The sequence below is a fragment of the Blastochloris viridis genome (assembly GCF_001402875.1).
Lineage (GTDB): Bacteria > Pseudomonadota > Alphaproteobacteria > Rhizobiales > Xanthobacteraceae > Blastochloris > Blastochloris viridis.
In genome coordinates this window covers 1,030,381-1,088,051 of sequence record NZ_CP012946.1, presented here as the reverse complement: position 1 = coordinate 1,088,051, position 57,671 = coordinate 1,030,381, and the positions used below count along the sequence as shown (strand labels likewise).

At 68.6% G+C, this 57,671-nt stretch carries 45 protein-coding genes (2 of these 45 only partly in view); 23 read left to right on the top strand and 22 right to left on the bottom strand.

Going from position 1 to position 57,671, the window contains the following annotated elements; genetic code table 11:
- The 3 genes from BVIR_RS04835 to BVIR_RS04825 form a co-directional block, all read left to right on the top strand.
- On the top strand, positions 1-225 hold the 3' portion of the coding sequence (locus tag BVIR_RS04835; RefSeq protein WP_082416714.1) for a hypothetical protein. It extends 198 nt beyond the left edge of the window; only the last 225 of its 423 coding nucleotides appear in the window; the start codon falls outside the window, past its left edge; it ends in the stop codon at positions 223-225.
- A gap of 338 nt (positions 226-563) precedes the next feature.
- Positions 564-971: a hypothetical protein gene (locus BVIR_RS04830; protein ID WP_145911859.1), complete on the top strand. Its 408-nt coding sequence runs from the start codon at positions 564-566 to the stop codon at positions 969-971.
- Between the two features lie 304 nt (positions 972-1,275).
- Positions 1,276-2,121, top strand: a complete 846-nt coding sequence (locus tag BVIR_RS04825) for an AAA family ATPase (protein ID WP_055036676.1) — start codon at positions 1,276-1,278, stop codon at positions 2,119-2,121.
- 50 nt (positions 2,122-2,171) lie between these two features.
- On the opposite strand, the gene BVIR_RS04820 is transcribed toward BVIR_RS04825, so the two are convergent.
- The gene (locus BVIR_RS04820) at positions 2,172-2,762 is read right to left on the bottom strand and encodes a hypothetical protein (RefSeq protein WP_145911860.1); all 591 of its coding nucleotides are present in this window, start codon (positions 2,760-2,762) and stop codon (positions 2,172-2,174) included.
- Positions 2,763-2,847: 85 nt separating this feature from the next.
- Between BVIR_RS04820 and BVIR_RS04815 the strand changes: the two genes are divergently transcribed.
- Together BVIR_RS04815 and BVIR_RS04810 are read left to right on the top strand one after the other, a co-directional pair.
- Positions 2,848-3,390, top strand: coding sequence for a DUF2975 domain-containing protein (locus BVIR_RS04815; RefSeq protein WP_055036674.1), 543 nt, complete (start codon positions 2,848-2,850; stop codon positions 3,388-3,390).
- Positions 3,391-3,398: 8 nt separating this feature from the next.
- Complete coding sequence (locus BVIR_RS04810; protein WP_055036673.1) at positions 3,399-3,641, top strand: helix-turn-helix domain-containing protein; 243 nt, start codon at positions 3,399-3,401, stop codon at positions 3,639-3,641.
- 9 nt (positions 3,642-3,650) lie between these two features.
- Here BVIR_RS04810 and BVIR_RS04805 read toward each other — a convergent pair whose 3' ends face one another.
- Complete coding sequence (locus tag BVIR_RS04805) at positions 3,651-5,012, bottom strand: NAD(P)/FAD-dependent oxidoreductase (RefSeq protein WP_055036672.1); 1,362 nt, start codon at positions 5,010-5,012, stop codon at positions 3,651-3,653.
- Between the two features lie 76 nt (positions 5,013-5,088).
- On the opposite strand from BVIR_RS04805, the gene BVIR_RS04800 reads away from it, so the two are divergent.
- The 5 genes from BVIR_RS04800 (at position 5,089) to BVIR_RS04780 (ending at position 11,534) form a co-directional block, all read left to right on the top strand.
- Positions 5,089-5,613, top strand: a complete 525-nt coding sequence (locus BVIR_RS04800; RefSeq protein ID WP_055036671.1) for a SixA phosphatase family protein — start codon at positions 5,089-5,091, stop codon at positions 5,611-5,613.
- Entirely contained in the window at positions 5,613-7,088 is a 1,476-nt protein-coding gene (locus BVIR_RS04795; RefSeq protein ID WP_055036670.1) for a YcjX family GTP-binding protein, read from the top strand. The genes BVIR_RS04800 and BVIR_RS04795 overlap by 1 nt, the downstream gene beginning before the upstream one ends.
- A 2-nt stretch (positions 7,089-7,090) precedes the next feature.
- Positions 7,091-8,335, top strand: a complete 1,245-nt coding sequence (locus BVIR_RS04790) for a YcjF family protein (protein ID WP_055036669.1) — start codon at positions 7,091-7,093, stop codon at positions 8,333-8,335.
- Between the two features lie 55 nt (positions 8,336-8,390).
- Positions 8,391-8,831, top strand: coding sequence for a universal stress protein (locus BVIR_RS04785; protein WP_055036668.1), 441 nt, complete (start codon positions 8,391-8,393; stop codon positions 8,829-8,831).
- A gap of 543 nt (positions 8,832-9,374) precedes the next feature.
- Positions 9,375-11,534 carry a TonB-dependent receptor family protein gene (locus tag BVIR_RS04780; protein WP_055038685.1) on the top strand — a complete coding sequence of 720 codons (2,160 nt, stop codon included), beginning with the start codon at positions 9,375-9,377 and terminating at the stop codon, positions 11,532-11,534.
- A 27-nt stretch (positions 11,535-11,561) separates the two neighbouring features.
- Here the strand turns inward: BVIR_RS04780 and BVIR_RS04775 are convergent, their stop codons facing one another.
- On the bottom strand, positions 11,562-11,903 hold the full coding sequence (locus tag BVIR_RS04775) for a DUF423 domain-containing protein (protein ID WP_055036667.1): 342 nt from the start codon (positions 11,901-11,903) through the stop codon (positions 11,562-11,564).
- A gap of 172 nt (positions 11,904-12,075) precedes the next feature.
- On the opposite strand from BVIR_RS04775, the gene BVIR_RS04770 reads away from it, so the two are divergent.
- Positions 12,076-12,327, top strand: a complete 252-nt coding sequence (locus BVIR_RS04770) for a hypothetical protein (RefSeq protein WP_055036666.1) — start codon at positions 12,076-12,078, stop codon at positions 12,325-12,327.
- 106 nt (positions 12,328-12,433) lie between these two features.
- Positions 12,434-13,789, top strand: a complete 1,356-nt coding sequence (locus BVIR_RS04765) for an outer membrane protein (protein ID WP_060832920.1) — start codon at positions 12,434-12,436, stop codon at positions 13,787-13,789.
- Between the two features lie 204 nt (positions 13,790-13,993).
- Here the strand turns inward: BVIR_RS04765 and BVIR_RS04760 are convergent, their stop codons facing one another.
- Positions 13,994-15,169, bottom strand: a complete 1,176-nt coding sequence (locus tag BVIR_RS04760; protein WP_055036664.1) for a vWA domain-containing protein — start codon at positions 15,167-15,169, stop codon at positions 13,994-13,996.
- Between the two features lie 332 nt (positions 15,170-15,501).
- Here BVIR_RS04760 and BVIR_RS04755 point away from each other — a divergent pair, with 332 nt between their 5' ends.
- Entirely contained in the window at positions 15,502-16,071 is a 570-nt protein-coding gene (locus BVIR_RS04755) for a hypothetical protein (RefSeq protein ID WP_055036663.1), read from the top strand.
- A gap of 168 nt (positions 16,072-16,239) precedes the next feature.
- Here the strand turns inward: BVIR_RS04755 and BVIR_RS04750 are convergent, their stop codons facing one another.
- Together BVIR_RS04750 and BVIR_RS04745 are read right to left on the bottom strand one after the other, a co-directional pair.
- On the bottom strand, positions 16,240-18,189 hold the full coding sequence (locus BVIR_RS04750) for a methyl-accepting chemotaxis protein (protein WP_145911861.1): 1,950 nt from the start codon (positions 18,187-18,189) through the stop codon (positions 16,240-16,242).
- Between the two features lie 611 nt (positions 18,190-18,800).
- Positions 18,801-20,453: a methyl-accepting chemotaxis protein gene (locus BVIR_RS04745; protein ID WP_236823710.1), complete on the bottom strand. Its 1,653-nt coding sequence runs from the start codon at positions 20,451-20,453 to the stop codon at positions 18,801-18,803.
- A 446-nt stretch (positions 20,454-20,899) separates the two neighbouring features.
- On the opposite strand from BVIR_RS04745, the gene BVIR_RS04740 reads away from it, so the two are divergent.
- A complete protein-coding gene (locus tag BVIR_RS04740) occupies positions 20,900-22,942 on the top strand; it encodes an SGNH/GDSL hydrolase family protein (protein WP_055036660.1) in 2,043 nt (680 codons plus the stop codon).
- Here BVIR_RS04740 and BVIR_RS04735 read toward each other — a convergent pair.
- The 3 genes from BVIR_RS04735 to BVIR_RS04725 form a co-directional block, all read right to left on the bottom strand.
- Positions 22,890-24,020, bottom strand: coding sequence for a YihY/virulence factor BrkB family protein (locus BVIR_RS04735; protein WP_082416708.1), 1,131 nt, complete (start codon positions 24,018-24,020; stop codon positions 22,890-22,892). The two genes, BVIR_RS04740 and BVIR_RS04735, sit on opposite strands and share 53 nt — an antisense overlap.
- Before the next feature lie 48 nt (positions 24,021-24,068).
- Complete coding sequence (locus BVIR_RS04730) at positions 24,069-24,710, bottom strand: class I SAM-dependent methyltransferase (protein ID WP_055036658.1); 642 nt, start codon at positions 24,708-24,710, stop codon at positions 24,069-24,071.
- Positions 24,711-25,102: 392 nt separating this feature from the next.
- Positions 25,103-26,155: an NAD(P)/FAD-dependent oxidoreductase gene (locus tag BVIR_RS04725; RefSeq protein ID WP_055036657.1), complete on the bottom strand. Its 1,053-nt coding sequence runs from the start codon at positions 26,153-26,155 to the stop codon at positions 25,103-25,105.
- Between the two features lie 206 nt (positions 26,156-26,361).
- On the opposite strand from BVIR_RS04725, the gene BVIR_RS04720 reads away from it, so the two are divergent.
- Entirely contained in the window at positions 26,362-27,468 is a 1,107-nt protein-coding gene (locus BVIR_RS04720) for an efflux RND transporter periplasmic adaptor subunit (RefSeq protein WP_055036656.1), read from the top strand.
- Between the two features lie 10 nt (positions 27,469-27,478).
- The gene (locus BVIR_RS04715) at positions 27,479-30,640 is read left to right on the top strand and encodes an efflux RND transporter permease subunit (protein ID WP_082416706.1); all 3,162 of its coding nucleotides are present in this window, start codon (positions 27,479-27,481) and stop codon (positions 30,638-30,640) included.
- 327 nt (positions 30,641-30,967) lie between these two features.
- Here the strand turns inward: BVIR_RS04715 and BVIR_RS04710 are convergent, their stop codons facing one another.
- Positions 30,968-31,288 carry a 2Fe-2S iron-sulfur cluster-binding protein gene (locus BVIR_RS04710; RefSeq protein ID WP_055036655.1) on the bottom strand — a complete coding sequence of 107 codons (321 nt, stop codon included), beginning with the start codon at positions 31,286-31,288 and terminating at the stop codon, positions 30,968-30,970.
- A 261-nt stretch (positions 31,289-31,549) separates the two neighbouring features.
- On the opposite strand from BVIR_RS04710, the gene BVIR_RS04705 reads away from it, so the two are divergent.
- The gene (locus BVIR_RS04705) at positions 31,550-32,008 is read left to right on the top strand and encodes a hypothetical protein (protein ID WP_055036654.1); all 459 of its coding nucleotides are present in this window, start codon (positions 31,550-31,552) and stop codon (positions 32,006-32,008) included.
- Between the two features lie 112 nt (positions 32,009-32,120).
- Here the strand turns inward: BVIR_RS04705 and BVIR_RS04700 are convergent, their stop codons facing one another.
- On the bottom strand, positions 32,121-32,501 hold the full coding sequence (locus BVIR_RS04700; protein WP_055036653.1) for an Hpt domain-containing protein: 381 nt from the start codon (positions 32,499-32,501) through the stop codon (positions 32,121-32,123).
- A 64-nt stretch (positions 32,502-32,565) separates the two neighbouring features.
- Positions 32,566-32,901, bottom strand: a complete 336-nt coding sequence (locus tag BVIR_RS04695) for a hypothetical protein (RefSeq protein ID WP_197604401.1) — start codon at positions 32,899-32,901, stop codon at positions 32,566-32,568.
- Positions 32,902-33,144: 243 nt separating this feature from the next.
- Between BVIR_RS04695 and BVIR_RS04690 the strand changes: the two genes are divergently transcribed.
- On the top strand, positions 33,145-38,790 hold the full coding sequence (locus tag BVIR_RS04690; protein WP_055036652.1) for an apolipoprotein A-IV repeat region-like domain-containing protein: 5,646 nt from the start codon (positions 33,145-33,147) through the stop codon (positions 38,788-38,790).
- A 436-nt stretch (positions 38,791-39,226) separates the two neighbouring features.
- Here BVIR_RS04690 and BVIR_RS04685 read toward each other — a convergent pair whose 3' ends face one another.
- Genes BVIR_RS04685 through BVIR_RS04670 form a run of 4 tightly spaced genes read right to left on the bottom strand, consistent with a single transcriptional unit; the run spans position 39,227 to position 42,787 of the window.
- Complete coding sequence (locus tag BVIR_RS04685) at positions 39,227-39,832, bottom strand: ABC-type transport auxiliary lipoprotein family protein (protein WP_055036651.1); 606 nt, start codon at positions 39,830-39,832, stop codon at positions 39,227-39,229.
- A gap of 43 nt (positions 39,833-39,875) precedes the next feature.
- Positions 39,876-40,799, bottom strand: coding sequence for an MlaD family protein (locus BVIR_RS04680; protein ID WP_055036650.1), 924 nt, complete (start codon positions 40,797-40,799; stop codon positions 39,876-39,878).
- Between the two features lie 52 nt (positions 40,800-40,851).
- On the bottom strand, positions 40,852-41,640 hold the full coding sequence (locus tag BVIR_RS04675; RefSeq protein WP_236823708.1) for an ABC transporter ATP-binding protein: 789 nt from the start codon (positions 41,638-41,640) through the stop codon (positions 40,852-40,854).
- A gap of 10 nt (positions 41,641-41,650) precedes the next feature.
- Positions 41,651-42,787, bottom strand: a complete 1,137-nt coding sequence (locus BVIR_RS04670) for an MlaE family ABC transporter permease (RefSeq protein ID WP_055036648.1) — start codon at positions 42,785-42,787, stop codon at positions 41,651-41,653.
- Between the two features lie 95 nt (positions 42,788-42,882).
- On the opposite strand from BVIR_RS04670, the gene dgcN reads away from it, so the two are divergent.
- On the top strand, positions 42,883-43,896 hold the full coding sequence (dgcN, locus tag BVIR_RS04665) for an N-acetyltransferase DgcN (protein ID WP_055036647.1): 1,014 nt from the start codon (positions 42,883-42,885) through the stop codon (positions 43,894-43,896).
- Positions 43,893-44,888, top strand: coding sequence for an N-acetyl-D-Glu racemase DgcA (dgcA, locus tag BVIR_RS04660; RefSeq protein ID WP_055036646.1), 996 nt, complete (start codon positions 43,893-43,895; stop codon positions 44,886-44,888). Before dgcN ends, dgcA begins: the two co-directional genes overlap by 4 nt.
- Positions 44,889-44,919: 31 nt before the next feature.
- Here the strand turns inward: dgcA and BVIR_RS04655 are convergent, their stop codons facing one another.
- On the bottom strand, positions 44,920-46,077 hold the full coding sequence (locus BVIR_RS04655) for an MFS transporter (RefSeq protein WP_169788582.1): 1,158 nt from the start codon (positions 46,075-46,077) through the stop codon (positions 44,920-44,922).
- 98 nt (positions 46,078-46,175) lie between these two features.
- Between BVIR_RS04655 and BVIR_RS04650 the strand changes: the two genes are divergently transcribed.
- A complete protein-coding gene (locus BVIR_RS04650; protein ID WP_055036644.1) occupies positions 46,176-47,795 on the top strand; it encodes a hypothetical protein in 1,620 nt (539 codons plus the stop codon).
- A gap of 12 nt (positions 47,796-47,807) precedes the next feature.
- Here the strand turns inward: BVIR_RS04650 and BVIR_RS04645 are convergent, their stop codons facing one another.
- Positions 47,808-48,803, bottom strand: coding sequence for a threonine ammonia-lyase (locus BVIR_RS04645; protein ID WP_055038683.1), 996 nt, complete (start codon positions 48,801-48,803; stop codon positions 47,808-47,810).
- 135 nt (positions 48,804-48,938) lie between these two features.
- On the opposite strand from BVIR_RS04645, the gene BVIR_RS16665 reads away from it, so the two are divergent.
- Positions 48,939-50,090 carry an MGDG synthase family glycosyltransferase gene (locus BVIR_RS16665; RefSeq protein ID WP_055036643.1) on the top strand — a complete coding sequence of 384 codons (1,152 nt, stop codon included), beginning with the start codon at positions 48,939-48,941 and terminating at the stop codon, positions 50,088-50,090.
- 220 nt (positions 50,091-50,310) lie between these two features.
- On the opposite strand, the gene BVIR_RS04635 is transcribed toward BVIR_RS16665, so the two are convergent.
- Together BVIR_RS04635 and BVIR_RS04630 are read right to left on the bottom strand one after the other, a co-directional pair.
- Positions 50,311-51,321, bottom strand: coding sequence for a glycosyltransferase family 4 protein (locus tag BVIR_RS04635; RefSeq protein ID WP_055036642.1), 1,011 nt, complete (start codon positions 51,319-51,321; stop codon positions 50,311-50,313).
- Positions 51,322-51,569: 248 nt separating this feature from the next.
- On the bottom strand, positions 51,570-52,382 hold the full coding sequence (locus BVIR_RS04630; protein WP_055036641.1) for a UDP-2,3-diacylglucosamine diphosphatase: 813 nt from the start codon (positions 52,380-52,382) through the stop codon (positions 51,570-51,572).
- A 256-nt stretch (positions 52,383-52,638) separates the two neighbouring features.
- Between BVIR_RS04630 and BVIR_RS04625 the strand changes: the two genes are divergently transcribed.
- Complete coding sequence (locus BVIR_RS04625; protein ID WP_055036640.1) at positions 52,639-53,502, top strand: fumarylacetoacetate hydrolase family protein; 864 nt, start codon at positions 52,639-52,641, stop codon at positions 53,500-53,502.
- A 78-nt stretch (positions 53,503-53,580) separates the two neighbouring features.
- Here BVIR_RS04625 and BVIR_RS04620 read toward each other — a convergent pair whose 3' ends face one another.
- Both BVIR_RS04620 and BVIR_RS04615 read right to left on the bottom strand, forming a co-directional pair.
- Entirely contained in the window at positions 53,581-56,730 is a 3,150-nt protein-coding gene (locus BVIR_RS04620) for an efflux RND transporter permease subunit (protein WP_082416702.1), read from the bottom strand.
- A gap of 96 nt (positions 56,731-56,826) precedes the next feature.
- Positions 56,827-57,671: the 3' portion of an efflux RND transporter periplasmic adaptor subunit gene (locus BVIR_RS04615; protein WP_055036639.1), read on the bottom strand. 247 nt of this gene lie beyond the right edge of the window; only the last 845 of its 1,092 coding nucleotides appear in the window; its start codon lies off the right edge, out of view — the gene reads right to left on this strand; its stop codon occupies positions 56,827-56,829.

The window sequence follows — 57,671 nt, the reverse complement described above, 5'->3', positions numbered from 1 at the left end:
CTGGCACGCCGCTACATCCGCGACATCGAGTGCCTCAAGGCGAATGCTTCCTTCATCGGCCGGGCGATCCCCGAACTGGTCGAGGAGTTCCGCCAGGGCTACATTCAGTTTCGCGCGGCGCTCGAGGCCAACATGACGGTTCTGGCAACGGCGCCCTCAGTGTCCGAGGGCATCGCCCGCGGCGCCACCGAGATGGCCACGCAGGAACGCGCGCAAACCTACTGAGAGGCCGGCCGCGCCGGCAGCGAGAGGTTCCAGGACGCCCGGCCCCCGGCCGATCGCGGCAAGCCGCGCGCTGTGAGCCGAGCGCACCTTCATCGCCGCGCCGTCGCCGCCCCCTCCCGCGGTGCGGCCGACGACGAGCTCGGACGGGGACGGATCCGCTTGATGCCGACAGGCACCGCCCCCGGTGAAGCGACTGAAATTACACGCCATTTCCGCACACGTTTACCACATTTCCTAACAGGGGCTTAAGACCTTGCTGCCACCGTCAAAGCTGACGCCTTCATAAGGCTGTGCTGGAAACCCCGGGACATTCCGTTCCGGCCGGCAGGGAGGCCAGGATGGAAACGGGCTTGACGATCCGACCGGCAGCGGGAACGACCCTGTTCGGGGCTGCGCGTGAAGAGTCGGTTCCTTTGCCGAAAGCCGTGCCAACCGAGCTTGAGCCCGAAAAGGCCGTCATCGCCACCGGTGAAAGCGGAAAGATCGAAGCGCTTCCCGGCAGCCCGCGCCGACGTGGCGACAACGCGACCTCGGCCAGCAACGGAACCGAGTCCGACATCGAGACCCTGGTCATTTTCGATACCGAATCCCGCGATATCATTTTTCGTATGATCGACGTACGGAGCAAGCAGATCATCGATCAGATTCCGGACCACGCGCTGTTGCGCCTGCGGGCCTATTCGCGGGCGATCGAGAACGGCGAGTCGGTCATCGTCGCATTGGCGCGAACCGACACCGCCGCCTGATCCGGCCCCGACGCCAATCTGCCCGCCTGCCCGGACAACAGGTCGCGGCCGCCGATCTGGCCGTTGAGCAGATCGAACGCCTCATCAAGAGATCGAACATGTCCGTGGCCGCCGTCAGCACACGGCCGTTGGCGTCAGAGGCGGTCTGCCGTCGCAGCCGCGGCCCCGTCGCGATGTCGATATTGCCGCGCACCTCGGGCCGAACCCCTGCAAAATCTCCTCCCCCGCGGAAAATGCCGGTAACCGCTTGCCCGATGCCCGCTGCGTTCCCTAGTGTTCGATCGCGTTAGGCAAAGGATCGGACATGCGCTTCCAGGGCACCACCGACTACGTCGCTACCGATGACCTCAAGGTCGCCGTCAACGCCGCCATCGTGCTGGAGCGCCCGCTGCTGGTGAAAGGCGAGCCCGGCACCGGAAAGACCGTGCTGGCGCTCGAAATCGCCAAGGCGCTGTCGGCCCCCCTGATCGAATGGCACGTCAAGTCGACCACCAAGGCGCATCAGGGCCTGTACGAGTACGATGCCGTTTCCCGGCTCCGCGACAGCCAGCTCGGCGATGAGCGCGTCAAGGACATTCGCAACTACATCAAGCGCGGCAAGCTGTGGGACGCATTCACCTCGGCCGAGCGCCCCGTTCTTCTGATCGACGAAATCGACAAGGCGGATATCGAGTTTCCGAACGACCTTCTGCTGGAACTCGACCGGATGGAGTTCTTCGTCTACGAGACCGGCGAGACCGTGAAAGCGCGGCGCCGGCCGATCGTGATCATCACCTCCAACAACGAGAAGGAGCTGCCGGACGCCTTCCTGCGCCGCTGCTTTTTCCACTACATCCGGTTTCCCGACACCGAGACGATGCGAGCCATCGTCGAGGTGCATTTCCCCGGCATCAAGCACCGGCTGGTGGCCGAGGCCCTGCGCACCTTTTACGAAGTGCGCGACGTTGCCGGGCTCAAGAAAAAGCCCTCGACCTCGGAATTGCTCGATTGGCTCAAGCTGCTGCTGGTGGAGGACATCGCCCCCGAGCAACTGCGCGAGCGCGACCCCAAGAAGCTGATCCCGCCGCTTCATGGCGCGCTGCTCAAGAACGAGCAGGACATCCATTTGTTCGAGCGGCTGGCGTTCCTGTCGCGCCGCGAGGGGCGGTGAGGCGCCTCCCATACGGTTTCCAGCAGATCACGTCGTGATGCCGGAAACGATTATGCCCCGTCGCACAAGGGGATCTCGGCGATCTTGTCAGCGCCGATCAGCGCGATGAGATCGGCATCGCGGGTGAGCGCGACATAGCCCCCGGTTTCCGCGGTGCGCAGATAGGTCGACACCGGAAGCGGTCCCGCCGGCAGTGGCGCGGTGCGGCACGCCCCCGGCTCCACCGACAGCGTGACCGAGCCGCGCCGGCCTTCGGCCTTGCGCTGCTTGATCTCGGTGCGCGCCTCGGCGAGCTTGGCGGCATCGGCCGGGTCGAGCCTGAAGGCGGTGGTGCCCGCCCCCAACCGCGCCACCTGGGCGCGCTCGGCCGGATCGGTCACCTCGCGCAGCACGAACACGCGCTCCTCGCGCTCCCCGTCCTTGAACGCCACCATCAGCTTGAGCCGGGTCTGGTCGCGCCGTGGCGCCAGCGGCGGCGGCAGCGTCGCCGCCGCCCGCAACTCGGCAAAATCGGTGGTGGCGAAGTCGATTTTCGCCAGCTCGATCATCGAGGCCACCGGCACATGGCCGCAGCCTCCCAGCGCGGTGAGCAGGACACACCGCGACAGCCAGCGCCCGCACGTCCTTCCCGCTGCAAGCATGCACCCCACCATGACCACCTCCATTGACATGATATTTTTAATGTAGCACATTAATTTTATCACGTGTCAACGAAGGGTCCCCACCATGATGGACACCCCGCTCAACCGTGTGCGCCGGCTGTCGCGCACGTTCGAGATCGTCGCGATCGCCGGAATCGTGCTCATCGCCGCCGGCGCCGTGCTGGCCTTGGTCATCCCCGACTGGACGCGAAACCTGCTGCTCGCCCGGCTGGGCCAGACCGGCATCGCCTTGCCTTTGACGCCGACGACAAAGCTGGGGGTCGCCGCGGTGGTCGCGGTGCCGATCGGAGTGATGCTCTACGGGCTATGGGCGGTGCGCGGCCTATTCGGAGAGTTCGCGCGCGGCGACGTGTTCAGCGCAGCCGCCTGCCGCCGGCTGGAGGTGTTCGGCATCACGGTGCTGGCGCAGGCCCCGCTCGGCCCGTTGACCGCGACGGCGCTGGCGCTCGTCACCTCCTACGCCAATCCGCCCGGCCAGCGCCTCTTGGTGCTGACGCTCAGCATCAACGACTATTTCGCGCTGATCGTCGGCGGCGTCTTGGTGGCAGTGGCGCGGGTGATGCGGGAAGCCGCGCGCCTTGCCGAAGAGAACGCCAGCTTCGTGTGAGGGCGGCCGTGCCGATTATCGTCAATCTCGACGTCATGCTGGCGCGGCGCAAGATGCGCTCGAAGGAACTCGCGCAACGCATCGGCATCGCCGAGCCCAACGTCTCGCTGCTGAAATCCGGCAAGGTGAAGGGCATCCGCTTCGATACCCTCGCCCGCATCTGCGAGGCGCTGGACTGCCAGCCCGGCGACATCCTGGAATATCGCCCAGACCATGGCCCAGATGCCGAGGACGGCAGCGGGGAGGGTTGATCCCCGCGCTCAAGCCATCGGCGGCGGTGCAACCAGATCGCTGGCCGAGGCCGGCGGCAAGATCGCAGGCGGCGCCTCGGCTTTCTCCCGCTGCTCTGCCCGCCGCAGCAGCATCTCGTCGCGGCGGTCGCGCAATTGCATCGACCAATAGCCGAGCTGAACGGTAATGCGGCCGAGCACGCCGGCCGGCACCAGGCCGAACGGGATGAACAACCGCCAGCGGTCGTCGCCGTCCAGGATGGCTGAGGCGATCAGCCAGCCGGTGCTGGCGGTGGCGGCGAGGCCGTGGTCGCCGAACGCCGAGGCGAGCCACAGGCCGGGGCCGAGCCGGCCGACCTGCGGCATCTTGTGGGCGGCGACGCCCATCACCCCGCTCCAGGCGTGGGCGACCTCGATTCCGGCAAGCTGTGGGAACACCGCGGCGATATCGGAGGCTATGAGGCGGTGAAGCTGCGCCGGCGGCCGGGTGCGGGTGGTGATGCGGCCGCCCCACAGCAGCCGCTCGCCGACAACGCGGAAGTTGTCGCCGCCGGGCCGGTTGTCGGACACCGCCCCGGAATAGCGAATCGCCGCGGCGAGCCGGTCGCCGAGCGGGGCGGTGACGCCGATATGGGTCGCCACCGGCACGATCGATTGCGCCAGCACTGGGAACGCGCGGCCGACCCCGGCCGAACCGCACACCACCACCTCGTGCGCCCGCAGACGCCCCTGCGGGGTTTCGATCCGCTTGCGTACGCCGTCAAGATCGGCGTGAACCACCGGCGACTGCTCGAAAATGCGCCCGCCGGCGGCCTCGACCGCTGCAGCAAGCCCGATCACGAAATTGAGCGGGTGAAGGTGGAATCCCTCGGGCAGCGCCAGCGCGGCGCGGTAGCGCGCCGTCGCCAGCACCTCCCGCACCTCAGGGCCTCGCCACAGCTCGGCCAGCGAGCCCCACCGCGCCACCCGTTCGGCCAGCCGCGCCGCCGCGTCCTCGCCCGCGGTGCGGAAGGCGATCAGCCGGCCCGCCACCGGATCGACCCCCGGCATATCGGCGGCGGCCGTGCGAACCGCCTCGACGCCCTCGACCGAAAGCCGCCACAACGCCCGGGCATGGCGCTCGCCGACCCGGGCGACGATTTTTGCCGGGTCCTCGGCATAGCCCGGGCTGACGAACCCGGCGTTGCGGCCGCAGGCGCCCTCGCCGATGCGGCCGGCCTCCACCACCACCACGTCGCGGCCGCGCCGCGCCAGTTCCAGCGCCGTCCACAGCCCGGCCAGCCCCCCGCCGACCACGACGATTTCGCAATCGAGCTCCGCCCCGAGCAGAGGCCGCGGCGGCCGCGCCACCGCGCCGGTCTCGTAGAAGGTGCCGTTGGCCGAGCTGAGCATGCGAGGGGTGTAGACGGCCGGCCTCCGGGGAGCAATAACCCGGAATGTCGAGATCGACGCGGAGGTCACCCGATTCATGCGCCGACTGATGCTGCTCCGTCACACCAAGTCGGATTGGTCGCAAACGACCGCCGACCGCGGCCGCCCGCTCAACGACCGCGGCCGCGTGGCCGCACCCCTGATGGGCGCCTATCTCGCCCACCACGCGCTGGTACCGGACCGCGCGGTGGTCTCGCCGGCCCGCCGGACCCTGGAGACGTGGGAGCTGGCGTCGAAACCGCTTGCCGGGCTGATCGAGCCGGTGGTCGACGAGCGCATTTATGAGGCAAGCGCGGACAGCCTGCTGTGCGTCGTGCGCGACCAGCCCGAACACTGCCACCTGCTCTTGCTGGTCGGCCACAATCCCGGCCTGCAGGACCTCGCCTTGCGGATGATCGCCACCGGCGACGCCGAGGCCCGCCGCCGCCTCGCCGAGAAATATCCCACCGGCGGCTTGACGGTGATCGACTTCGCCGTCGACGATTGGAGCGTCGTGCATCCCCGCTCCGGCCGACTCGATCGATTCGTCGTACCCAAGATGCTGGATGCCCCGGCCGACTGATGGCGACCACCTGGACCGATTACCTTGAGGACGCCCGCATCGCGGCCCGCGCGGCGCGCGATTATGTCGGGGGGCTTTCCCGTCCCACCGTCCGCCTCGGCATCACCGGCCTGTCGCGGGCAGGCAAGACCGTGTTCATCACCGCCCTGGTCGACGCCTTGTTGCGAGGCGGCAGCCAGTTGCCGGTGTTCGAGGCGATGGCGTCCGGCCGCATCGCCCGTGCCACGCTGGAGCCGCAGCCCGACGACACGGTGCCTCGCTTCGACGTCGAGCGCCATATCGCCACCCTCACCGGGGCCGACCGGCGCTGGCCGGAATCGACCACCCGGATCTCCGAGCTGCGCGTCGCGGTGACCTACCAGCCCGCACGCGGCTTCGGCACCGCCGAGCGCACCTTGATCGTCGACATCGTCGACTATCCCGGCGAGTGGCTGCTCGACCTGCCGCTGCTCAACCGCAGCTACACCGAGTGGTCGCAAGAGGCGGTGCGGCTGTCGCGCGAGCCGGTGCGCGCGCCGCTCGCGGCCGACTGGCACATCCACCTCCAGACCCTGAACCCCGACGCCCCGGCCGAGGAGAACGAGGCGGTGAAGGCGGCGACGCTGTTCCGCCGCTACCTCACCGCCTGCCGGCAGGAGCGCTTCTCGCTGTCGCTGCTGCCGCCCGGCCGCTTCCTGATGCCGGGGGATCTGGAGAACTCGCCGGCGCTCACCTTCGCCCCGCTCGATCTGCCCGAGTTTCCCGGCGAGCCGGTGCCCGGCTCGCTGCGGGCGATGATGGAGCGCCGCTACGAGGCCTACCGCTCGACGGTGGTGCGGCCGTTCTTCCGCCACCACTTCGCCCGGCTCGACCGCCAGATCGTGCTGGTCGACGCACTGTCCTCGCTCAATGCCGGGCCCGAGGCGGTGTGCGACCTCGAGAACGCCATCGGCACCATCCTGGAATCGTTCCGCACCGGGCGGCGCACGCTGCTGTCGTCCATCGTCCGGCCGCGCATCGACCGGGTGATGTTCGCCGCCACCAAGGCCGACCACCTCCACCACGCCAGCCACGACCGGCTCGAGGTGTTCCTGCGCCGGCTGGCCGACCGCGCCATCCGCCGGGTGTCCTATTCCGGCGCCGCCATCGACGTCGCTGCTGTTGCCGCGGTGCGGGCCACTCGCGAGGCGCGGGTGCGCACCGGCGGCAACGAGTACGAGGCGATCGTCGGCACCCCGCTGGCCGGTGAGCGCGCCGGCGGCGACGTGTTCGACGGCAAGACCGAGGTGGCAATGTTCCCGGGCGAATTGCCCAAGGACCCCGACCTGATGTTCAGTGGCCGGTCGGTGTTCCGCGGCCTCACCGCCGCCGACCCGACCGAAACCGACTACCGCTTCCTGCGTTTCCGCCCGCCCATCGTTCCCCGCGGGGCACCGCTGCCCCATATCCGCCTTGACCGTGCGCTGCAATTCCTCCTCGGCGATCGCTTGGGTTGACCATGACCGAACCGCCCCGCCGCCGTCCCGTCGTCTTCCGCCTCGATGACCCCTCGGTCATCGTGTCCGATCCCAGTGCGCCGGTGCGTCCGCCGGCGCCCCGCTCGCCGTCACCCCAGCGCCCGGCCGAGACGCCGCTGGAAAAAGTGCCCGAGCCGGTGACGCCCGCCCCATCCGCCGCAACGGCATCGGCCACCGCCGCGCCGGGGTCGCCCGACGTGCCGCAACCGGCCGCAACGGCGGCGCCCAAGCCGGCCCCCAAACCGCCGGAGCCGCCGACCGCCCGCATCGACGTCGAGCCGAGGCCGCTCACCACGCCGCGGCCGCGCGCCCAGACCGCCACCACCGCAGCGGCACCCGCAGCGGCCAAGACCAGAAGCCGGCTCGCCACCGCAGCGTGGTCGGCGGTCGGCGGCCTGATCTCGCTCTATCTCAGCCTCCAGGTCTGGATGCTGATCGAGGACCTGTTCACCCGCTCGGCGATGCTCGGCGCGCTGGCGTCGGCTCTGGCGCTGATCGTCGCCGTTGCCGCCGTCATCTTCGGCATGCGCGAGCTGGTCGGCCTGTTGCGGCTGGAGAACATGGCCAAGGTGCGCGCCGAAAGCGAAGAGGCGATCGCGCTCGACGACCGCGCCCGCGCCGAGAGCGTCGTCACCTCGCTGATCGGCTTTGCCGCCGACAACCCGCGCCTTGCCCGCGCCCGCACCGAGCTTACCGAGCATCTGGGGGCGATCATCGACGGTCGCGACCTCGTCCATCTCGCCGAGCGCGAGTTGATGGGACCGCTCGACGCCGAAGCCCGACGCATGGTGGCGGAAACCGCGGCGCGGGTGTCGGTGGTCACCGCGGTGTCGCCCAATGCCGCCATCGACCTCCTTTTCGTCGCCGCCAGCGCCATCAGTCTGGTTCGCAAGCTCGGCCTGCTTTATGGTGGGCGCCCCGGCGCGCTCGGCCTGCTCAAGCTGGGCCGGCAGACGCTATCGCTGCTGGCGGTGACGGGCAGCCTGGCCGCCGGCGACGCGGTGCTGCAGCAGATGGTCGGTCACGGCCTCGCCGCCAAGCTGTCGGCCAAGCTCGGCCAGGGCCTGCTCAACGGCATGCTCACCGTCCGGCTCGGCGTCGCCGCGATCTACGCCATCCGCCCGCTGCCGTTCTCGGTGCTGCCGAAACCGACGGTGCGCGAGTTAGCAGCAGACCTGATGCGTCGGGCCAAGGCGGACGATAACAATGCAGAGGACCGCAACTGATCCGAATTGCGGATGCCTCTTTCAGGTTGGGTCTCAAAGCCAAGAGCGACATTCCATGTTCAAGAAGATCCTGGTGCCGGTCGATCTCGCAGAGCTGGATTTCTGCAAGTCCGCGCTCGACGCCACCGTGAGCATTGCGCGGACCGACGGCGCCGCCGTGCGTCTGCTCAATGTGATGCAGCATCTGCCGGCGATGATGGCGGAATACCTGCCGGCAGACTTCGACAATATCCAGCAGAAGAACGCCACCGAGGCGCTGGCCAAGCTTGGTGCCGGTCTCGATCTGCACCCCGCCAACATCTCCGCCGCGGTGCGGATCGGCCCGGTGCACCACGAGGTGCTGGAGGAGGCCAAGGAGTTCGGTGCCGATCTGATCGTGATGAGCTCGCACGACCCCGGCCTGCGCACCTATTTCATCGGCTCCAATGCCGCGCAGGTGGTGCGCCACGCCCATTGCTCGGTGATGGTGGTGCGTGGCCGGTCCGAGCCGCGCTGACTCCGGTCGGCGCGCCTCAACAGGAACCGTACGCGCTGCGCGCCACGGCGCCGTGGCGTCCAACGTCCAAGGCCGGCCGCGGCGGAGACCTCGCGCTGTCGTCCCGGACAAGCGGCGAAGCCGCGCGATCCGGGACCCATGATCCGCTAGGCTCGCAGTCGCCCACGGCGACGCGGCGCCGCTCGCGTTGCCGTTGCCGGGGGGCGGAATTCCGGTGGCAAACGGACGAAATCCGGCCGATCAGGCCGGAATTTCGCATTCGAGGCGCTGGAAATCCCGGCTTCGAACGTCGATTTGTCGGCAACGGCGTTGCCAACATCCCTCCGTGATCAACCGCAAACCGCATCTGGCGCGCTGCGTCCTGCTGCGGATGACGATCAACAGAAAAAGCGACGGTCCCGCGTTCATTGGACGAACGGAGCGTTTCCCCAAGGTCGCGCTTCATCTTAGACTGCTGCCCGCGAAACTTGACCTTAGGTCGCGGGGGGCAGTGTGATCTCGTCTTGGCTTGTGCGTCCGCGGCTGCGAACGGCCGGCGGCCGGGTGATTATTGGCAATCTCGTTGCGGGTGCAGCCTCGCTGGTGGCGCTGCTGGCCGCATCGGACGCGGTGCGGGCGCAATCGGCTGCCCCTGCCAGCACGGTGACGCTGGACGAGGTGGTGATCGAAGGCGAGCCGGCCACCGAGGCCGAGGCGCGCCGGCGCCTCGCCGCCACCGCCGGCGGCACCGCCGTGATCGATGCCAGCCAGAACATCGGCAAGGCCAACGTCTCGATCGCCGACACCCTGAACGGGGTGCCGGGCGTGGTGGCGGTGCCGTTCCTGGGCGGCAACGACCAGCCCAAGATCCACATCCGCGGCTCCGGGCTGCAATCCAACCCGACCGAGCGCGGCCTGCTGATGCTGCAGGACGGCCTGCCGATCAACCGCGCCGACGGCTCCTACATCGTCGGGCTGATCGACGCCCGTCAGGCCGACGTCATCGAGGTGTTCCGCGGCTATACCGCCAACCGGCTGGGCGCCCAGACCCTGGGCGGCGCCATCAACTTCATCTCGCCGACCGGCTCGCGTGCGCCGGGGGTCGAGGTCGGCGTCGAGGGCGGCAGCTTCGGCCACCTCGTCGCCACTGCCCGCGCCGGCGCCCGCCAGGGCGATGCCGACATCTTCGGCCAGATCAGCACCAGCCGGCGCGACGGCTACCGCGACTGGAACGACTCCGAGCGCACCGCCGCCGCCGTCAATGCCGGTGCCAAGCTGAGCGACAACGTCTCGACCCGGCTGTTCTTTGGCTACACCGACCTCGCCTTCGAGGTGCCCGGCCCGCTGTCGCGACAACTGTACGAACTCGACCCGCGGCAGGCTGCGCCCGGCGCCATCCCCGGCGTCAATGCCGGCCCCAACGTGCTGCGCGACCGGCCGCGGCGCGACACCGAGCAGGTCCGCCTCGGCTCGCGCACCACCGGCACCTTCGGCGCCAACACCCTCGACCTCGCGATCGGCTATGCCTGGACCGACGACAGCTTCCGCTTCCCGATCGGCACCGGCTACCGCGACACCACCGGCGGCGACACCACGGTGTCGCTGCGCTACGCCTACCAGCCGGACACCGGCGCGGCGCTGCCGCTGTTCGAGGCCACCGCGCTCTATGTGGTCGGCGCCTCCGAGCGCAATTATTTCATCAACGACCGCAGTGCCAAGGGCGCACTGTTCGGCGCCAACGACCTCGACGCCGACACGCTGTCGCTCAATGCCGGCTTCAACATCCCGCTCGCCCCGACGCTGACGGTGTCGCCGGCGGTCACCTACGCCCACGCCAGCCGCGACAGCACCGACACCTATGCTGCGGCACGCCGCCCGCGGCTGGCCTATAACGGCACCAGCTGGCTGACGCCGACCGTGGCCGCCACCGACACCAGCTTCTCGCGCAGCTACGACGCCGTCTCGCCCAGCCTCGGCCTCACCTACCAGCTGGCGCCGAACAGCTTGGTGTTCACGGCGCTGAGCCGCAGCTTCGAGGCGCCCACCTTCGACGATCTGCTTGAGGCGAGCGGCGGCGGCGTCAACGCCAGCCCGACCGGCTTCCTCACCCCGGACCTCAAGGCGGAGACCGCAACCACGCTGGAGGCCGGCTGGCGCGGCACCGCCGGCCGGCTCGGCTGGGACGTCGTCGCCTATTATTCCTGGCTCGATAACGAGCTGATCCGCACCACCGACGGCAATGTCGCCGCCACCATCAATGCCACCGACACCACCCATTTCGGCGTCGAACTCGGCGGCACGCTGAAGCTGACCGATCGGCTGTCCGCGCGCCTCGCCTACACCTACCAGGACTTCCGCTTCGACCGCGACCCGCTCTACGGCGACAACCGCATCGCCGGCGCGCCGCGCCACTTCATCGTCGCCGCGCTGCGCTACGCGGTGACGGCACCGTGGTGGATCGAGGCGGAGGTGCAATGGACGCTGGACGACGTGCCGGTCGACAACGCCAATACGCTCTATTCCGATGCGTTCGCGGTGGTGAACGTCCGCACCAACTGGGCGGCGACGCCGAGCTTCGACATCTATGGCGAGGTGCGCAACCTGTTCGATGCCGACTATATCGGCGCGACGCTGACGCTCGGCCGGGCGGCGAACGCCTATCAGGCGGCATTCCTGCCCGGCGACGGCCGCGCTTTCTACGCCGGCACCAAGGTGCGGTTCTGATCAAGGGAGGTCGGGCGACGGTGTCGCCTACCCCCGGCCCCTCAGCGCGGTGAGCGCGACGCCGAGCCAGCCGGCGATCATCATCACCCCGCCGGTCGGCGCGGCGTAGGGAAACAGGCGGGTGTCGAAATAGGCCCGCGCCGTGAGGTCGCCGGCAAACAGCACGCTGCCGCCGAGCAACACCGCGGCGGCGAGCGCATACGCGCCGCCGCGTCCGGCCAGCGCCAGCACCGCCGCCGCGTGCATCACCAGCAGCAGCCCGGCAGTCTCAAGCCCGCCATTGCCGCCGTGCGCCCCGGCCGCGGCCAGCGCAACGCCCGCCGCCCCCGCCAGCCCGCTCGCCACCGTGGGAGACCTCTCGCCCGTCATCTCATCGTCCTTCCGTTCGGTGCGGACCGCGCTGCAACCGGCTCGCTCGCAAAGCCTTTGGCACCATCTCTCAATTGCACCAGCCACAGCGCTGGGGTTTTATTGACGCCCACGCCCAACCTGCGGCTGCGCGCTCACCAACCCATTTTGCCGCATCGACAGGAAGACACCAATGCTGAACAACTTCGAAACGCCCGAGCTATACATAACGCTGATCCCATACTTTATGATTGGATTGCCGCTCGCGATCGGCAACTATTTTCTAGCGGACCGCCTTGGTAAGAATAAATTATTATGGGTTTTGCTTTCCATCATCCCGATTTTTAATTCGTTTTTTCTCATATACATCGGGTACGTAACGGTTATTCATATTCTGGATCGTCTCGCCAAGCTGTCAGAGGAACTGACCGGCCAGGTCCGTTGACGACATCGCGCACGAAAAAACGTCACTGTTGCATCCGGGCACCAGTCCTGCGTGCATTCCTGGACTAGTCTTGATCGACAAACGAGACGACTCAGAGGCGGCGGACATGAAACGTATCGCGATCGGTGGATTGCTGTGTGTGGTGGGATTGGCCGGGCCGGCCGCTGCTGCTGACCTGCGGACCAAGGCGCCGGTGGTGTCGGCGCCGGCCTGGAGCTGGAGCGGCGGCTACGCCGGCATCCACGGCGGCTATGGTTGGGGCAGCGCCGACCAAACGTTCCACCCGGCCAATACGGTGTTTGCTCCGAGCGGAAGCGGCTTCGACCAGGACATCGACGGCGGGCTGTTCGGCTTGCAGATCGGTTATAATTGGCAGATCGGCAATCTGGTGTTCGGCCTTGAGACCACCACCGCGTGGACAAGCATCGAGGGCAAGGACGCCAGTCTGTTCGGGGCCTTCCCCGACGCGGCCTACAAGACCGAAATCGACAACCTCTCCACCTTCACGCCCCGTCTCGGCATCGCCAGCGGCCCGTGGCTGCTCTACGGCAAGGCCGGCATCGCCTATGGCGAGGTCAAGACCACGCTGTCCGATGGCTCGCTGTACTTCCGCGAGAAGAACGACCACGTCGGCTGGACCGCCGGCGTCGGCCTCGAATACGCGCTGGCACCGAACTGGATCCTCGGCGTCGAGTACAATTACGTCGACCTCGGCGACCAGCGTTATGGCGGCGCCGTCGCGACCGGCATTGCAGCAGACCTCAAGCAGGACGTTACCGTGAGCACGGTGCTCGGCCGGCTGTCCTACAAGTTCGGCGCCGGCGGCAACCCGCTCACCGCCGCCCTCCTCGGGCCGCAAACCCCCGGCGGCAATTGGAACGGCTTCTATCTCGGCGTGCTCGGCGGCTATGCCTGGGGCGAGACCGACCTCGCCGACGCGGGTTCGGCCGACCACGATATCGATGGCGGCGTGTTCGGTGGCCATCTCGGCTTCCTCACCCAGTTCGGCAACAACTGGGTGCTCGGCACCGAGCTCGCGATTTCCGGCGGCGACGTCAAGGGCAACTTCAGCGACGGCTTCACGACGCTCGAATCCAAGCTGACCTGGTTTGGCACCGTGACCGCGCGACTGGGCTACGCCATCGGGCCGTGGCTGGTTTACGGCAAGGGCGGCACCGCCTTCGGTGAGGTCAAGCAGTCGCTCTTCGATCCCGTGGCTTCGTTCCAGCAGTCCGAGCAGCATATCGGCTGGACCATCGGCGGCGGCGTCGAATACGCCTGGGGCAATTGGCTGGTCGGCGTCGAATACAACTACATCGACCTCGGCGACCAGACCTACGGCGGCTTCGCGACGCCTGACATTTACTACACCTCCTTCAAGAACGACATCACCGTTTCAACCGTGCTGGCCCGGCTGTCGTACAAGTTCGGCGCGCCCGAGCCGGTGGTTGCCAAATATTGAGCGATCACCAATCGTTTGAACGACCATCTTCGGGCCGGCCGCCAAGCCGGCCCGTTTTGTTTTGTGCAACGCTCGTTCTCTCCAACGCGGACTTTGCGCGAGAGAACCGTCTGGCACAGCACCGCCCCTCCCGGTGCAGGCGCGGCGTACCGAAATGCGATGCTCGGAGCCGGGTGTCGGCGACGGAACGACGGGCCGGCCGTGTCAGCGGCCGAGCTCGCGCATCGCCGCGTCCAGCCCCTCCAGCGTCAGCGGAAACATCCGCCCGCCGACCATATGGCGGATCATGCGGATCGAGGTCGTGATCTCCCAATGGCCCTGCGCCACCGGATTGAGCCAGACCGCGTGGGGATAGGCCGCGAACACCCGCTCCAGCCAGACCTGGCCGGATTCGTCGTTGAGATATTCGACCGAGCCGCCCGGCACGGTGATCTCGTACGGGCTCATCGAGGCATCGCCAACGAAGATCACCTTGTAGTCGGCGCCATAGGTGTTCAGCACCTGCCAAGTGGGGATGGTCTCCTGGTGGCGGCGGGCGTTCGACTTCCACACCCGCTCGTAAAGGCAGTTGTGGAAGTAGAAATAATCGAGATGCTTGAACTCGCTGCGCGCCGCCGAGAACAGTTCCTCGGTCGCGGCGACGTGCCAGTCCATCGAGCCGCCGACGTCGAAGAAGATCAGCACCTTCACCGCATTGTGCCGTTCCGGCCGTAAGTGGATGTCGAGGAAGCCCTTGTGGGCGGTGCCGCGAATGGTCTCGTCGAGGTCGAGTTCGTCGGCCGCCCCGGTGCGGGCGAACCGGCGCAGCCGGCGCAGCGCGATCTTGATATTGCGGGTGCCGAGCTCGACGTCGCCGTCGAGGTCCTTGAACTCGCGCTTGTCCCACACCTTGACGGCCCGGCGGTGGCGGCTCTCGTCCTGGCCGATGCGGATACCCTCGGGGTTGTAGCCATAGGCGCCGAACGGCGAGGTGCCGGCGGTGCCGATCCATTTCGAACCGCCCTGATGGCGCCCCGTCTGCTCCTTGAGCCGGCGACGCAGTGTCTCCATCAGCTTGTCCCAGCCGCCCAGCGCCTCGATGCTGGCCTTCTCCTCCTCGGTCAGGAATTTCTCGGCGAGCTTCATCAGCCATTCGGACGGAATCTCGGCCTCGGCGGCGTCGGCCACGGTGGCGACGCCGTTGAAGATGCGGGCGAACACCCGGTCGAACTTGTCGAGGTTGCGCTCGTCCTTCACCAGCGCGGCACGCGAGAGAAAGTAAAAGTCCTCGACCCGGTGCCCGGCGACGTCGCGCTCCATTCCTTCCATCAGCGTCAGGTATTCGCGCAAGGTCACCGGCAGGCCGGCAGCCTTCAACTCCTGAAAGAAGGTGACGAACATGGCGCAAGCTCCCAGCCGGACATCGCCGCGGTCACTTAACATAGCAATCCTGGCGACGGCCGCGACGCCATTACCGCGACCGCGGCAGCGGAAATGCGGCGTTCGGTCGCGGCATCGGCACGAGCGGTCGGCGACCGTCGCGACGGCGCCGCATCTGCCGGGAGGAAGCCGGCGGCGTCGCGCAATTGACAGCTCGATTGGCCCGTCGCACCGTAATCATCCGACAATTTGGCGACGTCGGTCGGGAGCGCGGCCGGACCTTATCCGCGCTGCCGACCGGCGGAAGCGGCTTGCACCGGTTGGCCCCGGCAGTTGACGACAACGAGCGAGCGATGGCGGTGGTGGTCCCCTTCCCTGCCCCGAAGACGCCGAGCGTCGGCAATCGCGCCGCAGCGGCGCGGCTGTTCGACCATCTCGAGCCCGGCGAACGGCTGATCTGGGCGGACCGCCCCGACGCATGGGCGGTGGTGCGCGACCGCGGCTTCATGGTGCCGCTATGGATCGGCGCCATCGCCGTCCCGCTCGGCGCGGTGCTGGCGCTCGCCGCCGGCAGCGGCCCGGCCTATTACGCCGGCCTCGCGCTGCTGGTCGGCGCGGTCGTGATCGCCAGTGCGGCGTTTGGCTTCTGGCGCCGCGCCAACGAAACCGTCTATGGCCTGACCGATCGCCATATCCTGGTGCTGCGCGACGGCGCGATCCCGCGGCTGTCGGCAACGCCAGCCGACCGCATCGCCTGGATCGACGTGGTTCGCCAGCGCGACGGCTCCGGTGCGGTGACCCTCACCATCGTCGACGGCTCGAATTCGGGGACGGAATTGGTGCTGGGCGGACTGGCCGACCCCGGCGACGTCGCCCGTCGCGTGGTTCACGCCTACCAATTCGACGCGCCGCATCTGGTCTGACCGGACCGCGACAACCGCCGGGTCTGTGGTCGCGGTGCCTCGCCCACCGAGCCCCGCGGACGGCACCCAGCGCAGCCCGAACCAGCGATCGAGGTCCCCCCGCGCCGGACACGCGGCGCGGAGGGACGCGCACAAGCCTCGATCACACGATCTCCGGCAGAGACCGCGTCAGGCCGCCCGCACGGTCGCGAGGAAGCGATCGACCTCGGCCCGGAGCTGGCCGGACTGGCTGGCGAGGTTGCCAGCCGAGGACAGCACCTGGCTCGACGCCGCCGAGGAATCGGCCGCCGCCCGCGTCACCCCGACGATATTGCTCGACACCTCCGCCGTGCCGCTTGACGCCTGCTGGACGTTGCGGGCGATTTCGGTCGTCGCCGCACCCTGCTCCTCCACCGCGGAGGCGATGGTGGTGGCGATCTCGTTCATCTTGCGGATGGTTTCGGTGATCGCCTCGATGGCGTGGGCGGAATCGGCGGTCGAGGCCTGGATCTCCTCGATCTGCGCCGAGATTTCCGCCGTCGCCTTGGCGGTCTGGTCGGCGAGGCTCTTCACCTCGGACGCCACCACTGCAAAGCCCTTGCCGGCATCGCCCGCCCGCGCCGCCTCGATGGTGGCGTTGAGGGCGAGCAAGTTGGTCTGGCCGGCGATGGTCGAGATCAGCCCGACGATGTCGCCGATCTTCTGCGCCGCCTGCGACAGCCGCCCGACCTTGGCGGCGGTGGCGTCGGCGTCGCGCGCCGCTTCCGCAGCGATCTTGGCGGACTCATTCACCCGGCGCCCGATTTCCGCGACCGAGGTCGCCAGTTCTTCCGCCGCCGAGGCCACGGTCTGGACGTTGGAGGTGGCTTCCTCCGAAGCGGAGGCGACTGCGCTCGATTGCCGGTTGGTCTGGTCGGCAGCCGCCGACATGGTCTGCGCCGCGCCCTGCAACTGGGCCGCCGCGCTCGACACCGCACCGATGATGCCGCCGACCGCGCCCTCGAAGGTGTCGGCGAGCTGGTGCATCGCCTGCTTCTTCTCGGCTTCGGCGCGAGCCTCGGCCTCCTGGCGCTCGGCGTCGAGCTGCTCCATCCGCACCAGATTGTCCTTGAACACCTGGGCGGCACGTGCGGTCTCGCCCACCTCGTCGCCGCGGGTGGTGAAGGGGATGTCGACGGCCTTGTTTCCCTCCGCCAAATGCTCGAGCACACCGGCGATGCGGCGAACCGGGTTGCCGACGCCGACGAAGCCGAACACGGTCGAGGCGACCAGCACCGCCACCGTCAGCCCGCCCAGCACCAGACCGATGGTCTTGGCAGTGCCGATCTCAGACTTGACGTCGTGATGGCGCTCCTCGACGAACACCTTGGCAGCGTCGAGCGTCTCGTCGATCAGCCGGGTGACCTCGGCTCGCTTCGGCGTGATGCCCCGGATGATCACGGTGCGCTGGGTCGCGGCGCTGCTGATGGCCTCGAACAGCGAGGCAAAGCGGCCGGTCAACTCGCTCAACGACGACAGCGACGCCGCCATCGGCTGGGCGTGCTCGTTGGTCTGCAACTCGCGAAGACCGCGGCCAGCCGCGACCAGCGCCTGATGAACCTCATCCTTCAGCTTGTCGTCTTCGGTGGCGAAATAACGCCAGATTCCGGTGTTGGCGACACCGACACCGACCGCGACGGTGTCGAGTTGGTCGCCGACGTTCTGCCCGATGCGGCCGGCCGACACCCTCGCCGCGGCGAGGGCCTTGGTCCAGGCCTCGGACAGCTCGCTCGCCTTGCCTTGCGACAGAATGAGCTGGCGCTGCAGCCCCACCCCCTCGCGCCAGCCGGAAATATAGCCGTCGAGCTGCACCTTGGCGCGCGACATGCGCTCGCGATTGGCGGCGATGGCGGCCTTCTCGGCGACGGTGCCGACATAGTCCGCCAGCGGCGGCGCCACCTTTTCGAAGTCGGCGGCATACTTGTCGATTGCCTCGGCCGTGCTGGCGGATTTCGCCCGGTAATACAGCTCGACGGTGTCGCGCAGGTTGATCTTGGAGTCCGTCAGCTTGCCGACGAGACCGGACGCCTTCTCCAGCGCGGTGTTGGCACTTTCGATCGCGTCCAGCGAGACGCGCGCGACGATAACGAACGACAGCACCAGGAGAATCCCGATTGTCGAGCTTATTGCGAGTTTTTGACCGATCTTGAAGTTCAGACGCATCGTCTCTTGCCCCATGCTCAACCCAAGGTCCGCAAAGCCTCGCCCGCAGCCACGGCGGGCGGCACGCAGCAGGCGGTCTGGCTCTGCGCATCCGGATCGTTTCGACTTTCCGGTTGGGAATGATCAAAGGTTACTCGGATTAACAATTTCTGATGCCTCGAAAGACGGCTCCGTTAAACGGAAAATAGGCGTCCGCTACATTTGGCTAACGTCAAGCGATATTGGCGTAATGAATTTTACAACAAAGACCAAGAGCGGATAATTCAACGAAAATACATATGTATTATTTCGTCGTTGTCTCCAACGCGTCAAATATCCTTCGATGGCGACGCCCATACCGATCTTACCTTTCACTCCGGTTGGCCACGCGACTATTATCGCCATGGTTGAATGCCGCAATTGGCTGCTGAAATTTCAGCCTTCCCGCTAGGGTGGTTTTGCCATGCAGATTGAACAGGCCAGGATTGTGCCCGCTGCGGAGATAGCGGTTACCAAAACGGCAACGGCCGCGGCGAGCCGCGGCCGTCCGAGATCGCAGGTGCGAAGGTTCAGGCCGCGCGCACCGTGGCCAGGAAGCGGGTAACCTCGTGCTTGAGCTGGTCGGATTGGCTGGCGAGGTTGCCGGCCGCCGACAGCACTTGGCTCGACGCCGCCGATGAGTCGGACGCCGCCCGCGTCACCCCGACAATGTTGCTCGACACTTCCGCAGTACCGGCGGAGGCCTGCTGAACATTGCGGGCGATTTCCGTGGTCGCCGCGCCCTGCTCCTCCACAGCCGAGGCGATGGTGGTGGCGATCTCGTTCATCTTGCGGATGGTCTCGGTGATCTGGCCGATGGCGTGGGCGGAGTCCGAGGTGGATGCCTGGATCTCCTCGATCTGCGCCGAAATCTCCGCGGTGGCCTTGGCGGTCTGGTCGGCCAGCGACTTCACCTCGGACGCCACCACCGCAAAGCCTTTGCCGGCATCGCCGGCACGGGCAGCCTCAATCGTGGCGTTGAGGGCGAGCAGGTTGGTCTGGCCGGCAATGGTCGAGATCAGCCCGACGATATCGCCGATCTTCTGCGCCGCCTGCGACAGCCGGGCGACCTTGCCGGCGGTGGCATCGGCGTCACGCGCCGCTTCCGCCGCGATCTGGGCGGACTCGTTGACCCGCCGGCCGATCTCCGACACCGACGCCGCCAGCTCCTCGGCCGCCGACGCCACGGTCTGCACGTTGGAGGACGCCTCCTCCGACGCCGAGGCGACGGCGGTGGACTGGCGGTTGGTTTGTTCGGCCGCCGCCGACATGGTCTGGGCCGCGCCCTGCAACTGGGTCGAGGCGCTCGACACCGCACCGATGATGCCGCCGACCGCACCCTCAAAACCATCAGCAAGCTGGTGCATCGCCTGCTTCTTCTCGACGGCGGCGCGGGCCTCGGCCGCCTTCTGCTCCTCCTGCATGCGTTGGTTTTCCAGGCCGTTGTCGCGGAACACTCGCGCCGTGCGGGCCACCTCGCCCACTTCGTCCTTGCGGTCGGCGCCAGGCACCTCGAAGCTGTAATCGCCATTGGCGAGGCGCTGCAGCGCCGCGACGAGATCGCGGATCGGTTTGACGATGCCGAACTGGCCGATGATGAAGCCCATGACGAGGCCGAACGCGATGCCAACGGCCGAGAACACCATCATCAGCCGGCTCGCCGACTTGTATTCGTCCGTGGCCGCCTTCGATTCCGCGGCGACGATGTTGTCGAGGTCGGTGGCGAGCGCACGCAGCATCGTCCGGGCCTCTTCCGCCACCTTGCGGCTGGACAGGGTCTCGTCGCGCAGGCGCATCAGTTCGTCGGTCATCTCGAAATTGCGGACGGCTTCAGCCGCCCGGAACGTGCCCTGAAGCTCGCGCTCATATTCGGCAAACTTGACGCGCACCGCGTCGAACTTGGCGCGCTCGGCGCCGGCGAGGTCGCGGTTCAGCGTTTCGAGGCGCTGGCGCATCGTCGCCAACTCCGCGTCGATGGCGCCGCGCGCCTCGCGATAGGAGTCCGGCCGCGGGTCGGCAGCGATGCGAAATTCGCCGCGATTGGCTGCGACCAAGTTGGCCGCCAGTCGTTGGGCTTCAAGGGCGTTTCCCGTCGCCGCTTCCATTCGGTCGGTTGCGTCATTCAGCGCGCCGAGCGAACTGATGCCAATATAAGATATCGCCGCGGCGACACAGCTCAGCACGATTATGATACTGAGTATCTTCGTCAGTATTCGGAATTGTGACATAATCTTACCCTCGCCATTAGAGCGCAGCTATCAATTCAGGCGGACACCGCCGTGCCCCGCCCGCTGCGTGGTTTTAACCATAAACATAACCAGTAAACAAAGTATGGAGCTCGCTAAACTTAGCGTCGTATCGTTTTGATAGATCTAGCGTTGCAGGTTTTACTTTATGCAATCTACCGTTATACAATCCGATATGAGACGAAAAATTCCGAGGTAACCTTTGTGGCGAAAAAGCAAATTATGCGGGATTTGGCATGTTGCCCGATTAGTTACATTTGGCGGTACCCGGCGACGGTGCGCGCGCCCGCAGCGCAGCCGCCCAAAAATCGCCCGCAGCATCCCCCATTGAGGAACGGTCGCCGCCGTCGGGCCGGATTGTCAGCCACTCAAGGGATTTCGTGATGCGCGCCTGCCTCGCAGCCGCCGCCGTTCTGTTGTCGTTCGCCGCCGCGCTGTCGCCGCAGGCAGCATCGGCCCAGGTCTGTGCTGCCGACGCCGCCGAGCCCTGCATCGACTGGCAGGTCAAGAACCGCTTCCGGCTGTTCAAGAGCGAGCAGGATTTCCAGACCCATGTCGTCGCCCACGGCAGCGGCAGCACCATTCTCGATGTCGAGCGCAAGCTGGCGCGCGGCACCGACGGCTTCGGTTGGGCCCGCGACATGGTGCACCAGCTCTGCTTCGACCCGGTCGCCAACACCGCGGCCGAGCGTTGCGAACGCAGCTACGAGCTGCCCCGCACCGGCAAGCCGGGCAGCGACCGCAACAAGACCGAGAGCTACCTCAACCCGCGCGACCACCGCGCCGGCTTCCTCATCAAGAACCTGCCGGCCGAGCCGGACCTCACCTGCGTGTGGACGCTGTGGGACGAAAAGCCGCCCGGCCGCCGCTATCAGGCGCCGTGCGCGGCCGAGGTGATCGACGACCTCGCCTTCGGGATCGGCACCAAGGTTTCGGTCACCGTGCAGCGCGGCGAGGAGATCGTCGCGATCCTGGAAGCCGAGGTCGCGGTCACCGACCTGCTGGTTGCCGGCATGGGCGACTCCATCGCGTCCGGCGAGGGCAACCCGGATTCGCCGGTGATGCTGTCCGACAAGGGTTTCTGTTACCGTCGCCTGCTGGCCGGCACCTTCTCCGAGTTCTTCAGGCCGTCGCGTCGCGATTTCCGCGGCGTGCGCGACTGCGGCTCGACCACGCCGGCGCGCGAGGCGACCGACCCCGCCCGAGGCGAGTGGGCACGCGCCGGCGCCGACTGGATGAGCCCGGCCTGCCACCGCTCGCTCTACGGCTACCAGGTCCGCACCGCGCTGGCGGTGGCGGTGGAGAACCCGCACGTCGCTGTGACCTACCTGCCGCTGGCCTGCACCGGCGCCCAGATCGAGGACGGGCTGCTCGGCACCCAATCGATCCGCGACTTCGCCAAGGCCTGCGAGCAGGCCGCCGGCAGCCGCAAATGCGCCACCACCGTGCCGCCGCAGGTGAGCCAGCTCGCGCGTTACCTCAAGGCCGCGCCCGAGCGCGACCTCGATTTGCTGCTGCTCACCATCGGCGCCAACGACATCGGCTTCTCGCCGATGGTGGCCCACGTCATGGTCGACCCCTCCCAGGACGAATACGCCATCCTCAACCGCTTCGGCATGATCAAGACGCCGAAGGAGGCGGCAGCGCTGCTGCAGAAGGAGCTGCCCGCCAACTTCAAGAAGCTGCGCGCGGCGCTGAAGCCGCTGCTCGGCGGCTCGCTGCAGAAGGTGGTCTATGTCCGCTACGGCCACCCCGGCCTGGCGGCGCCCGGCGAGGTGTGCGGCAGCGGCCGCCACGGCACCGACATCCATCCCGCCTTCGAGATCTCGGCCGCCCGGTTGCAGGCGGTGTCGGACTTCGTGGTGCGCAGCTTCTTTCCGCGCCTGGAGTCGCTGGCACGCTGCACCGCGACCGGCGGCTGCGCCGAACCGGATAAGGACCGCATGACCTTCGTCGACGGCCACGAGCACGCCTTCGCCCGTGCCGGCTTCTGCGCCACCCAGCCGGCCGACCCCACCGTGACGGAACCGGCGTTCGACGTCGCCTGCTTCAAGAAGGATGGCTCAAGCTTCCGCACCGACATCGACGCGCTGGAGCAGCCGATGGTCGAGGGCTGCAACCCGTCCGACTATCGCCCCTACGCGCCGCGGGCGCGCTGGATCCGCACCCCCAACGATGCCTATTTCGCGGCGATGACGTTCCCCTACGGCGTACTGCAGGAGCCCCAAAGCAATCATGACGGGCTGTGGGGCCTGAAGACCGCGGTCTATGGCGGCGCCATCCACCCCACCGCCGAGGGCCACGCCGCGATGGCGGACGCCGCCATGCCGGCGGTGCGCAGCCTGCTCCACCTCACCGCCCCGCAGCAGGTCTTCACCGAGCCGCTGCCCCCGCCTGGGGCGGCGCTCCCGGCCGCGCCGCCGTGATCCGCGCCTCGTCGCCGGCGCCGCGGGTGGACGCCTGGGCGGTCTGGTGCTCCAGCGCCGCGTCGATCTCGGCGCCGACCAGCGCCACCACCACCGAGAGCCACATCCACATCATCAGCCCGATCACCGCGCCGAGCGAGCCATAGGTGGCGTTGTAGTTGGCGAAGTTCGCCACGTACCAGGCGAACGCCAGCGACACCACCAGCCAGGCCAGCGCGGCGAACGCACTGCCGGGGCTGATCCAGCGTCCCCGCGGCCGCTGCCGGCTCGGGCCGTAGCGATAGAGCACCGCCAGCCCGACGCCGATCGCCACCAGCAGCACCGGCCAGCGTAGCGCCGCCACCAGCGGCTCGGTGCCGCCCGGCCCGAGCCAGGGACCGAGCCAAGCCAGCACCGCCGGCACCACCACGATGGACACCAGCGCCAGCACCAGCACCAGGAGGCCGCCCAGCGTGAACAGCAGCGTCTGCGCCGTCAGCCGGACGAAGCCCCGCTTCTCCGTCTCGTCATTGACCACGTTGAGGGCATCGAAGATGGCTTTCATGCCGGCATTGGCACTCCACAGCGACACCAGAAGGCCGACCATGAGTCCCACGCTCAGGCTGGCGTGGCGCTGGGAGGCGATGCGCTGCACCTGGTCGGCGACGATGTCGAGCGTGCCGGCGGGCACCACCGCCGACAGGCCGCGGATGTGGTCGTTGATGGTGTATGCGTCGGCGAACAGGCCATAGAGCGACACCAGCGCCGCGATGGCCGGGAACAGCGCCAGCAGCGCGTAGAAGGTGACACCCCCGGCGACCGCCAGAACCCGGTGGTTGCCGATCTCCCTCCCCACCCGCCACGCCACATCCATCCAGCCCGGTGCCGGGGCGTCCCGCGGCCGGGTCGCCGCCTGCCCGCGCTCGACCTGCCCCGCCTCCTCCGAGGCGGGTGCGGCGAGCGCACCCCGCGCCGATCGCCGGCTGGCCGTCGCCGGTTCGCCGGAGTGGTTCCGCAACAGGCCGTACAGCACCCCGAGCGCGGCGAGGGCCACCATGTACCGGGACAGGCTCGTCCCCCGCGCCGGACGGTCCGCCATGCTGTTCTCCGAAGACCAAGCGATGGCGAAAGAACCGGTCAGAGGCGGTCACGTTCCCTGGTCGGCCGAAGGACCTTTGCGTGCCAGGCCGCGGACGTGGGCGCCGATGATGCGCGGCGCGCCGGCGAGGTCGAACCGCTCCACCTCCTCCAACAGGAAGCCGGCCTTGGCGAGCAGGATCGGCACGTCGCGATTGAGGTTGCAGCCGCACGAGATCGGCTTCCACATCCCGTTCAGCAGGTCCTGGCCGCGCGCCACCCACGGCGCCTCGGAGCGACCGTGCTCCAGGAAGTACAGCGCGCCGCCGGGCTTGAGCACCCGCCGCACCTCGCGCAACGCCTGCACCGGATCGATGACGGAGCATAGTGTGTAGGTCATCACCGCGCTGTCGGCGCTCCCGGCGAGCAGCGGAATGGCCTCGGCCGGCGCCGTCATCACCGTCACCGCCACCGGGCTGTCGGCAAAACGATCGCGCCCGACCTCAAGGAAGCCCTGGCCGGGGTCGATGCCAAACACCCGGCTCACCTTGCGCCGGTCGTAGAACGGCAAATTGAGGCCGGTGCCGATGCCGATCTCCACCACCACGCCCTCGGCGCGCGGCACCAGCGCTGCCCGTTCGGCGGCGATGTCCGAGCGCCGGCACACCAAGTCGGCCAGGCGCGGCGCGATATAGCGGCCGTAGAGTCCCATAAAGATGTCCCCGTGAACGGCGAATCTACCCACGGAAACACGAACGGATGGTGACCGAACGACGGTTTCGCCGGGAAACGATCCGTCGAAGGTCCGGCGCCGATACCGCCACCGGTCGTTCCCGGCCGAGCCGCGTCAGCGGCGAGGGGACGGGAACCCAAAGGCCGCGACGCCGGCAGACGTTGCGATCGGCGCACAAGCTTGGCGCGGTTTCAACGCCGCCTGAAAGCGACAAATCGCCATGGTCCCTGGGTCCCCTTCCCTCGCATCGCTCAAGCGATGCTCGCCGGGGACGACAGGTCGGCGTTCGGGGAACATCCTCCGCCACCGGTCGCGGCAGCGGGAATGCCATCCCGCACCGCCGCAACCGCCGTGATCCCAGCCCCCGCCGCTCAGTTCACGCCGAGCTTCTTCTGCAGGCTGGTCGAGGAGGTGGTGTACTGGAACACCATCCGCTTGTCCGGATAGACGTAGCGCGCCGCCTTCTGGGCCATCAGCGCGCCCTCGTGGAAGCCGGACAGGATCAACTTCAGCTTGCCGGCATAGGTGTTGATGTCGCCGATGGCGAAGATGCCCGGCACCGAGGTTTCGAACGCCGCGGTGTCGACCGGGATCAGATTGTCGTGCAGCTCCAGCCCCCAGTGCGCCACCGGACCGAGCTTCATGGTCAGGCCGAAGAACGGCAGCATGGTGTCGACCGCGATCTCGAACGAGCCGCCGGCATTGTCTCGGCACACCGCCGCTTCGAGCTGGCCGCCCTCGCCGCGCAGGCTCAGCACCTGGCCGATCTTGAGGTCCATCGCCCCGGCCTCGACCAACGCCCGCATCTTCTTTTCGCTGTCGGGCGCGCCACGGAACTCGTCGCGGCGGTGGATCAAGGTCAGGCGCTCGGCCAGCGGCTGCAGGTTCAGCGTCCAGTCGAGCGCACTATCGCCGCCGCCGACGATCAGCACCTTCTTGCCGCGGAACGCCTCCATCTTCTTGACCGAATAGAAGACGCTTCGGCCTTCATAGTGCTCGATGCCTGGGATCGGCGGGCGCTTGGGCTGGAACGAGCCGCCGCCGGCCGCGATCACCACAACCTTGGTGTGGAAGGTCTTGCCGCCGTCGGTCACCACCTCGAAGCCGCCGTCCGGCCGGTGCTTCACCTTCTCGACCATCTCGCCGAGATGGAAGGTCGGCCCGAACGGCTTGATCTGTTCCATCAGCTTGTTGACCAGGTCGTGGCCGCTGATCTCGGGATAGCCGGGAATGTCGTAGATCGGCTTCTCGGGATAGAGCTCGGAGCACTGGCCGCCGACTTTGTCCATGATGTCGACGAGGTGCGCCTTGACGTCGAGCAGGCCGAGTTCGAACACCGCGAACAGGCCGATCGGGCCGGCGCCGATGATCAGGGCGTCGGTTTCAATGACGTCGCCGGTCGGGGCGGCGGTGGGTTCCTGCATTGTCGAACCTCTTGAAACGGGCTTTCGGAAAGGGAGCGGGCTTCGTTTAGCGCTCCCCGCGCCGCCCCGCCAAGCCCGGAGAGGTGCGAAGGCGGCAAATAATTGCGCCTGGACCGGTTCTAATCGGATACCGCGCCCGCGACGTACGGTCGTGTTTCATAAATACTTCCACTGTATGCGTGGCATCGACCTTGGGGGATCTCAATATGGCGGTGCAGAAACTCGGGGCCTCGCGGCTCGCCCTAATCTCGTACCTCGCTCTCGCCGGAACGCCGGCCATTGCCCAGCAGGCGCAGGGCCAGACGCCCGCGGTGCTGGTGCAGGCGGCGGAGTTGAAGGCGTTCGCTCAGCAGGCGGAGTATATCGGTAAGGTCCAGGCCCTCGAGAAGGTCGACCTGCGCGCCCGCGTCCAAGGCTTCATCGGTCCCCGCCAGTTCGAGGAGGGCGGCAGTGTCACCGCCGGCCAGGTGCTGTTCGTGATCGAGCAGGAGCCGTTCAAGGTGGCGCTGGACGAGAAGAAGGCGAGCCTCGCCGCCGCCGAGGCGACGCGTGACAACGCAAAAGTCCAGCTCGACCGCACCCGCGATCTCGCCGCCCGCAACACCGCCTCCCAGGCCCAGCTCGACCAGCGCATCGCCGACGATGCCCGCGCCCGCGCCGACGTGCTGCAAGCCCAGGCGCAGGTGCGCGACGCTGAGATCCAGCTGTCCTATACCGAGATTACCGCGCCGATCGCCGGCCGCATCGGCCGCGCCATCATCACCCAGGGCAATTATGTCGGCCCCTCCTCCGGCACGCTCGCCACCCTGGTGCGCGACGATCAGGTCCAGGTGCTGTTCCCGATCACCCAGCGCGAGCTGCTCTTCGCCCACCGCCGGCCGGACGCCGAGATCACCGTGCGCGTCCGCCTTGCCGCCGGCTCGTTCGCGCCGGAAACCGGCAAGGTCGATTTCATCGACGTCCAGGCCGATTCCAGGACCGACACCCAGACCATCCGCGCCATGTTCACCAACGAAAAGCGGATGCTGTCCGACGGCCAGAGCGTGCGCGTCACCCTCGAGCAGGCCGAGCCGGAGAAGGTGATCACCATTCCGCAGGCCGCGCTCGCGGTCGACCAGTCCGGGCCGTACGTGTTCGTGGTCGGCAAGGGCAATGTGGTGGAGCGTCGCCGTATCGTGATCGGCCAGCAGCGCGACGGCATCGCGGTGGTGACCGAGGGTGTCGCCGCCGGCGACCTCGTCATCGTCCAGGGCCAGCAGCGCGTCCGGCCGGGCGTGGCCGTCGACGCCCGTCCCGTCGAGAAGTCGAGCTGAGCGCCGTCACATGATCTCATCGGTCTTCATCCGGCGGCCGCGGCTCGCCATCGTCATCGCGGTCGTCATCCTGGTCGCCGGGCTCATCGCCCTGCGCTCGCTGCCGGTGGCGCAATACCCCGACATCGTGCCGCCTCAGGTCCAGGTCTCGGCCTCCTATCCCGGCGCCTCGGCGGCGGACGTCGAGGCTTCGGTCGCCCAGGTGATCGAGGGCCAGGTCAACGGCGTCGACCACATGATCGACATGCGCTCGACCTCCGGCGCCGACGGCAGCTACACGCTGACCGTCTCCTTCGAGGTCGGCACCGACCCCGACATCGCCACCGTCAACGTGATGAACCGGGTCAACCAGGCCAACTCGCAGCTGCCGCAGGACGTGCAGCGCAATGGCGTGACGGTGAAGAAGCAGTCGTCGGCGATGCTCCAGGTCATCGCCATCCATTCGCCGGCCGGCACCCACGACGAACTGTTCCTGACCAATTTCGCGGTGATCAATCTGGTCGACCGGCTCGCCCGCGTGCCGGGCGTCGGACAGGCCAACCTGTTCGGCGCCAAGGAATACGCCATGCGGGTGTGGTTCGACCTCGACCGCATGAACAGTCTTGATCTGGCGCCGCAGGACGTCGCCAATGCGCTGAAATCGCAGAACATCCAGGCAGCGCTCGGCCGCGTCGGCGCCGCGCCGGTGCGGCCCGGCACCGAGTTCCAGTTCAACATCTCGACCCGCGGCCGCCTGGTGTCGCCCGAGGAGTTCGGCGACGTCGTGGTGCGCGCCACCTCCGACGGCGCCATTGTGCGCATCAAGGACATCGCCACCGTCGAGCTCGGCGCCAAGTCGTCCGACGCCTCGATCCGCTACAACGGCAAGCCGGCCACCGGCATCGCCATCTACCAGTCGCCCGGCGCCAACGCGATTTCGGTTGCCAGCGGCGTGCAGAGCGCGATGAAGGAGATGGCGACGCGCTTCCCGGCCGATGTCGCCTACGACGTGATGTACGACACCACGGTGTTCGTCGAGAAGACCATCGAGTCGGTGCAGGAAACCCTGCTCGAAGCCTTCGTGCTGGTCGCGATCGTGGTGTTCGTGTTCCTCGGCAAGCTGCGCGCGACCCTGATCCCGATCGCCGCGGTGCCGGTGGCGTTGATCGGCACCTTCGCGGTGATGCTGGCGATCGGCTTTACCGCCAACACCGTCTCGCTTTTGGCCTTGGTGCTGGCGATCGGCATCGTGGTGGACGATGCCATCGTGGTGGTGGAGAACGTCGAGCGGGTGATGGAGGAGGAGCCGAACCTCTCCCCCGCCGAGGCCACCGAAAAGGCGATGGGCCAGATCACCGGCCCGATCCTCGCCATCACGCTGGTGCTGCTCAGCGTGTTCGTGCCGACCGCCTTCATCCCCGGCATCACCGGCCAGCTCTACCAGCAGTTCGCGGTGTCGGTGTCGGTGTCGATGCTGATCTCCGCCACCATCGCGCTGACGCTGTCGCCGGCCTTGTGCGCGCTGCTGCTCCGGCCCGGACGGCCTTCGAGCGGCGTGATGAAGCTGCTCCAGCGCGGCATCGACGGCGCCCGCGACGGCTACACCGCGGTGGTGCGCCGGCTGGTGCGGGTCGCCGCCGTTTCGGTGGTGCTGGTGGCGTGCTTCGCCGGCGGCGCCGTCTTCTTGACCGGCGTCGTCCCATCGGGCTTCCTGCCGGAGGAGGACCAGGGCGCGTTCATGGGCGAGATCCAGCTTCCCGACGCCGCCTCCGTCACCCGCACCGAGGCGGTGGTGAAGGAGGTCGAGGGGATCCTCGCCGGCAAGCCGTGGGTGCAGAACCTGTTCTTCGTCAACGGCTACAGCCTGCTCGACGGACTTGCGCTGCCCAACCGGGCGCTGGTCGTGGTCGCGCTCAAGCCGTTCGACCAGCGCAAGGACCCCTCGATGTCGGTGTTCTCGGCATTGAAGGAGCTGCGCACCGCGTTCCAGTCGATCGCAGCGGCCAATGTGTTCGTCTTCAACCTGCCGCCGATCCAGGGCCTCGGCACCGGTTCCGGCTTCGAGTACCAGCTCCAGGCACTGTCCGGCGCCGAGCCGGCGGAGCTGGCCGGCGTCGCCCGCGGCATGATGCTGGCGGCCGCCGAGGACAAGCGCCTCACCAACGTCTTCACCACCTATAGCGCGCTGACGCCGCAGATCACGCTGAACATCGACCGCGACCGCGCCCAGGCGCTCGGTATCGAGATCTCGGAGCTGTTCTCGACCCTGCAGACCACGTTCGGCGGCCAGTACGTCAACGACTTCAATCTGTTCGGCCGCACCTGGCAGGTCCAGGCCCAGGCCGAGGCCGACGACCGCCTGAGCATGGACGACGTGCTCAGGGTGCGGATCCGCACCAATGCCGGCGACCTCGTGCCGGTGCGCGCCTTCGCCGAGGCGGTGCAGAGCACCGCGCCGGCCACCATCATCCGCTACAACAATGTGCGCTCGGTGACGTTGCAGGGCGAGGCCGCCGCCGGCCATTCCACCGGCGAGGCGCTGGCGGCGATGGAGCAACTGTCGGCCAAGACCCTGCCCTCCGGCTACGGCTTTGAGTGGACCGGCACCGCGCTGCAGGAGAAGATCGCCGGCGGGCAGACCGGCTTCGTGCTCGCGCTCGCGGTGCTGTTCGCCTACCTGTTCCTGGTCGGGCTCTATGAAAGCTGGACCATCCCGGTGGCGGTGCTGGTGTCGGTCGCGGTCGGCCTGTGCGGGGCGATGACCGGGCTCTACCTCTCCGGTCTCGACAACAATCTGTTCGCCCAGATCGGCATTGTGGTGCTGATCGCGCTCGCCGCCAAGAACGCCATCCTGATCGTCGAGTTCGCGATGGAGCGGCGGCGCGAGGGCGCCGAGATCATGGATGCGGCGGTCGAGGGTGCCAAACTGCGGTTCCGCGCGGTGATGATGACCTCGTTCGCCTTCATCCTCGGCCTGGTGCCGCTGGTGTTCGCCTCCGGCGCCGGCGCCAACACCCAGCGCGCGGTCGGCACCGCGGTGTTCTCCGGCATGCTGGCGGCAAGCTGCCTCGGTATCTTCGTCATCCCGGGGCTCTACGTGGTGTTCCAGCGCGGCCGCGAGTGGGCGCATCGCCTGATCGGCGGCAGGGGCAAGAACAAGCACGCGACGATCCCGCCTGCCCCGGTGGAATGACAAACGCCTCGGGCGACGGGAAACCTCATCGCCCGAGGCGTTTGAAACCTCATCGCGGCGACGAAGCGAGGGGAAGAACCGCGACCCGTCGCCCCCGGCCCGACCGCCTGCTTCCACGGCCCCGGTGCTGACGCATGGGGCCGTTGAAGCTCGCAGATTTTCGTCCTTGAAATCAATGATTTCACGAAATCTGCGATCGGAACCGACGGCCGGCTGCCGCCGCCGTTAGTATGGTACGGTTTTCGGACGATCGCGTCGTGATCCCGCAACCAAACTCACCGAAAATCCTTGATCGGAAAGGAATTTTCCGGCGGCAGCGCTTCCGCCTCAGCCCTGCTGCTCGGGAATGTTGACCACGAGGCCGTCGAGCTCGTCAGTGACCTTGATCTGGCACGACAGCCGCGAGTTGGACCGGACGTCGAAGGCGAAGTCGAGCATGTCCTGCTCCATCGCCACCGGCTCGCCGGTCCGCTCCAGCCAGGCCTCGTCGACATAGACGTGGCAGGTGGCGCAGGCGCAGGCGCCGCCGCACTCGGCTTCAATTCCCGGAACGCCATTCTTGATGGCGCCTTCCATAACGGTAGAGCCGACCTCGGCCTCAACCGCATGCGCCGTCCCGGCGGCATCGATAAACGTGATCTTGGGCATGGAATTGGACGCTGGATGGAGCGCGAATGCGCGGAGGCGCCTTATAGGCGGTCGGAAATGGCGCGCCAAGCCCCCGGTTGGCGCCGCCCGATGACAGTTCGCTGACGGGTCGCGCCAGCAGCGCGTCAGTGCCGCTGTGGCAGAGATGGCCGCAACGGACGCGATGGGCGCGTCCCCCAACAAACCGAACGGGTGCCTGACATGTTTGATACGACCTCCCCCACCTCCTGCCGAACCCGCGCACCGGCCCGGACCAGGCTGGTGCCGGACCCGACCGCCCAGCCCTCGGCCGAGCCGGTCGGCGGTTACGCCTTCGAGGCGGCGCTGTGCCAGATCGAGAGCCAGTCGCCGTTCATGCGGCCCGCCGACACCCGGCCCGGCCATGCCACCTCTTTCGCCGAGCGCGAGGTGGCGGCGCTGGCTGCCCGAATCCGGCTGCTGGCCCGGCTCGCCGGCGTCGGCGGCCAGCTTCGCAACGATCAGGCGCGGGTGCTGCTGGCGACGGCGGCGCGGGTGGCCGGCGAACTGCTGGCGGTGTTCGGCCCCAGCGCGGCGAAAATGGCATCCGACCCGGCGCTCAGCGCCGCGCAACGTGCCGCAGCGGCAACGGCGGCCACCGCGGCGCGCGCCCTTGCCGAGAGCATCGACGACGACCGGCCGGGTCAGGCACAGCGCGTCAGCCCGCAGCCGGCAGCCGGATACGGCCTCTGGCTGTCGTGATCCCTGGACTGCGAAAATCCGGCCGATCGGCCGGATTTGGTGTGGCCGGGGTCACGCTGCCGGCACGAGCTGCCTTGGCGCACCCTGCCGTCCGCGCGCGAGCGCTCGGCGCTCAGTGCCCGCCGGCGAGCAACTGGGAAATATAGAGGTGGCTTTCGGCGACGCGGGCTTCCAGCCGCGCCAGCACCTCGAACGCCTCGGCGGTGTCGTGCTGGCCGGCCAGCGCCTCCGCCTCGGCCGCGATGATCGCGACGTGCTGGGCGCCGATGCCGAGCGCCGACCCTTTCAGGGTGTGGGCGGCGACGCCGAAGGTTTGGGCGGTGCGGGCCCCCTTGAGCCGGTCGAGCTGGATCGCCGACTGCCGCATGAACAGGCCGAGAACTTCGCGTTCCAACGCCCGGTCGCCGAACGCGACCCGCGACAGATGAACAAGATCGATCGGCCGGTCGAGCGCCGGCGCGGTGATCCGCGGTTCAGAGGAGAGCGAGGCCATGGCACATCCTGGGGGTGGATTGCGAGGACTCGACTCTTATGACTGACATCCTCTAAACATCGCCTTAACGGCGTTGCGGCGTCCCCGGCCGATCCGATGGCGGCGGCGGCGGCTCCGCGCCCAGCGCGCGATAGCCGGCGGGCGTAAGCTTGCACACCACCCAGTCGGGCTTGACCGGGTTGGCAGTCCAGCGCTCGGCCCAGCCGTGCTTGACGCACGCCTCGATGGTCTTGAGCGGAACCTCCCGGCCGACATCGTCGAACAGCGGGAGTTTTCCACCGGGTTCGGCAAGGCCGCGAGCGAGATACCGCCGCTGGGCCTCGCTCGGTTGTGCGGCCGAGCCGTGCGCCGGAACCTCTTGCTCCTGCTCGTCCGAGTCGCTGTGACGGCGTGGCATCATGGTAACCAATCCGTTAACGATGATCTGAAACCTTGTTCTGAGCGGGTTTCCTTCGCCAGGTTGCGCCGATACAGTATTTGTGCGGTGGACTAAGATACCTCCGGGCGCGACCACAATCCTGGCACGCGACGGCGGCGTCTGGAAGTGTGTCCCGTCGGTTGTATGGCGGGCGCGAGCATGCCGACCCGGCCCGAACGGCTTACCGCCGGTCGAGGTCACGAGTACGGACCGGAGGCGACGACGATGGCGAAGACACCCAAAAAGCTGCAGGACCCCACGGAAGCAGCCCTATCCGCGGTTCAGGAGGCTCTGAGCGTCGCTCAGGACCACGCCGACGACCGTCGTCCGATCCGGCCACGGATCCCGATCGACGAGGCGGCCGCGCCGCCGGCCGAACGCCACGACCGACACGAACGCCCGGTTCCGCCCCGCCGTGCCGCCAATGACGACCGCCGCACCGTCGGCCAGATCCTGGCCAACATGCAGCGCCGCCCCTCCACCTTGCCCTATTGGGGCGCGCTGATCGCTGCCGCGGTGTGGCTGGGCATGGCCGGCGGGCTGTTTGCCGCCACTTTCGGCGACGATTTCCGCGCGCTCGGCTCGATGGCCGACATGGCCACCCGTCCGCACCTGCTGGCGGTCGTCGCCGGCCTCGTGCTGCCGGTGTTCTTCTTCTTCGTGGTCGCCGGCCTGATCCGGCGCTCGATCGAGCTGCGCCAGACCGCCCGCTCGATGACCGAGGTCGCGCTGCTGCTGGCCCAACCGGGCGACCTCGCCACCGACGGCATCATGACGCTGGGCCAGGCCATCCGCCGCGAGGTGTCGGCGGTCAATGACGGCATCGAGCGCGCGGTGGCCCGCGCCGGCGAGCTGGAGACCCTGGTTCGCAACGAGGTCGTCACCCTCGAGCGCTCCTACGAGCAGAACGAGATGCGGGTTCGTGCCCTGGTCGACCGCCTGGTCACCGAGCGGGAGTCGATCACCGCCCACGCCGACCGCATCGGCTCCACCATTTCCGGCGCCCACGAGGCCTTCACCCACGAAGTGCAGGGCGTCTCCGAGCGCATCAACGCCGCCATCATGGAAGCGGGCGAGCGCGTCACCATCAGCCTGGCCGACCGCGGCGAGCACATCACCGTGGCGCTCGGCCAGGTCGGCGACCAGATGATCGAGGCCATCGTCGAGAAGGGCGGCGACCTGCTGGAGCGCCTGAGCGCCACCGGCACCGAGGTCAACACCACGCTGTCGGAGTCCTCCGATCAGCTGGTCGCGGCGATGCGCGGCCAGATCGACGAGATCACCACCCGCCTCAACACCGCGACCCTCGATTTGACCGAGTCCATGGTGTCGCGCACCGACGAGATCTCCTCGGCCGTGGTCCGCACCACCAGCGACCTCGCCGAGACGCTGAACCGCCGCACCGACGAGGTGACGGCGAACATGCTGCGCACCACCGCCGAGATTGCCGAGACGCTCGGCAACCGCACCGAGGCCCTCACCACCGACGTGCTGCGCACCACCACCCAGCTTGCCGATACGCTGAGCAGCCGCACCGAAGATATGACGGCCAGCGTGGTGAAGATCACTGGCGAGCTGGCCGACACCATGACCCAGCGCACCGCCGAAATGGCGGCGACAGTGACCGCCAGCTCGCAGCAGGCCACCGAGACGCTGGAGCTCCGCTCCGCCGAAATCACCAACGCCCTGGTCACCACCGGCACCAAGCTTGCCGATGAGATCGCGTTCCGCGCCGGCGACCTCGACCGCACCCTCAAGTCCACCGGCGAAGCGCTGATCATGGACCTGTCGATGCGCGGCGGCGAGGTGGTGTGCAAGCTGGAGGACGTCGGCATCCGCGTTGCCGAGACCCTGACCGCCGGCGGCTCCGACGTCACCGAGCGGCTGGCCGCCGTCGGCACCGAGGTCTCCCAGGCCATCGCCGACCGTGGCAACGAGATGACCGAGCGGCTGGCGGTGGTCGGCGGCGAGGTGACCAAGCTGATCGCCGGTCGCGGCAACGAGATGACCGAGCGGCTGGCCGCCGTCGGCACCGAGGTGTCGAAGGCGATCGCGGTGCGCGGCAACAAGGTCACCGACTCCTTCCGCGAGACCGCCGAGACCCTCGCCACCACCATTTCGGCCAAGGGCGACGCGGTGAAGGAGATGCTCAACGCCCGCCTCAAGGCGTTCGAGGAAACCATCACCGTCCGCGGCGGCGAACTGGCCGACCGCATCGGCACCGACACCGGCGTGCTCGCCAAGCTGATCGGCGATGGCCTCGCCGACTTCGACCAGACCGTGCGCGTCCACGGCACCCAGTTGCTGGAGCAGGTGTCGCGCCGGGTCGACAGCGTTGGCGAGAGCTTCCGGGTCAATCTGTCGACGTTCGACGAGCGCGTCGCCGCCAAGACCAACGAGATCGCCGGCACGCTCGACCAGCGCATCGCCCGCATCGAGCACACCCTGGAAGCGCGCGCCCAGACCCTCAACCAGACCCTCGCCCAGCGTACGCTCGACTTCGCCAAGGCGCTCAACGACGGCTCGAACGGCACCGTCGAGCTGCTCGACCGCAAGGTTCTCGATCTGGCCAGCGTGTTCTCGCAGAAGACGCAGGAACTCGGCGACGTGCTGATCGAGCGCTCCGAGGTGGTCGACCGTCAGCTCGGCGCCCGCGCCGTCGAGATGACGAACGACATGGACACCCGCATCGCCCGGTTCGAGGAGCTGATCGTCGGCCGGCTGGAGTCGGTGTCGACCTCGATCGAGGCCCGCGGCATCGCCTTCACCGAGACGCTCACCTCCAAGGTCGAGGCGGTCACCAACACGCTGCGCACCGACGCCCAGGTGGTCGAGCGCACCCTCGCCGGCCTCAGCGATCACATCCACCAGTCGCTCGGCATCCGTGCCAACGAGGTCGCCACCGCGCTCGGCCAGCGCACCACCGAACTCGCCCAGTTGCTCGACGACCGCACCACCCACTTCACCTCGTCGGTCGGCACCCGCGCCTCGGTGGTCACCGCCGAAATCGCGGCGATCACCGAACAGCTCACCAAGCTGCTCGACGAGCGCTCGGACGCGATGGTCCAGGCACTCGGCACCCGCGCCAACGACGTGGCGAGCGTGCTCGGCCAGCGCACCACCGAGCTTGCCCAGCTGCTGGACGAACGCTCCGAGCAGATGACCGCCGCGCTCGGCTCGCGCGCCGCTGCCGCCGCCGCCGAGATCGCCACCAGCACCGACCAGCTGACGAAGATCCTCGACGAGCGCTCGGGCACGCTGGTTCAGGTGCTCGGCACCCGCGCCACCGCCGTCACCAGCGAACTGACGCTGCGCACCGAGCAGCTCACCAAGCTGCTCGACGAGCGCTCCGACGCCCTGGTGCAGGCGCTCGGCGCCCGCGCCTCGAGCGTCACCGCCGAGCTGTCGGCCTCGACCGAGCAGATGGCCCGCACCATCGACGAGCGCACCGACGCCGCCATCACCGCGCTCGGCGCCCGTGCCTCGAGCGTCACCGCAGAGCTCACCACCGGCGCCGAAGCGCTCGCCAAGATCCTGGACGAGCGCTCCGGCACCCTGGTCCAGGCGCTCGGCGGCCGTGCCGAGGAGGTGGCGATGGCGCTCGGCCGCCGCACCGCCGAGCTCGCCCACCTGCTGGAGGATCGCACCAACCGCATGGCGACGACGCTCGGCACCAGCGTCACCGCCCTCACCAACCAGCTCACCGACACCACCGACAGCATGGCCAAGATGCTGGACGAGCGCTCCGGCACCATCGTGCTCTCGCTCGGCTCGCGGGCCGACGAAGTGGCCGCCACCCTCGGCCAGCGCACCGCCGACCTGGCGCAGTTGCTGGACGACCGCGCCGCCCGCATGGCCTCGACCCTGGGCGCCAGCACCTCGTCGGTCACCAACGAACTGGCGACCAGCACCGAGACGCTCGCCAAGATGCTCGACGAGCGCTCCGGCATCATGGTGCAGGCGCTCGGCGCCCGCGCCGAAGACGCGGCCGTCACGCTCGGCGAGCGTACCGCCGAGATGGCGCAGCTGCTGGATGAGCGCACCCAGAAGATGCGCTCCACCCTCGGCGCCAGCGCCTCGGCCATCACCACCGAACTCACCGCTTCGACCGAGCATCTCGCCAGGATGCTCGAGGAGCGCTCCGGTACGATGGTGCAGGCTCTCGGCGCCCGCGCCGACGAGGTCGCGAACGAACTCGGCCAGCGCACCGTCGAGCTGGCCCAGATGCTGGACGAGCGCACCTACAAGATGACCTCGGCGCTGGGCGACCGCGTCGCCACGGTGGCGAACGACCTCACCGCCCGCACCGATGAACTGGGCAAGCTGCTCGACGAGCGCTCCAGCGCCGCCATCGTCGGCCTCGGCAGCCGCGCCGGCGAGGTTTCGAACGCGCTCGCCACGCGCACCCTCGAACTCACCCGCCTGCTCGACGAAAAGTCCTCGACGCTGGTGACGGCGCTCGACGAGCGCACCACCCGGTTCACCGGTGAGATCACCCGCATGGGCGAGACCATCACGAGGGCGGTGGAGCAGCGCGGCACCGGCATCGCGGAGTCGATCGCGGCCAGCGCTGCGGCTTTCACCCGCACGGTGTCGCAGTCGGGCGAGGCCTTGCTGCAGGCGCTCGACTCCACCGGCCGCACCACGGTCGGCGAACTGGCCTCGACCGGCGAGCAGGTCAAGACCGACGTCACCCAGATGCTGGAGCGCATGCGCGAGGCCAACGCCGCGATGCAGCAGGTGATGGTGGCGGCGACGCGCAACCTGGAGACGCTGGAAGGCGCCTTCACCGAGCGCTTCGAGGCGTTCCGCGACTCGACCGAACGCCTCAACGAGCGCGTCGTCAATCTGGAGACGATGGCAACCGGCGTCCTCAAGGACCTCGGCACGCTGTCCGAGCGCTTCCAGACCCAGGGCCAGCTGATGGCGTCGACGGCGCACACCCTCGGCGAGACCCACCGCCAGATCGACGACACCCTTGACCAGCGCCGTCACGCGCTGGAGTCGCTGTCCGGCGACATCTCGAGCTACGCCGGCGAAATCGACAAGCGCTTCAAGCACTTCGCCGATGTCGCCCGCGAGATGAAGGCAATGACGGAGGACGTCCGCGCCACGCTCGACTCCACGCGCGAGGAGATGAAGCGCGGCGTGCTCGAACTGCCGCAGGAGACCAAAGAGAGCGCCACGGCGATGCGCCGGGTGATCGCCGAGCAGATCAAGGCGCTTGGCGACCTCAACGAGATCGTGGCCCGCCATGGCCGCGGCGTCGACGTGGTGGAGCCGGCCCGCCGCACCGCCGAGGCGGCGTCCGCCGGCGGATCGGCCCGCACCGCGCGCTTCGAGGCGGCCGAACCGGCCCGGATGGCGGCACCGCCGCGGTCCGAGCCGGCGCCGCGGGCGCCGGAGCCGGCCTCCAACAACGGCGGCTGGCTGTCGGACCTGCTCGCCCGCGCCTCGCAGGAGGCCAACCCGCCGCCGGCCAAGCCCGCCTCCGGTAACGCCAGCCGGTCGGCGCGGCCGCCCCATCACGCCATCGAGTCGCTCGACTCGCTGGCAATGGACATCGCGCGCATGATCGACCACGACGCCGCGGTCGAACTATGGGAACGCTACAAACGCGGCGAGCGCAGCGTGTTCACGCGCCGGCTTTACACCCTGCAGGGCCAGCAGCGCTTCGATGAGGTCCGCCGCCGCTATCGCAGCGACGCTGAGTTCCGCACCACGGTCGACCGCTATGTCGAGGAGTTCGAGCGCCTGCTCGATCAGGTGTCGCGGCAGGACGGCGGTCAGGTGCTGACCAAGACCTACCTCACCTCCGACACCGGCAAGGTCTACACCATGCTGGCCCACGCCGCCGGCCGCTTCGACTGAGCGGCTGGCCGGGACGGCACAAAAGGGCGCGCCGCGGCGCGCCCTTTTTCGTCTGCCAGCGTGTTCCCTGACATCGCGACGTGATCGCCAGGACGCCGCGCCGATCGCCGGCACAGAAACCGTGCGCGCTACGCGCCACGACGCCGTGCCGTCCGTTGTCCGATGCCGCCCGGCCGCGGCGAAGACCTCGCGCCGTCGTCCCGGACAAGCGGCGAAGCCGCGCGATCCGGGACCCATGATCCCGCCAGGCTCGCCGTTGTCCGCACCGCCCCTAGCTGCGCGGCATCGCCCGCGCTGCCGTTGCCGCGGAAAGGTCGCGGATCATGGGGTTCGGAGTCTCAGCTTCGCTTCGCCCGGAACTCGCAGATTTTCGTCGTTGGAATCAATGATGTCACGACCATCTGCGATCGGAACCCGGCCGGCTGCCGCCGCCGTTTCAGATCCGCGCGGTCGCCCACGCCACCATGTCGCGCAGCACCACGCCGAGCGCGCGGTCGAGCGCGGCAGCCGCGCCCGCGCCGTCGGTGGCACCAGGGCCGGCGGCGTGGAACACCTTGCCGGCGACGATCCGGCCGCCGCGATCGGTCACCAGCTTGGCCGAGATCTCGACCACCGCGATCGGCAGGCCGGCTTCGACCACGACGCCGAACTGGCGAATCTCGGTGATCAGCGACCAGTCCGGCGTCAGCCGGTCGGACGGCCGACCCACCGCGCGCAGCCGGCTGGCGTTCTCGAACGCCTGGATGATGCGGGCCTGCAGCAGGTTCGGCAGCCGGTCGGTCCACTGGCTGTTGTCGGCGTAGGTCACCTCGCCCGGCCGCGGCAACACCGCGATCTGCTCGCTGTCCAGCACCTGCAGCGCCGTCGGCTGCGCCACCACCATCAGGCCGCGCGGCGTCGGCGAGGTCACCCTGACGTCGTGCGGCGCGGTGAGATCGAAGGTCGCCTTGGGCGGACCGCCACAGCCCGCCAGCGCCAGTGCGGCCGCACCAACGAGCAGCGCGACGCGAACCCCGCCCGCACCCCTGCCAGCCTGCGCCATCACCACGCTCCCCTCGCCCCGTCCGGCACACCGCACCTCGTCGCTACCGCCGTTGACTGTACTCGGGCACGCCATTGCCACCAAAGATGAACTGGCTGGGATTGCGCTCGAGCTTCCGCAACGTGCGGTCGAAATCGTTGATGGTGCGGCGACCGTCGACCGTCAGCGCCTCGAAGTCCCGCAAGCCGCGATTGGTGAAATTGGTGATGCCGACGGTGATATCGGCCGTGCGCTTGTCGAGGCGCTCGGCCAGTTCGCGGATGGCACGGGTGGCGCCGGAGATGTCGGCTGCGACGCCCTTTTCATCCGTGCCCAGCAGCCTGTCGATCTTTCCGGACGCGCTGGCGATGCTCTTCGTCGCTACCGAAGCCTCCTTGAGCAGACCGTCGACGGCCTCGGAGTTGCGCGCCAGCGCCTCGGAAAAACGGGTGACGTTCGCGATCGTGGCACGGACGTCCGTCTGGTTGTCGCTGATCAGCCGGTCGATCTTGCCGAGCACGGCCTCGGCCTGGCCGGCGACGCGGCGCACCGCGGCCGCCATGTCCTGCGTCGCCGAAGCGTCGGTGACGATACGCGGCGTGCCGCTCGGGCCGGTTGGCGGCGGCGGTGCGTCGGGCTCGCCCCCGCTCAAGCTGACCGAGGCGATGCCGGTCAGGCCCTGATACTCCAGGCTGGCCTTGGTATCGGCGCGAATCGGCGTCGAGGACTGCACCACCATCACCGCGATCACGCGGCGCGGATTGTCGGGGTCGAGCCTCAGGCTATGCACCTCGCCGACGCGGATGCCGTTGAACAGCACCGATGAGCCGGCTCTGAGGCCCGACACCGATCCGTCGAACACCACGTCGAAGGTGTTGCCGGCCGTGCGCTGCATCGGCCGCTGGAACCACCACACGAACACGAACCCGGACGCGATGACCGCCAAGGTGAACAGCCCGACGATCAGATAATTGGCCCTGGTTTCCATCGAATGCCCCGGCACCCCTTACCGCGATCCGCCCCCGGCGGGCTCCACAAGATCACACCGTGACCGCGGAGCCGCCAATTCCCGCTGCCCGCGCACGCTTGCCTCGGAAATACGCCTTGAGCCACGGATGTTCGGACTCGAGCATCACCTCGATCGGCCCTTCTGCGATCACCTTGCCGTCGGCGAGCGCGGCGATGCGGTCGCAGCTGTCGTGCAAACTGTCGAGATCGTGGGTTACCATGAAAACGGTAAGCCCCAAAGTGTGCTGCAACGTCACGATCAATTCGTCGAACTCGGCGGCGCGGATGGGGTCGAGGCCCGAGGTCGGCTCGTCGAGGAACAGGATGTCGGGGTCGAGCGCCAGCGCCCGCGCCAGCGCCGCGCGCTTGACCATGCCGCCCGACAGCTCGGAGGGGAATTTGTCGGCGGTGTCCGGCGACAGCCCGACCATGTCGAGCTTGGCGAGCGCGATTTCGTTCATCAGCCGCTCGGACACCGGCAGGTATTCCCGCATCGGCACCTGAATGTTCTGACGTACCGTCAGCGATGAGAACAGCGCGCCGTTCTGGAACAGCACGCCCCAGCGCCGTTCGAGCTCGCGGTGGGTGGCGCGGTCGCAGCCGTCGAGGTCGATGCCGCACACCTCCACCAAGCCGGCCCGCTTGGGCAACAGGCCGAGGATGGTGCGCATCAGCACCGATTTACCGCCGCCCGAGGTGCCGACGAAGCCGAGGATCTCGCCGCGCCAGACGTCGAGATCGACGCCCTTGAGCACCAGCGCGCTGCCGAACCCCACTTCGAGGTTGCGGACACGGATGATCGGATCGTTCGAGTTCGCCACCGGCCGACCCTCACATGTCCACGGCAGCGAAGAACATGGCGAACAGCCCGTCGAGCACCATCACCATGAAAATCGCCTTCACCACCGAGGCGGTGGTCCGCAGCCCGAGCGACTCGGCGCTGCCCTGCACGCGGAACCCCTCGACGCAGGCGATCAGCCCGATCACCAGCGCCATGAACGGCGCCTTGATCAGGCCGACCTGGAAGGTCGACAGCGAGATCGCCTCGCGCAGCCGGTCGAGATAGACGTCCGGGCTCATGCCGCCATAGAGCCAGGTGACCATCCCGCCGCCGGTGAGCGCCGATATCGCCCCGATGAAGGTGAGCAGCGGCATGACGATGATCAGCGCGATCAGGCGCGGCAACACCAGCACCTCGATCGGGTCGAGCCCCATCACCCGCAACGCGTCGGTCTCCTCGCGCATCCGCATCGAGCCGAGTTCGGCGGTGTAGGCCGAGCCCGAGCGGCCGGCGAGCATGATCGCCACCAGCAGCACGGCGAGCTCGCGAAGGGTGAGGATGCCGATCATGTCGACGACGTAGGTTTCGGCGCCGAACTTGCGGAAATGGAAGATGCCCTGCTGGGCGACGATAGCGCCGATCAGAAAGGTCATCAGCATGATGATCGGCACCGCGCCGATGCCGGCGCGATCGATCTGATGGACGATGGCGATCGGCCGGAATTGTGCCGGCCGGCGCAGCGCACGGCCGGCGGCCGCCATCGTCTCGCCGAGGAACTCGGTGATCTGGACGAAATCGCGGGCGATGCCGACCACGGCTGCGCCGGTGATCTCGACGAACCACCGGATGCCGTTGGAGGGGAGGACCGGCGGCGGCTCGCGCCGGTTGGCCTCGTGCATGCTGGCGATCAACGCGTCGAACCGCGGATCGAGCCCCACCATCCGGATTTCGGTCGATTTGCCGCGCTCCTGGCGCAGCAGCCGCTCGATCAGCCACGCGCCGTAGGTATCGAGCCGCTCGATGCGCGCCAGCCGAAGTTCGACATTATCGACGGCGGCGGCCTCCTCGCCCACCGCCTCCACCAGCTTTTCCAGCTCCGCCGCGCGCGCGGACGTCCAGGTTCCGCCAGCCTCGATCACCAGGCTGCGGCCCCGGATGGTGCTCTGCAAAAGCGGGCCGCCGGTCAAGAGGGAGCTCCCGGAGTTAAGGTCTTGTCGCAAGACGCATCTGGCTGATACTACCGAGCAGTGTCCGCCCGTCGAGGGCTCCCTGAGCACACTCAATGGAAATCGAAAAGCCGTACCTGCTTTTTCTCGGTGACGCGCCCGACGCGCTCGCGGCCAAGACCGCACAAGGAATCGTCGACTGGCGGCGCGATTGGTGCGTCGGCCAGTTGCGGCTGCCCGGCTGCCTGGCCGACACCGGCCTTCCCGACCTCGATATTGCAACCGCGCGCGCGCGCGGCGGAAAAACCCTGATCGTCGGCGTCGCCAATGCCGGCGGCGTGCTGCCGCCGCACTGGGCCGCCCCCATCGTCGCCGCCATCGCGGCAGGCATGGATGTCGCCGCCGGCCTGCACATGAAGCTGGCCGACAACCCCGAGATCGCGGCCGCCGCCGCCAAGCACGGCCGCCGGCTGTTCGACGTCCGCCACTCCACCGAGCGTTTTGCCACCGGCAAGGGCGTGAAGCGGCCGGGCAAGCGGCTGCTCACCGTCGGCACCGACTGCTCGGTCGGCAAGAAGTACACCGCCTTGGCGCTGGAGCGGGCGATGACGGCGCGGGGCTACCATGCCGACTTCCGCGCCACCGGCCAGACCGGCGTGTTCATCTCCGGCCGCGGCGTGTCGGTCGACGCGGTGGTGGCCGATTTCATCTCCGGTGCCGCCGAATGGCTGACGCCGGCCAACGATCCCGACCACTGGGACGTGGTCGAGGGCCAGGGCTCGCTGTTCCACCCCTCCTTCGCCGGCGTCACGCTCGGCCTGCTCCATGGCGCCCAGCCCGACGCCTTCGTGGTGTGCCACGAGCCGACCCGCACCCGGATGCGCGGCGTCGAGCACCGGCTGCCAACCATCCGCGAGGTCATCGACCTGACGGTCCAGTGCGGCCGGCTGACCAACCCGGACATCCGCTGCGTCGGCATCGCGGTCAACACCGAGCGCTTGTCCGATGAGGAGGCCCGGCGCGTCATCGCGGAGACCGTCCGTGCCGAGGGCCTGCCGGCCACCGACCCGGTGCGGTTCGGCGTCGAGGCCATCGTCGACAAGATCGCCGAGGAGTTCGGCCTGCCGTGAACGCCACGCCTGCCCGCCATCTGGACGTCCGCGCCGAGACCTTTCCAATCGCCGGCTCCTTCACCATTTCACGGGGCTCCCGCACCGAGAGCCAGGTGGTGGTGGTGGAAATCGTCCAGGGGCCGTTGCGGGGCCGCGGCGAATGCGTGCCCTACCCGCGCTATGGCGAGACCGTGGAGGGCACCATCGCCGCCATCAAGGCGATCGCGCAGGACATCGAGAACGGGCTGACCCGCGAGCAACTGCGACAGCAGATGCGCGCCGGCGCTGCCCGCAACGCCGTCGATTGCGCGCTGTGGGACCTGGAGGCCAAGATCAGCCGGCGGCCGGTGTTCCGTCTCGCCGGGTTGCCCGAGCCCAAGCCGGTGGTCACCGCCTTCACCATCTCGTTCGGCAGGCCGGAGGTGATGGCCGCCGCCACCGCCGCGGCGTCGAGCCGGCCGCTGCTCAAGATCAAGCTCGGCGGCCCCGGCGACGTCGAGCGCATCCGCGCGGTGCGGGCGAACGCGCCGCGGGCGCGCCTGATCGTCGATGCCAACGAGGGCTGGACCGCGGAGACGCTGGAGACCAACCTCGCCGCCTGCGCCGAGGCCGAGGTCGAGATGGTCGAGCAGCCGCTTCCGGTCCATCGCGACGCCGTGCTGGGCGCGATCCCGCGGCCGATTCCGATCTGCGCCGACGAAAGCGTTCACGACTGCGCCACGCTGGCGCCGCTGATCGGCCGCTACGACGCCATCAACATCAAGCTCGACAAGACCGGCGGCCTCACCGAGGCAATCGACCTGGCGCGGGAGGCCCGCAATCTCGGGCTCGACCTGATGATCGGCTGCATGGTCGGCTCCTCGCTGGGCATGGCGCCGGCGACGCTGCTCGCCCAGGACGCCCGCTGGGTCGACCTCGACGGGCCGCTGCTGCTCGCCCAGGACCGCATCGCCGGCCTGCGCTACGTCGGCTCGCTGCTCCATCCGCCCGAGCCCGCACTGTGGGGCTGAAGCCGGCGCACGACAGCGGCCGCCGAACCAGCTAGCTGCCACCCCGCTTGGCGACCAGCCGGGGGCCGAACGCAATCACCGCGCCGCCGAACGCGGCGAGCCCGGCCATCACCGGAAACACCCCGGCGCCGAGCGTCGGATAGAGCTGCCCGGCCAGCGCGATCGCCCCGGCCAGCGCCACCCCCTGCGCCGTCGAGCCGGCCGCCTGCGCCCGCGCCTCGGCGCCGGGCGCCGCCGCCGCGGCGAGCGCGGCCACCATGCCGAGATAGGTGGCGGCGAAGCTGAAGGCGTGCAGGCACTGCAGCAGCAGCAGCGGCACCCCGACCGGATCGAGCCCCATCAGCAGCCAGCGCACCACCGCCGCCGCCGCGCCCGCGCCCATCAGCGTGCGCGGGCCGATCCACGCCGGCAGCCGGGCGGACGCGAAGAACAGCGTGACCTCGGCGGCAACCCCCATCGCCCACAGCGCGCCGATGGTGGGGGCGTCGAGGCCGAGGTCGCGCCAATGCAGCGAGCCCAGGCCATAGATCGCGCCGTGGCTGCCCTGGATCAGCGCCACCCCCAGCACGATCACCGCGACGCCCGGCGACATCAACCCGCGGGTCGGCGGCGTCGGCACGGCGGCCGCAGGGCCGCTCACGGTGTCCCGGACCAGGACGATCGCCGTCGCGACGGTCACGAACTGCAGGCCGACCACCATCCAGACGATGCTGGCGACCGGCAGGACGCCGATCAGCACGCCGCTGACCAGATTGGCGGCAATGAACGACAGCGAGCCCCACAGCCGTACCCGGCCGAACCCGCCCGGCCGCTTGGCGAGGCGGCGCACGGCGAGGCTGTCGAACAGCGGCAACGCCGAGGCGGCACACGCCTGCGCCAGCGCGTTGGCCGCCAGCAGCGGCCAGAAGCCGTCGACCGCGGCGAGCAGCACGTAGCTGGCCATCGCCAGCGCCGCCACCCCGCGCAGCACCGCGACCGGCCGGCGGCTGCGGTCGGCAACCTCGGCCACCAGCGGCGCGATCAGGATGCGCAAGACGATGGGGGCGCCGATGACAAGCCCGATCTCGCCGGCGTCGAGCCCACGTGCCGCCAGCCAGACCGGCAGAAACGGCAGGTTGACCCCGACCATGGCAAACAGGGCGCCATAGATCGCGCCATACCGCCAAAGGGGTATGGATTCAAAAGGCATAGCGGGTGTTTCCAGATGACCGTTAAACTCGGGTGAACGATTCGCGAGGCATCGTGCCCGTGTCCGCCCGTAACACGGCGAGATGGAGAGAAATTGCCATGGCCGGACTCCCCGTACCATCGTCGATTTCCGATGCGGATTACGAGGCCATTGAGGCAGCGGTGGTCGAAACCACCCGTGGCCGCTGGTTCCTTGGCGAATACGCCCGGCGTAACCGCTACGCAGAAACCCAGCGCCTGGTCGAGATTCTCGAGCGCCTGGAAACCAAAATCGACTCGCCGCCGCAAGATCCGCAGCTGGAGCGGGTGCGGATGAGCATCCTGGAGATGGCCCAGGCCATCGCACGCACCAAGGACGAAATCGCCGCCATCAAGCCGACCCAGCAGGTCGAGGGCCGCTTTGGCGAGGCGACGGTGGAACTCGACGCCATCGTCACCACCACCGAGACCGCCACGGACGATATCCTCCACGCCGCCGAGCAGATCCAGGAGGTCGCCTGGACCCTGCGCGAGCGCGGCTTCGACGGCCCGATCTGCGACATGCTCGACGAGCGGGCGACCGACATCTACTCCGCCTGCTCATTCCAGGACCTCACCGGCCAGCGCACCCGCAAGGTGATCAACGTCCTGCGCTACCTCGAAGCCCGCATCAACGCGATGATCGACATCTGGGGGGTCGAGGGCGCCCTGCCGGAGCGGGCGGAAGCCGCCGCCAAGGCCGAGGCCGGCGACGTGCCGCTCGGCCGCAAGCTCGCCCACGGTCCGGCCGTGCCCGGCAGCGGCCTCGGCCAGAACGCGGTCGACGCCATGCTCGAGCCGGCGGCGGCCGAGGGTGGGTTCGGTGCCAGCGAGTTCGCGGCGCTGTCGATCGACGACATCATGGCCGCCGAGATCGCCGAGTTCCAGGCGGTGGCCAGCAACGACCACGAGGCGCCCGCAGCCGCCGCGCCGGCGGCCGAGCTGGAGGACGCCGAATTCGTCGCCTTCGAAGCCGCGGCTACGGTCACCGAGGCGGCGGCGGTCGAGGCCATCGACGGCGAGATCACCAACCTGGAAGTCGCCAACCTGGCGACCGCCGACAACGAGACCGGCGATGTCGAGGCCATCGACCTGGACGCCATCGATCTGGACGCGATTGATCTCGGCGTGGACGACCTGGAGGTGGTCGATCTGGAGGTGATCGATCTGGCGGAAGCCGAGGTCGAGGCCGTCGCATCGCAACCGGCCACCGTGGCGGACGCCGCGGCCGCGGACGCCGCCGAGCAGGACGAAATCGGTCGGGAGATCGTCGACCTCGACGCCCTGGCCGGCGATGTGGTGGCGGCCAAGCCGGCCGTGAGCGGCGCCGACAACAGCTTCGAAATCGAGATCGGCGGCGGCGCGGCCACCGTGGTCGCGACGAACGACGGCGTTCCGCAGACGGAAGACGCGCCCTCGATCGCCTCCAACCTTGAGGTCCGCATCGTCGACGCCGACATCGTCGACGCCCTGGAGCCCGACGCCCTCGACCAATTGTTCGCGGCCGACGCCCCCGAGGCCGCGAGCGAGGCGGCCGCTCCGCACGAGGCCACCGCCGAGACCGACGCCCTGCCGGAGCTCGCGTTCGGTCAGCCCTCGATCGCCCCGGCGCTGCCGCCGGCCGAATCGAGCGCCGTGCGGTTGTCCACGTCCGATATCGACCAGTTGACCCCGGCCGAGCGGACCGCGCTGTTCACCTGATCGCGCCGCCGCTCACCCGCCCGCCAGGATGCGGGCGTAGAGGTCGCGGTCGACATTGCCGCCGGACATCACCACCGCAATGGTGGCGGCGCCGCGGAAGCGCCCCGCCAGCACCGCCGCCAGCGCGACCGCCCCGCCCGGCTCGACCACCAGCTTCAACTCGTCGAAGGCGAAGCGCATAGCGGTTTCGACCTCGGCATCGCTCACCGCCACGCCCTCGCCGACCAGGCGACGGGTGATCTCGAAGGTGATTTCGCCGGGCGAGGCCATCAGCAGCGCGTCGCAGATCGAGCCGGCGAGGCGATCGTTGCTCTCGCGGCGGCCGGAGGCGAACGAACGGGCGTGGTCGTCGAACCCCGCCGGCTCCGCGCTCACGATCCGGGCCGCGGCAAACCGCTCCGCGATCGCCAGGGCGACGCCGGCGATCAGGCCGCCGCCCGAGGCCGGCACCACCACCACGTCCGGCTCCAGCCCGCGTTCGACGCAATCCTCGGCGATCTCCAGCCCCACCGTGCCCTGCCCGGCGATGATGTCGGCGTCGTCGAACGGCGGCACCACGGTGGCGCCGCGCACGGCGGCGAGCCGGCTGCCGATCTCCTCGCGGCTTTCGCGCACGCGGTCGTAGGTCACCACCTCGGCCCCGAAGGCGCGGGTGCGGGCGATCTTGGCGCGCGGCGCGTCGGCCGGCATCACGATGGTGGCTGGCATCGCAAACAGCCGCGCCGCCGCCGCCACCCCCTGGGCGTGATTGCCCGATGACCACGCCACCACCCCGGCCGACCGCCGCTCCGGCGCGATCTGCGCGATCTTGTTGTAGGCGCCGCGAAACTTGAAGGCGCCGGTGCGCTGGAACATCTCCGGCTTCACCACCACCCGAGCGCCGACCGCGGCGTCCAGCACCGGAAACGACAGCAGCGGCGTGCGCACCGCGACCCCGGCAAGGCGGGCCGCCGCGTCGTGGACGTCAGCGGCCGTGGGAAGTGCGCGAGGGCGATGCGACGCCGACATACCGGTCATGGGAGAAACCCGCTGCAGTCAGAGATCCAAACATCTGGCGAAGCGAATCGCTCCGGCAACCGAGCCTTGACGGTAGGCGCCGAAACGGTGATGCAGGGAGGCCCCCTGCGAGGATCCCGCCGCGTCATGTCCGGTTCCCAATCGCGCGTTCTGATCCTGATGAGCAGGACCGGCGGTGGCCATCTGGCCAGCGCCCGCGCACTTGCCGCCGAATTCGAACGCCAGCGTCCCGGCACCGCGGTCGAGATCGTCGACGTCCTGATCGACCATCTGATCTATCCGATCAACCGCCTGCCCGGAAGCTACGACCTCCTGGTCAACCATGCGCCCTGGCTGTGGAAGCTGCTGTGGCAGCGCACCAGCTGGCCGCAACTGACCCGTCTGCTGTCGCGCGCGGTGCGGGTGATGTCCCGCCCCCGCATCCGCCGCATGCTGACGGCGGCGGCGCCGGACCTGGTGGTGTCGGTGCACCCGCTGGTCAACGCGCTGGTGGCGCCGGTGCTGGCCGACGTCGCCCCGGCGACGCCGTTCGCCACCGTGGTCACCGATCTTGGCTCGATCCACCCGACCTGGTTCGACGGCGCCACCACGGCACTGTTCGTGCCGACCGAGCGGGCAGCCGCGGCCGCGGTCAAGGCCGGCCGGCCGCGCGCCACCATCCACGCCTGCGGCCTGCCGGTGCGCGCCACCTTTGCCGAGGCCCCGTCCGACCGCGCCGAGGCGCGCGCCGCCTTCGGCATGGTGCCAAATCTGCCGGCCGTGCTGGTGATGGGCGGTGGCGACGGCATCGGCCCGGTCGGCGACATCGTTCGAGCGCTAGCCGGCGCGCTGGGCCAAGGCCGGGCGCTGGGCCAGGTCGTCGTGGTGTGCGGGCGCAATTCGAAGCTGAAGAACGAACTCGCCGCGGACACCTGGCCGGCGCCGGTCACCGTGCTCGGCTTCGTCGACCAGATGGCCGAACTGATGCACGCCTCGGACCTCCTGGTCACCAAGGCCGGCCCCGGCACCATCGCCGAGGCCACCATCTGCGGCCTGCCGATCCTGTTCTCCGGCTTCATCCCCGGCCAGGAGGAAGGCAATGTCGACTACGTCGTCGACCATGGCGGCGGCCTGTTCGTGAAGGACCCGGCGGTGATCGCCAGGACCGTGGTCGCGCTGTTCGGCGCGGAGCGGGCCAGACTGGCGGCGATGGCGGCGAAATCGCGCGCGCTCGGCCACCCCCGCGCCACCGAGGAGATCGTCGGGACGCTGTGCGGCCTGCTGGCGCCCTCATCCTGAGCAGCCCGCGACAGCGGCGTCGAACCTTATCCTGAGAAGCGGCCGCAAGGCCGTCGCGAACGATGATCCCGAAGTCTCGGAAATGCCCTCATGCTTCGAGACGGCGCAAGAGCGCCTCCTCAGCATGAGGCCTGGGCGGAGACCGCGAATCCGGCCCATAGGGCGTTGTTATTTCGCATTTTCTTTCACACAACCGGATCCCACTTGTGTGGAAAATGCTCTATCCCGCCCGCCGCACCACCGTCTCGGCATTGCCGACGAACAGCCGGGCGCTGGCCTCCCAGCTGTGGCGCAGCGCAAACTCGCGGCAGCGCTCGCGCGGAATCTCCAGCGCGGCGAGGCAGGCGCGCCTCAAATCCTCGTCCAGCACCCCGACCGGCTCATCGCCGATGACGTCGAGCGGGCCCGCCACCGGGAAGGCGGCGACCGGCACGCCGGACGCCAGCGCCTCCAGCATCACGTTGCCGAACACGTCGGTGCGGCTCGGAAACACCAGCACATCGGCGCCGGCGTAATGGATTGCCAGCTCATCGCTGTCCTTGGCGCCGACAAACCTCGCCTCGGGATAGCGCCGCTCCAGCGTCGCCCGCGAGGGACCATCGCCCACCACCAGCTTGGTGCCGGGCAGGTCGAGTGCGAGGAACGCCTCGACGTTCTTCTCCACCGCGACGCGCCCGACATAAAGGAACACCGGCCGCTTGAGGCCGAGATCGGCATCGAGGCGCGGCCGGAACAGATCGGCGTCGACGCCACGGGTCCACCGCATCACGTTCCGGAAGCCGCGCGTGCGCAGATCGCGCTCCATCGAGTCGGTCACCACCATCACACCGGCGCCGGCATTGTGGAACCAGCGCAGCACCGCGTAGCTCAGCGCCTGCGGCACCGGCATGCGGGCGGCGATGTATTCGGGAAACTTGGTGAGATAGGAGGTGGTGAAGCGCCGTCCCGCCTCCAGGCAGGCGCCGCGGGCGAGAAAGCCGAGCGGCCCCTCGGTGGCGATGTGGATGTGGTCGGCGCCGGATGCCCGGATGCGCTGCGCCACGATGGACGGCCGCGCCAGCGACAGCGGAATCTCCGGATAGCCCGGCATCGGCACCGTGGCGAATTCCTGCGGCGTCAGGAATTCGAACGTCACGCCGAGCCGCGCCGCGGCAGCGCTGGTCTGCTGGAGCGCCCGGACGACGCCGTTGCGCTGCGGTTGCCACGCATCCGTCGCAACCAGGATCTTCATCGGACCGTTCCTCGCATCGGCTGTGCCGGCACCGATGTGGCCGACACCGCTGCCGCGGTCAACCCGATGGGAATGCCCTCCCGGCACAGCAGGGCCGCGTCGATGGCCGGGACGCGACACCCACGGCGGCGGCAGCCCGCAAAAGCCGTACCACAAGTTATTGAACTTCATCATAAAACGTCTCACCGGCACCGGGCTCGCGCTCCTGCGTGCGCGGCACCCGGCGCACGGCACCGCGCGTCGGCGCGTCAGGCGGCGACACGGGCCGCCGGCACCGCGCCGGCCTCGATCTCGTCGTCCACCTCGAGCGTCGCCGCCGTCCGCCGGGTCCAGGTGATGATCTCGAACCGGCCGTCGTCATGTTCGGCCACCGCCGTGCAGCTCTCCACCCAGTCGCCGCAATTGATGTAACGGATACCGTAATCGTCGCTGATGGCGGCGTGGTGGATATGCCCGCAGATCACGCCGTCGACTTGATGCCGCAGGGCTTCGTTGGCGAGGGTGGTCTCGAACTCGCCGATATAGTTGACGGCGTTCTTGACCTTCAGCTTGGCCCATTGCGACAGCGACCAGTAGCTGAGGCCGAACAGCCGGCGGGCGCGATTGAGGTAGGTATTGACGCCGAGCGCGAACACGTAGGCCCAGTCGCCGAGGAAGGCGAGCCAGCGGGCGTGCCGCACCACCAGATCGAAGATATCGCCGTGGATCACCAGATAGCGCTTGCCGTCGGCGGCCTGGTGGATCGCGGTCTCCTGCACCTCGATGCCGCCGAAATGGGTGCCGTAATAGTTGCGCAGAAACTCGTCGTGATTGCCCGGCAGCAGAATGATGCGTGAGCCCTTGCGCGCCTTGCGCAGCATCTTCTGGACGATGTCGTTGTGCGCCTGAGGCCAGTACCAGCCGCTGCGCAGCCGCCAGCCGTCGATGATGTCGCCGACCAGATAGATGGTGTCGGCGTCGTTGTGGCGAATGAAGTCGAGCAGAAGGTCGGCCTGGCACCCCTTGGTTCCGAGATGAACGTCGGAGATGAACAGCGACCTGTAGCGGCGCGCTTGTGTCATTGGTGTCTCACGCTGGCTACGCCTTCCAGGGAACGGCCGCGCCAGACATAACGTGAGTCAGACAACCGATTTATGACGGTACCGCGCTGCAACACCGATCCCGCCGCGACCGCATCCGCGACGTTTGTCGTTGCAATCGAGCAACATATGCGGCCAAATTGTCACGCTGCCGAGCGGCCGAACTTGCGTGCCCCGATGGCCGGACGCAAGATTGCCGGCTCAGCCGCCCTTGAGTGTCACCGATCCGGTTCCTGTCATGAAGCTCTGCCGCCACGGCCCGCCCGGCCGCGAGAAGTCTGGACTTGTCGCGGCCGACGGATCGGTTCGTGATCTGTCCGGCGTATTGGCGGAGCTGAACGGCACCACCGACATCACCGGCAGCGCGCTGGCACCGCGCACCCTTGCCAAGCTCAAGAAGATCAACCCCGACAAGCTGCCGAAGGTGTCGAGCCGCGCCCGCGTCGGCGCCTGCGTCGGCGGCACCCGCAACTTCATCGCGGTGGGCATGAACTATGCCGACCACGCCGCCGAGACCGGCTCCGAGGTGCCGAAGGAGCCGATCCTGTTCAACAAGGCGCCGTCGTGCATCGTCGGCCCCGACGACAATGTGATGATCCCGCCCGGCGCCAAGAAGACCGATTGGGAGGTCGAGCTGGCGGTGGTGATCGGCTCCAAGGCGCGCTACGTCGAGGAGAAGGACGCGCTGAAATTCGTTGCCGGCTTCTGCATCTGCAACGACGTGTCCGAGCGCAGCTTCCAGATGGAGCGCGCCGGCCAGTGGATGAAGGGCAAGAGCTGCGAGAGCTTCGGCCCGCTGGGGCCGTGGCTGGTGACGCCGGACGAAATCAAGGACGTCCAGAACCTCGACATGTGGCTCGACGTCAACGGCACGCGGATGCAGACCGGATCGACCAAGACCATGGTGTTCGGCGTCGCCTATCTGATCTCCTACATCAGCCATTTCATGGTGCTGGAGCCGGGCGACGTCATCACCACCGGCACCCCGCCCGGCGTCGGCATGGGCAAGAAGCCGCCGCGCTATCTCCGCCCCGGCGACGTCATCACCCTCGGCGTCCAGGGCCTCGGCATGCAATGCCAGAAGGTGGTGCCGTTCGCGTGAGGCGACGGGCACCCTCGCCGCGTCATCCCGGACAAGCGCCGCAGGCGCGCGACCCGGGATCGTCAGAAGACTCCGGTTCTATCCTGCCTGCGGTCCCGGCTCGGCGCCGGCTGTTGCACAGCCCGCGCCGTCCGGGACGACGTGCCTGCGATCACCGCCCGCCGCCGTCGGGTCGCCGACCCGGAACCACAGCGCCGCGAACGCCGGCAGGAACATCAGCGTCAGCACCGTCGCCATGGTGAGCCCGCCGATCATCGCCGTCGCCATCGGCCCCCAGAACACGTTGGTGGCGAGCGGCATGAACGCCAGCACCGCGGCCAGCGCCGTCAGCACCACCGGCCGGGCGCGCCGCACCGTCGCCTCCAAGATCGCCTCGCTCATGCTGGAGCCGCTCGCCAGATCCTGGTCGATCTGGTCGACCAGGATCAGCGTGTTGCGCATGATCATGCCACCCAGCGCGATGACGCCGAGAATGGCGACGAAGCCGAACGGCTGCTGCGCAATCAGGAGCGCGCCCACCGCGCCGATCAGCCCGAGCGGGAAGGTCGCGAACACCAGCACGGCGCGCGAGAAGCTCTGCACCTGGATCATGATCAGCACCAGCATGGCGACGACCATCAGCGGAAACACCGCGAACAGCGCGCCATTGGCGCGCGCGCTCTCCTCATACGCCCCGCCGGCCTCGATGCGCACGCCGACCGGCAGCGGCTTCATCTCCTTCGGCAGCCGCGTCAGGAGGTCGGCGGTGACGTCCGGCCCCTGCACGCCATGGATGACGTCGGCGCGCACGGTGAGCACCATTTCGCGGTTGCGCTTCCAAATGATGGGGTCCTCGGCGCCATAAACCACCCGCGCCACCTGGCTGACGGGAATGGCGCGGCCGTCGCGCGAGGCCACCACCAGATCGTCGAGATGGTCGAGCTTGAGGCGCTCCTCCGGTGCCGCCCGCACCATAACCGCCACCTGCCGGGTGCCCTCGCGCACCTCGGTGGTCTCATAGCCCGACAGCAGCATCTGCAGCGCCAGCGCCACATCGCGGGTGTCGAGCCCGAGCAGCCGCGCCCGCTCCTGGTCGACCTGGAGTTCGACGGTCTTGGCGCGCTCGCCCCAATCGAGTTCGACGTCGCGGGTGCGGCGGTCGGCCCGCATCACCCGCCGCAGGTCCTCGGCGGTGCGGCGGATATCGCCAAGGTCGGTGCCGGAGACGCGGAACTGCACCGGATAGCCGACCGGCGGCCCCATTTCGAGCCGGCTGACGCGCAGCTTGGCCGCGCCCTCCTCGCGCCCGCCATAGGCAAGAAGCTTGTCGTGGACGCGCTCGCGCGCCGCCCCGCCCTTGGTCTGAACCAGCACCAGCGCATAGTTCGGGTTGGGCAGCGTCGGGTTGAAGGCAAGGAAGAACCGCGGTGCCCCGGCGCCGATATAGCTGGTGTACCAGGCGACATCGGCATCGTCGGCCAGCATCGCCTCGATCTTGCGTGCCTCGGCATCGGCCAGCGCGAACGAGGCGCCCTCCGGCCCACGCAGTTCGACCAACAGCTCCGGCCGGGTCGACGACGGGAAGAACTGTTGCGGCACCAGCTTCAGGCCGACGCTGGCGCCGACGAGCAGCAGAAAGGTCGCCGCCACCACCGCCCGCTTGTGGCGCATGGCAAAGCGCACGCCGCCGCGCAGCCGCTGGTAGGCCGGGGTCTGGTAGATGGCGTGCTCGTCGTGGCCAAACGCCTTGGCCTTCGCCTCCAGCGATTTCGGCAACAGGTGCATGCCGAGGAACGGCGTGAAGATCACCGCCACGAACCACGAGATGATCAGCGCAATGGTGACGACGTGGAAGATGCCACCGGCATATTCGCCGGTGGAGGACGCCGCCAGGCCGACCGGCAGGAAGCCCGCCGCCGTCACCAGCGTGCCGAACAGCATCGGAAACGCCGTCGACTCCCAGGCGAACGTCGCCGCCTTGGTGCGCTCCCAGCCCTGCTCGATCTTCACCACCATCATCTCGATGGCGATAATGGCATCGTCGACCAGAAGCCCGAGCGACAGGATCAACGCACCGAGCGACACCCGCTGCAGATCGATGCCGAACACGAGCATCGCGGTGAAGGTACCGGCCAGCGTCAGCGGCACCGCCAGCGCCACCACCACCCCGGTGCGCAGGCCCAGCGAGGCGAACGACACGACCAGCACGATCGACACCGCCACCACGAACTTGAACACGAATTCCGAGATCGCCTCCTCGACCACCTCGGCCTGATTGGTGACTTGGCTAAGCTCGAAGCCAACCGGCAGTTCGCGGCGCAGCTCGGCCTCGGCCGCGGCAAGATGCTCGCCGAGCGCGATGACGTTGGCACCGTGCCTCATCGCCACCGCCAGCGCCAACGCGCGCTCGCGGTCCTTGCGAATCCGAAAGCTCGGCGGATCCTCCAGCCCGGCCGAGACCTCGGCGATGTCGCCGAGCCGCAGCGACCGCCCGCTCGCCGCCGCCGGCACCGCCTTCACCGCGTCGACGCCTGCCAGCGCGCCGGTGACGCGAATGGTGACGCGCTCGCTGGCGGTGTCGTACGAGCCGGCCGGCACCACCGCGTTCTGGCGCGACAACGCATCGATGATCGTCTGCGGCGTCAGCCCGAGCTGGGCCAGCTTGGCGTTGGAGATGTCGACGAAGATGCGGCGCGCCTGCTCGCCGAGCAGTTCGACCTTCTCGACGTCGGGAACGCGCAACAGCCCCATCCGCACCCGCTCGGCGGCGGTGACGAGGTCGGCCTCCTTGGCCTCGGGCGCGGTGAGGGTGAACACCGCGATATAGACGTCGGAATATTCGTCGTTGAAGGACGGGCCGACCACGCCCGAGGGCAGATCGCCCTTGATGTCGCCGACCTTCTTGCGGACCTGGTACCACAACTCGCCAACGTCGCGCGGCGGCGCGGCGTCCTTCAGCACCACCTGCAGCGCGACGAAGCCGGGGCGGGTGTAGGTCTTGACGTAATCGAGCCAGGGCAGCGTCTGCAGCCGCCGCTCGATCGGGTCGGCGACCTGGCGGTTCATCTCGTCGGCGGTGGCGCCCGGCCACACCGCGGTGACCACCATCACCTTGACGGTGAAGCTGGGGTCCTCGTTGCGGCCGAGCTTGGTGTAGGACCACGCGCCGGACAGCGCGAGCACGATGATGAGAAACAGCACCAGCGCCTGATGCCGCACCGCCCAGGCCGACAGATTGAAGCGGGACATTCGAGTAACAACTCCAATCCGGACGAGCGGCTCATCTGTGTTCTTTCCCTCTCCCCTTGCGGGAGAGGGAAGGCGCGCGCGGCGCGTTTGCGCATCTCAATGCAGCTCGGAGAGGCGGATCGGCATGGTGGCGTCGAGGCGATGGACGCCGAGCACCACCACCTTGTCGCCGTCGTTGAGTTCGCCGCGCACCGCGGCGCGCTCGGAGCCGAGCCGCACGATGTCGACGCGTCGCTCGATCAGCCGGCTGGCCGCGTCGTCGGCGACCCAAACCATCGCCTGATCGCCGCGCCACCACACCGCGGTGGCGGGGATCTGCGCAACCTCGGCAATCGCCTTCGGCGCCAGCGTCACCTGCGCGGTGATGCCGAGCGGCAGATCGCTGGCACCGTCGAGAATGAAGCGGGCGAGGAAGGTGCGCGTCACCGCGTCGGCCTCCGGCGACAATTCGCGCAGCTTTGCCGTCACGGTGCGGCCGGGCATCGCCCAGAACGTCACCTTGGCCTCGCCGGAGCCGAGCGCCGGCAGCCGGCTTTCCGGCACCGCAACCACCGCCTCGCGCGCTTCGCCGGTGGCAAGCGTCAGCACGGCGCGGCCTTCGGCCACCACCTGGCCCGGCTCGGCCGCCACGCTCATCACCACGCCGTCGGCCTCGGCGACCAGCTCGGTGTAGGCCAGCTTGTTGGCGGCGATCTCGCGCTGGCTTTTCGCCGCGTCGAGCCGCTCGCGCGCGGCGCGGGCAGTGGATACCGCCTGATCGTTGGCGGCCTGCGAGGAATGGCCCTTGGCGGTCAGCTCGCGGGTGCGGGACTCTTGCGCCGTGGCCCGTTCCGTCTCGGCCTCGGCCGAGCGCACATCGGCCTCGGCGGCGCGTAGCGCCAGCCGGTAGTCGTCCGCCTCAAGCCGCGCCAGCGTCTGGCCGGCCTTGACCCGCGCGCCGG

What these genes read in the sequence shown, in the direction of transcription:
- BVIR_RS04830 (WP_145911859.1), top strand. Translation starts at nt 564, where the DNA reads ATGGAAACGGGCTTGACGATCCGACCGGCAGCGGGAACGACCCTGTTC.
- BVIR_RS04825 (WP_055036676.1), top strand. Translation starts at nt 1,276, where the DNA reads ATGCGCTTCCAGGGCACCACCGACTACGTCGCTACCGATGACCTCAAG.
- BVIR_RS04820 (WP_145911860.1), bottom strand. Translation starts at nt 2,762, where the DNA reads ATGCTTGCAGCGGGAAGGACGTGCGGGCGCTGGCTGTCGCGGTGTGTC.
- BVIR_RS04815 (WP_055036674.1), top strand. Translation starts at nt 2,848, where the DNA reads ATGATGGACACCCCGCTCAACCGTGTGCGCCGGCTGTCGCGCACGTTC.
- BVIR_RS04805 (WP_055036672.1), bottom strand. Translation starts at nt 5,012, where the DNA reads ATGCTCAGCTCGGCCAACGGCACCTTCTACGAGACCGGCGCGGTGGCG.
- BVIR_RS04800 (WP_055036671.1), top strand. Translation starts at nt 5,089, where the DNA reads ATGCGCCGACTGATGCTGCTCCGTCACACCAAGTCGGATTGGTCGCAA.
- BVIR_RS04795 (WP_055036670.1), top strand. Translation starts at nt 5,613, where the DNA reads ATGGCGACCACCTGGACCGATTACCTTGAGGACGCCCGCATCGCGGCC.
- BVIR_RS04790 (WP_055036669.1), top strand. Translation starts at nt 7,091, where the DNA reads ATGACCGAACCGCCCCGCCGCCGTCCCGTCGTCTTCCGCCTCGATGAC.
- BVIR_RS04785 (WP_055036668.1), top strand. Translation starts at nt 8,391, where the DNA reads ATGTTCAAGAAGATCCTGGTGCCGGTCGATCTCGCAGAGCTGGATTTC.
- BVIR_RS04775 (WP_055036667.1), bottom strand. Translation starts at nt 11,903, where the DNA reads ATGACGGGCGAGAGGTCTCCCACGGTGGCGAGCGGGCTGGCGGGGGCG.
- BVIR_RS04770 (WP_055036666.1), top strand. Translation starts at nt 12,076, where the DNA reads ATGCTGAACAACTTCGAAACGCCCGAGCTATACATAACGCTGATCCCA.
- BVIR_RS04765 (WP_060832920.1), top strand. Translation starts at nt 12,434, where the DNA reads ATGAAACGTATCGCGATCGGTGGATTGCTGTGTGTGGTGGGATTGGCC.
- BVIR_RS04760 (WP_055036664.1), bottom strand. Translation starts at nt 15,169, where the DNA reads ATGTTCGTCACCTTCTTTCAGGAGTTGAAGGCTGCCGGCCTGCCGGTG.
- BVIR_RS04755 (WP_055036663.1), top strand. Translation starts at nt 15,502, where the DNA reads ATGGCGGTGGTGGTCCCCTTCCCTGCCCCGAAGACGCCGAGCGTCGGC.
- BVIR_RS04740 (WP_055036660.1), top strand. Translation starts at nt 20,900, where the DNA reads ATGCGCGCCTGCCTCGCAGCCGCCGCCGTTCTGTTGTCGTTCGCCGCC.
- BVIR_RS04735 (WP_082416708.1), bottom strand. Translation starts at nt 24,020, where the DNA reads ATGGCGGACCGTCCGGCGCGGGGGACGAGCCTGTCCCGGTACATGGTG.
- BVIR_RS04730 (WP_055036658.1), bottom strand. Translation starts at nt 24,710, where the DNA reads ATGGGACTCTACGGCCGCTATATCGCGCCGCGCCTGGCCGACTTGGTG.
- BVIR_RS04725 (WP_055036657.1), bottom strand. Translation starts at nt 26,155, where the DNA reads ATGCAGGAACCCACCGCCGCCCCGACCGGCGACGTCATTGAAACCGAC.
- BVIR_RS04720 (WP_055036656.1), top strand. Translation starts at nt 26,362, where the DNA reads ATGGCGGTGCAGAAACTCGGGGCCTCGCGGCTCGCCCTAATCTCGTAC.
- BVIR_RS04715 (WP_082416706.1), top strand. Translation starts at nt 27,479, where the DNA reads ATGATCTCATCGGTCTTCATCCGGCGGCCGCGGCTCGCCATCGTCATC.
- BVIR_RS04710 (WP_055036655.1), bottom strand. Translation starts at nt 31,288, where the DNA reads ATGCCCAAGATCACGTTTATCGATGCCGCCGGGACGGCGCATGCGGTT.
- BVIR_RS04700 (WP_055036653.1), bottom strand. Translation starts at nt 32,501, where the DNA reads ATGGCCTCGCTCTCCTCTGAACCGCGGATCACCGCGCCGGCGCTCGAC.
- BVIR_RS04695 (WP_197604401.1), bottom strand. Translation starts at nt 32,901, where the DNA reads ATGATGCCACGCCGTCACAGCGACTCGGACGAGCAGGAGCAAGAGGTT.
- BVIR_RS04690 (WP_055036652.1), top strand. Translation starts at nt 33,145, where the DNA reads ATGGCGAAGACACCCAAAAAGCTGCAGGACCCCACGGAAGCAGCCCTA.
- BVIR_RS04685 (WP_055036651.1), bottom strand. Translation starts at nt 39,832, where the DNA reads ATGGCGCAGGCTGGCAGGGGTGCGGGCGGGGTTCGCGTCGCGCTGCTC.
- BVIR_RS04680 (WP_055036650.1), bottom strand. Translation starts at nt 40,799, where the DNA reads ATGGAAACCAGGGCCAATTATCTGATCGTCGGGCTGTTCACCTTGGCG.
- dgcN (WP_055036647.1), top strand. Translation starts at nt 42,883, where the DNA reads ATGGAAATCGAAAAGCCGTACCTGCTTTTTCTCGGTGACGCGCCCGAC.
- BVIR_RS04655 (WP_169788582.1), bottom strand. Translation starts at nt 46,077, where the DNA reads ATGCCTTTTGAATCCATACCCCTTTGGCGGTATGGCGCGATCTATGGC.
- BVIR_RS04650 (WP_055036644.1), top strand. Translation starts at nt 46,176, where the DNA reads ATGGCCGGACTCCCCGTACCATCGTCGATTTCCGATGCGGATTACGAG.
- BVIR_RS04645 (WP_055038683.1), bottom strand. Translation starts at nt 48,803, where the DNA reads ATGTCGGCGTCGCATCGCCCTCGCGCACTTCCCACGGCCGCTGACGTC.
- BVIR_RS16665 (WP_055036643.1), top strand. Translation starts at nt 48,939, where the DNA reads ATGTCCGGTTCCCAATCGCGCGTTCTGATCCTGATGAGCAGGACCGGC.
- BVIR_RS04635 (WP_055036642.1), bottom strand. Translation starts at nt 51,321, where the DNA reads ATGAAGATCCTGGTTGCGACGGATGCGTGGCAACCGCAGCGCAACGGC.
- BVIR_RS04630 (WP_055036641.1), bottom strand. Translation starts at nt 52,382, where the DNA reads ATGACACAAGCGCGCCGCTACAGGTCGCTGTTCATCTCCGACGTTCAT.
- BVIR_RS04625 (WP_055036640.1), top strand. Translation starts at nt 52,639, where the DNA reads ATGAAGCTCTGCCGCCACGGCCCGCCCGGCCGCGAGAAGTCTGGACTT.
- BVIR_RS04620 (WP_082416702.1), bottom strand. Translation starts at nt 56,730, where the DNA reads ATGTCCCGCTTCAATCTGTCGGCCTGGGCGGTGCGGCATCAGGCGCTG.